This window comes from Planctomicrobium aquicomposti (assembly GCF_051466325.1).
Taxonomy (GTDB): Bacteria; Planctomycetota; Planctomycetia; order Planctomycetales; family Planctomycetaceae; genus Planctomicrobium.
The window spans coordinates 4,510,685-4,568,355 of record NZ_CP195792.1; the positions used below are offsets into that span (position 1 = coordinate 4,510,685).

The following is a 57,671-nucleotide window of genomic DNA, read 5'->3' on the forward strand; positions in this document are numbered from 1 at the left end:
ATCTGGAATGGAATGACGATGGGCGGGTCCTCACTCCTCAGGGAGACCTCTACAACACCACGCTCCGCCGCTTCACCGGAAAAATTCCGGGGTTGTCTGCCGGAGATGGAGACATTGCCCTTTCACCGGATGGCAGGTTGATCGTCAAAGGCTTCTCCAGCGGTCGCATTGAGAACCGCTATGCGGTCATCAGCAAGGAGACAGGTCTTCTGCTGGAGACGAAGCCCTTCTCTCGCGGAGAATGGACGCGCGGTCCACTGAGAATTGACGGAGCCCCCGCCTGGAATCGCGATGGCACGCAATTCGCCTTCACCACCATCTCCGAAGATGCGGGGAAGACGCGGCAGATGTTCATCATCACCCTGACAGAGACTCCCTGAGTAGTCCCTGTCACTGCGGCTTAACGAAGAGATCACGGGATCAGAAAGACGAGGCCGACGATCACGGCCGCTTCGACGACGGTGGCATCCAGACTGCGCCGCAGCCGCTCGTGCACATACGGAGCGTTGTCCCCCGGCCGGGCTTCTCCGAGTGTGTACTGCGTCATCTGCGCCGGCTGCGCGATGACCTGATAGGGCAACGTCGGAATCGTGGCGAAGAACTTCACACCGGAGACGAGAGGCTGAGCAAGACCATATGAGAACCCATGCCGTTCGAGATTGACATCCTCAAAGTACAGCGGCTGATGATTCAGCAGCGAGGCGTTCCAGTAGAAGTGGCTGGTCGCCCAGGTTCGCTGCGTTCCCGGCAGGTGCATCCTGCTCCCGGCGGCAGCAAACTTCACAGCGGCCCGGTCGGAAGGGAGTTCCCCCTTCGGCGGAGTGATATTCAGCGAGATCTGCGCCAGCGCGCGATGCGTGTTGCCGTCAATCTGCTCCGCTTCATTCACATCGGCTCCCGGTTCCAGAACGCCGTCGGGACAGGCCGGCCCCGGTGAGAACACGACAGAGGGAACCGAAACGATGAACGGATACAGGTTGTAACCCTCGGGCATGCAGCCGACGAGATACATACTGTTGAGTCGCCAGTTCACGAACTTGCACTGCAGGGCCGCGCGGACGGGATCGGCCTGCTCCGCCTGAATCTGCTGACGATCGCCGATCCACGTATCCTGAATGCCCGCCTGGCAGAGGTCTTTACCAAAGCACAGGTGATCAAACATCCCGTGGACTGCCAGAACCGTATTGTCCGCAGCCCGGGCGAAGCAGTTGCACTCACCAAAGCGATCATGGAAGCAGTTGCCCAGATGATCGACACCCCGATAGCAGTAGCCTTCCGGACATTGCGGACAGCCCGGCATCGCGCCGGTGGCGATCAGCGGCGGACAGGGACTGACCGGTCCGCCCGGAAGAGCACCGGGTGCTCCCTCAAACCACGGCGGCTCGGAGAAGACATTCTCTGGAGCCACTTCGGCGGGGAGTGGCGGCAACGGAAGCGATTCCCCAGAGAGAACGTTTTCAGTGGTCGCAGCAGCGGGCGTTGGCTCCGGATCTTCTGCCGAACTTCCGTTCACCAAGCCGCACAACGCCACCAGCAACACCGCCAGCAGCTGCGGGCGATGAGTCAGATTCGCAGCTCGGCGTCCGCTTGCCACCATCGATATTCTCGTCCAGCCTCCGTGACCCGGGCAGAGCAGCACCCTGTTGGGGGCATCTTTGCTCTCGGTTGCATCGTCCCTTTCAGACGGAAAATCCAGAGGGAATCCGAGCCCCGGCAAAGTCGCCGCAACCGGAACCGGAGATTCACTGTCTCGCCGCGGACCGGACGGCGAACGTCAATTACTCGACGACGACAGCCGCAGGTTCTGCCGGTGCAGGCGGGGCATCACGGTTGATGTACTTCAGCATCACCGGCAGCAGGACGAGGTTGCCGATCAGCCCGCCGAGCATAGTCAGGCTGACCAGAACGCCGAAGTAAATCAGCGGCACAAAATTCGAAAGGGCAAGCACACTGAAGCCTGCGATGAGGGCCACATTCGCCAAAGTCAGCGCGAGACCGGCCCCACCGTTGGCCACATTCACTGCCTCTTGATGCGTGGCCCCTCCCCGTCGGGCCCGTTCGTATTCCGCGAGATACAGAATCGTCGTATCGACGGTCAGACCGATCGACACACTGGCGATCATGGCAGTGCCGATGTTGATCGGCATTCCGAACCATCCCATGCAGCCGACGACCAGAATGATCGGCAACACGTTCGGAACCAGCGAGATCAGGCCGATCCAGAAGCCGCGGAAAGCGAGCGCCAGGCAGAGCAGCATCCCCGCGCAGGAAATCAGAAAGCTCGTCAGCTGATCCCCCAGCAGACTGGTGATCAGATGCGCCAACAGCACGTAGAGCCCGGTCGCTTTCGCCTCCGGAAAATACTTGCGGGCGGTTTCTTCAACCTGTTGAATCAGCTGCAGCTTGACTTCTGAAGGCTGCTGCTCCAGTGCCCTGAGTACAATCCGCATCCGGCCCCGTTCGGGGTTGTACAGGGTCGGTTGCATCTCCGGTTGCAGCTGGGCCAGCACCATCTGCTGTTCTTCAAGATCCGCATTCCGGTACCGGGGAATCCGCTTCACCAGATCCAGCCCGTCGGTCAGGGCGAGCACCTTGGTGAGCCGGATTCCATTGCTCAGCTGGATCGCATTCAGTTCCTGTGCGAGGGCCCGAACCTTGTCCAGCTCTTCTTCAGTCAATTCGGAGGGGGCAGGAAAGCCGATCTCCCAGCTGCCGACCCCGCCCATGTTCGCTTCGAAGAAATTCAGAGCGTGCACAATCGGACTCGATGCCCGGAAGTTCTTGCTGAAATCGGTCTCAACTTTCAGGAGTCCGACACCGATGCACGAAAAAATCGTGAGCGCCACCGTCGCTCCGAGAATCGGCCAGGGATGATCCGCCGACCAGGCTGCCAGCCGCTGCAACTGCGAGATCAGCCACTTCTCTCCCCAGGGCTCGCGCGGATCGGCCTGCACATGGCCGATCAGAATTCCCCCCGGCAGAATCAGCAGACAGACCAGCGGCACCAGCATCGAGCCCAGTGCCATCATTAATGCGAAACTCCGGACCGGTGTCGTCTCACTGATCAGCAGCGAAGCAAAACCGATGGCGGTCGTCAGCGAAATCCAGAAGGTCGGCTCTGCCAGCGTCGAAAAGGTTTTGCAGAATGCCTGTTCGCGCGGCCAGTGCACCCGGTACTCGCGAAACATCACGGTAATGTGTGTCACGGTCGCGATCGCAATCACGGTGACCAGCGAGGTCAGCATCGAGCTGACCATGCTCAGCCGGATGCCCGTCAGCGACAGAATCCCTTTCGTCCAGAGCAGTGTGATCTGAATCACCAGAATGGGCAGGATGACCCAGCGGACATTCCGGAAGAAAAACAGAATCACCGTCATGAGCAGCATCGAGGAGGCGAGGCCCAGCACCCAGCTGTCTTCTTCGACATAACGGAACATGTCGTGAATCTGCAGCGGTTCTCCCGCGACATAGGTCCGACGGGGGAAGTCCTGTGCGATTTCCCGAATGCGGCGATACGTTTCCGTCCGCGGAACCGGCGACGTCTCCTCATCCGCCAGCCTCAACACGATGGTCAGGGTCCGGTTGTCTTCACCAATCAGAATATGCCGCGACAGATTCACGATCTCCCGCTGTGTGGCGGGGAGCCGCAACAACACCCGGATCCGGCCTGTCGCGCGCGAGTTGCGCAGGGAATCGGCCAGATCCTGCGTGCTGTCAGCCCGGACGCCGGGGACACGACTGAGCCGGTCGGAAAAGGCGGCCAGCTGACGCAGTTCTTCTTCGCTGGTGGGGTGATCGGCCTGATAGGCGACCATGACGAACTCGTCCCCCAGAAAGATGGACTTGCTCTCCAGATAGGCCTGCAACTGGGGATCGCTCGGGTCATAGAATGACTCAACCGATTCATCCAGTTTCAGTTGCGATGCCGGCCAAACCAGCGCCAGAGACGCCACCGCCGTGAAGATCAGCATCCCCCACCGCCAACGCACGAGCGCGGCAGTCGCGGCGTCCCAGCGTTTGGAGGAGCTTTGAGACATGAAATCCGGCGGGTGACAACGGTCAGAATTCTCAATCGATCCGGGGAAGATCGGTTACGATGGCAGCATAGTGGAAATCTGACGCGGAACCATGCGCCCGTGCGGGCCACTCCTGATTTTGCGAAAGCCAGACAAACCACCCAGATTACGCCATCGACAGACTCTGGCAGGAAATCTGCAGGGATGGGCCGACGCCGTTGGTTGAGCCTGCAAATACGATACAATCACACGACAGCACAGAATGCGAAAAATTCGGTACGAACGGACCGGCATCCATCGCGTCAGAATCGGTGCCGGCCGCGGGAAGCGCTCACTGGACGCCGGAAAGATTGTGCCGAAGAATTGTCTGCCGAGTGCAGTTTCAGCGAGGAAGTAGCGGCGTGCGGAATTCTTGGCCTCACAGTCGAATCGGGGGATGGCTGTGCCTGTTTGTCACGGCGCTCAGTTCCGCGCTGTTCGCTGAACCGGTCACGGACTACAACGTCGCCATCGACTTCTACAAGAAGCAGCGCTGGCAGCTGGCGGCAGAAACCTGTGAAGAGTTTCTGACAAAGTATCCCGACCATGAACGGGCACCGACCGCGCGGCTGTACCTCGCACAATCGCTGGTTCATCTCCGGAAGTTCGCAGAAGCCCGCCAGCAGTTTCGTCTCTTTCTGCAGAATGCCGATGGTCACGCCGACCGGGCGCTCGCGGTTTACCGGATCGGCGAGTGCAGTTTTCTGATCGGCGACTATCAGGCCGCCAAGGAAGACCTGCAGGCATTTCTGCGGCAATATCAGGATCATGACCTCGCCGAATGGGCCATCCTCTATCTCGGGGAAACCTATCTGCGGCTGAATGACTATCCCCGTGCCACGCAGATGTTCGAACTCTCCCTGCGGCGGTATCCACAGGGGCGGCTGATCGATGATGTGGAGTTCGGCCTCGCCAAATCTCTGGAGGCGGCCGGCAACCGCGAAGGAGCGGTGGCGGTCTATCAGCGGGCCGCTGAACGAGCCGGTAACCCCCGCGCAGCCGAGTCGCTGTTCAATGTCGGCGCCAAGTTCTTCGATGACGAAAAATTCGCCGACGCGGCAGCGACCTTCCAGCAGATTCCCGAACGATTCCCGCAAAGCAGTCTTGCTCCCCTCGCCGCATTGAACGCCGGCTATGCCCGGTTCCGCAGCGACCAGTTCTCCGAGGCGATCGAGCAGTTCGAGAAAGCCGCTCAGGATCCCACGCAACAGGCAGCAGCCCGGTTCTGGATCGGCCTGAGCCAGAAAGCACTCGGCAATTACGCCGAGGCATCGCGCACGTTCGCCACCTCCTGGCAAAGCCAGCCGGATCAGCCCTACGGGGAACGTCTGACCCTGCAATGGGGAGACAGTGAGCTGCGGCAGGGAAATCCCGAACAGGCGGTCGATCTCTTCCTGCGCGTCGTCAGCCGCTGGCCACAGGGGGAACTCGCCGATGACGCCCTGCATGCCGCAGGAGAGGCCGCCCTCAAAGCAGGCAAGATTGATCAGGCACTCGAACTGCACGAGCAGTTTGCACGGACGTTTCCGACAAGCCCCCTGAAGCTGGTCGACGATCTGCTGTTTGCCCGCATCCTGATCGCGAAGGGAGATGCCGCCTCCGCCACCGAAGCCCCCGCTCTCTACGAACAGGCGGCAACGATTCTCGCGCAGGTCCTGTCACGGTCCAACCTCGACCAGACCAAACGATTTGCCCGGCTGCAGTTGGCCCGCGCTTACGAGCGTCTGAAACGGGATGACGACGTCATTCGTGAACTCGATGGACTTCTCGCCGCTGACAAGGAACTGACCCCCGAAGAACGGTTTGATGCCCTGCTGGTGCGCGGCAATGCCCGTTTGCGAGCGGGTCAGTTTGAGTCGGCTGGCAGCGACTACGCTCAGGCGGTCTCACTCGCCGCGAGCCCCGAGCATCAGCGGATCGCCCTGGCGGGTGAAGCGGCTGCCTGGTCTCAGACTCGCGACTGGGACAAAGTCCGGAACGCCCTGAAGCAACTCGCTCCTCTCGACCCGGCCGACACCCAGTTCGGACGGAGCGCTGTGGCGGCCGGCGACGCCGCCTTCGAAGTCCGCGACTGGGGGACGGCAGGTGAGTTCTTTTCTCTGGTCACCGCTCGCCATCCCCCCGGTCAATACCGACTCCCGGCGCTCTCAGGTCTTGCTCACACTCAATACGAGCGAAATGAATTCGCTGATGCGGCCAAGACATTCGAAGAGCTGCAGCTGCACAGCACGGAGGATCCGGTCCTCAATTCACATGCCGCTTATATGCATGCCGTGGCCCTGCGACAGGCGGGCGACCTGAATGGAGCGCTGGCAGCATATCAGGGAATGATCCACCGCTTCCGGAAAGTCAGCCTCCCAGCAGCGGAACAGCAACAGGCAATCACGCTGAACCTTTCCCGCAGCGCCAAGGGCGGGGCCCGCGTTGCCCGCGAACTGAACGAACGGCAGACCGCCGACGCACTCTACGAAGTCGCGTTCCAGCAGACCAAAAAGCTCCCGCCGGGAGACGATGCGGAACTCGACAAACTGATCAACGAATGGGCAGATCTCAGCTACAACGCCAAGGATTATCAACGTTCTGACGAGCTGTATTCCCTGCTCGTCAAGGAATGTCCGGACAGTCCTCTCGCCGACGACGCCAAACTGATTCTGGCGGAAAGCCTGCGGTTCGGCGGGAAGATCGAAGAGTCGAGGCAGGCCTTTGAAGAGCTGGCGAACTCCACCGCGAGCGACAACTTTGTGCAGCAGCGGGCGCTGGTGCATCTGCTCGATCTGGCCACCGAACGCTCGGACTGGACGAGCGTGCTGCAGCTGTCCGACCGCCTCTCGACGCAGCATCCGGATTCGGCTCAGACGAACTACGCCGCCTATCGTCGCGGCGAGGCACTGCTCCAGACCCGCAAATACGAAGAAGCCGCCGCGGAACTGCAGGCCCTGAAAGAAAAACTGACCATCACCACCCAGACACCTCCCGCCTGGTGGCTGGAGACCTGGCTGCTTCTCGCCGAGGCCCAGCTGGCTCTCAAAGATTATCCCGGGGTGGAAGCGACAGTCGCTGACCTCCGCACGCGTGCTCCCGAGGCTCCGAACCTGTACCGCGCCGATCTGGTGCTGGGCCGGAGCTTCGACAACCGCGCCCTCTTCGACGAGGCCCGCGCCGCGTACACGCGGGTGATCGAGTCCAAAACCGGCCAGGGGACGGAAACTGCCGCCGAAGCACAATTTCGTATTGCTGAATCGTTCCTGAAACAGAAGAATCCAGCTGCGGCACTGAAAGCGTATTATAAGGTTTATGTGGGCTATGATGCCCCCCGCTTCAAAGCCGCAGCCCTGTTTCAGGCTGCCACCTGTGACCTCGCCCTGAAGAATCAGGCGGAAGCAGTCGAATCTTATAAGACACTGATCTCTGAGTTTCCCGAGAGTGAGTACGCCGCTCAGGCCCGGCTTCGCCTGCAGGAACTCGGATCCCCCTCAGCAGCCAGACAGCCTGAGACCCCCTGACGGAAATCCGGCTCATGGACAGAAGAACGCACCTTTGCCTGCTGCTGACAGCCGTGCTGCTGACGGTACCGCAGGCCCTGCCCGCACAGGCCCCCGGTCCCGGTAACTCACCCGCAACCTCGCCGTCCTCCCCGAACGCTACGGAAGCGCCGGGGCAGCCCTCCGCGACTGCCGGTGAGAAACCGGCCACTCCCGGACGATCGATCCCGACGAATATCATCCAGATGGCACAGGCGCTGGGGATCTGGATCTTTCCGTTCGCCATCGCGACGCTGGTCGCCGTCTGGTGCACCACCGAACGACTGGTGGTGTTGCGACGAGGCCGCGTGATTCCGCGTCCCTTCGTGCAACGGTTCCTGCGCCTGCTTGAGGATGGCCAGCTCAACCGCGAAGAAGCCCTGCAGATCTGTGAAGAGAACGGCAGCCCCGTCGCTTCCATTTTTGCACACGGGGTCCGCAAATGGGGGAAGCCGAGCGTCGAAGTCGAACAGGCGATCATCGACGGAGGAGAGCGGCAGATCAGCCTGCTCCGCAAACATCTCCGGCTGATCAACGGTGTCGCGACACTCGCCCCCCTGCTCGGCCTGCTGGGCACGGTCTGGGGGATGCTGGAATCGTTCGACCGCATTGCGTCCGCGGGGGCGATGGGACGGACGGAAGATCTCGCCTCGGGGATCGCACTTGCGCTGGTCACGACCGCAACCGGACTCGGTATCGCGATTCCCTCGCTGGCGGTGTACATGTACCTCGCCGGCCGCATTGATACGCTCGTCACCGAGATGGATGAGCTGGGGCAGAAGGTGGTGAATGCGATCTCGGGAGAAGCCCTCTCCGAGCGAACCACCCGCCCGCGAAAGCTCGCCAAAGACAAAGAGGAAGGGACTCAAAAGCGGGCCATCTGACCCAACTCCTGAGCCCCTCGACTGCACTTCCCGCCCGAGGACCTTGGGGCATGCTAGTCATCCGGCGGTCGGCGGACAGACTGGACACGCCCTTCGTCGGCCGGAGTCAAAAGTTCCCGGACGTTGCTTCCACGGTGCACATCCCTGTGCCACGTGACGACTCGCGATGAAGGGAGCGTCGCGGCCATCCCTGGCTTTTCCGGGGCAGAATGAAAAGCCGGAAAACAACATCCGGGAACCGGATTCAGCAGCAGCAACAGTCAGAGCGGGATTCGGAATGCAGAAGTCGGCCCCGGAGCCCCCGGCTCCAGAGCATCTTCACTTCGATGTCCCCGCTCCCGCCATGCGGAATTGAGCATTCCTCACGCGAAACGGGTGTTGCGGGCCCGGGAAAGAGCAACCTGCTCTAAGCCCCGGTCACTTTGGTGACGAACGCCGTATCCACGGCACTCACCCCACCGAAGTAACGGGCCTTCACCCGCAGCACCACATCGCGATCGAACGCCGCAGCGCTTTCGGTCCGTTGCAGGAACGTCTGCACCGGCCAGATCTCGGTCCACAGAAACTGCCGTTTGAAGTCCCCCAGGTACCAGCTGCTGGTGGCGGCCCCTCCCTGTTCATCGATGAAGGGAGAACTGAGCACCTCGAGCATGTTGTGCACCGGATTGGCCACATGCGTTTCACCCGCATCCGTGCTGACCTGAATTTCGGTCGAGTGAATGATACTGCGCGCGGTTCCCCGCAGCTTCTCGGGAACCAGCAGCTGTTTCGCCGGAACCACCACCGGACGGGGGCTGCCGTCGGTCCGGTCATCGAGCACCTGGGTCGCGCGGTAATAGAGCGCGGTCTCGATGTCGGTCCAGTTTTCCAGCGCCACCGCCGCATTGAAGCTGCTGGAGGTCGTGTTCCCGGAGCCAATGTAATTGCGATGGGACCCGTTGGAGAGGTACAGGGCCTTGCCGACACCTGCGGGACGATAGACATAGCGCCCCGCCGACGAATCGGCATCGGTGCAGGCGCGGACAATGGTCCGCTCCCGTTCCTGCCGCAACGCGTATCCCAGGGCCATCGCGCGGCGGTGAATTTCACCGGTCTGATCGAACGCGATCAGTTCTTCATTGATGCTGAGAATGCGTCCCTGCTTCGATTCCTGCGAAGTGACATACTTTTCTTCGAAGCTCGACTCTTCATAGGGATGGCCTTCCGCCACTTCGGTCGGCCCCGACAGCGCACGGAATCCGGCGATCCGGGTATTGCGATAGCGGCTGGGAATCACCGTCACCAGTTTGTCGCCGATGAACCCGCTGTCGTCGTCGTACCCTTCCAGCACCTTGCGCCCGATCAGCTCTCCCGTGACGATCTGGAACAGATGGCTGCCGAGTCCCGGATTCGATTCCTGAAGCACCTGATTGACCGCATCGGCTGAAGAGAGTGGCCGATCCAGCAGCAGGCTCGATTCCCGCAGCGACCGCAGCCGCGGGAGCACACCGCAGGCATCCGCCAGTTCATGGTACGAGAAATCATCAGGGGTCAGCTTGCGCTCATTCAGCAGTTCGACCACCTTGTGGTAGAAGCCCGCCGAGCCCTGCGACTCAATCAACGACTTCAGGGATGTTCCGTGCATCAAAGACCTCGATAGGATGAAGTTTCAGAAATTTCACATCTGGTCAGACTGTCGTCGCCGTGCGGGGTCGCGCCTGCGATCAATCGCGACACGCCCTGCGCGGGCAGCGGAAAGAGCAACCTGCTCCTGAGCACTCTGCTGTCAGCTCCCGTCCTCGCCACGCGGAGCAGCGCCCGCAATCAACCGAGACACGCGCTGCGCGGGCAGCGGAAAGAGCAACCTGCTCCTGAGCACTCTGCTGCCTGCTCCCGTCCTCGCCACGCGGAGCAGCGCCCGCAATCAACCGAGACACGCGCTGCGCGGGCAGCGGAAAGAGCAACCTGCTCCTGAGCACTCTGCTGTCAGCTCCCGTCCTCGCCACGCGGAGCAGCGCCCGCAATCAACCGAGACACGCGCTGCGCGGGCAGCGGAAAGAGCAACCTGCTCCTGAGCACTCTGCTGTCAGCTCCCGTCCTCGCCACGCGGAGCAGCGCCCGCAATCAACCGAGACACGCGCTGCGCGGGCAGCGGAAAGAGCAACCTGCTCCTGAGCACTCTGCTGTCAGCTCCCGTCCTCGCCACGCGGAGCAGCGCCCGCAATCAATCGCAACACGCGCTGCGCGGGCAGCGGAAAGAGCAACCTGCTCCTGAGCACTCTGCTGCCAGCCCCCGTCCTCGCCACGCGGAGCAGCGCCCGCAATCAACCGAGACACGCGCTGCGCGGGCAGCGGAAAGAGCAACCTGCTCTAGCCGATCGCAGCGTTGGTATTGGCGCTGTTGGTATGGAACGCCGATGCGAAGCAGACCCGCAGCGTGGTCGCCGCAGATGACGTATACTCCGCTGCTCGCGCAATAGCAGCTGCCGCCACCGCACCTTCCAGCTGCTTGCTCATCAGTGTGGATGAACTTTCATCGGGGCCGAGAGTCTGCCCCAGTTCGTAACTGGCGGAGGCGACATCAAACTCGTAGACACTGTCGGGACTGACATCGACCGAGATCGGAAACGTTTCTCCCGACGCCGAGGGCTGGTGCGCCACTCCCAGAAATTTGGCTGCAAACGCTCCCTGCGTGGTGGCGAGATTCGTATCCCAGGTGAACGCCGACGCCGGCTTGGCGTCATCCGTATCCAGCCACACCAGATCACCCGCCTCGATGACGGTGCCGGAATCGACACGCACCTTGCGTAAATGCACCTGACCGGAACGGAAGCGAAGTTTGTTCATGAGCTTTCTCCACAGGAGGGAATGGACAAAAGAAAAACGTTTCGCAGAGGGCAGAACCAGAATTAGCGGCTGCGAATGGCGCGGATGAAGACCTCATCGCCACTGGGGGGAACCGGAGGTTGTCGTTCCGTGCTTCGCACGATCCCCCCCACCCGTCGTCCCGGATTCAAGAGCGAGATGCGGTCGGCAATCAACGTCAGCCGCGCCTGCTCGTTGACTGCAGACAGCAGCTGTTCGCGGAAGCACTCCGTGATCGCTTCCGGAGGCAACCCTGAAGTCAACAACTGCTGATCAACCGCGCGCCGACGACGATCTTGCTGCAGCAGTGACTCCAGACGGAGCACCTCGCTCCGCAGAGAATCCCGTTCTGCCAGCAGGTGAGCGTGAGAGTGGAGACTCCCCTGGTCGCAGTGCGATGCTTCCGACAACGGCGGGCACGATTCACGGAAGGTGCTGGTCGTGGCGGGGTTGACCACAACATCAACCGACACCACCTCGGCAATCCGCTCGACCTGCAGTCCGTCTGCAGAACGCTGTGCCAGCACCACATGCGACATCCCAACTCCCGGCGTCTCCGACGACACCAGCGAGAGAAACATCTGCCCCGATTCCGTATCCAGAACCCGAATGTCTCCCCGGATGCGCCCCTCAACAAAGCGGGGCGAGACAATCGAACCGACGAGATCGCGGGTACTTCGTTCGCGCGGTCGCTGACGGTTTTCCGCATGATCCAGAAACACCGGCTTATCCGAGTACAGCAGAACCGCTTCTCGCAGAGCGGTCTCGGTATACGTATATCCGTTGCGGGAAGTCGTTCCGGCGATGGCCACATTGCGGACCAGGCGGGAATCGACATCAATTGCGAGATTGTCGTTCCAGCTTTGAGAATCTTCCGTCAGTGTGATTGGCTGCATGCGAAAATTGCCCTCAGGAGGTCGTAAAACCATTACACTCCAAGAAGATGGGGTTGCGCGTCGCGTCAGCAATTCAGGAAATGCCGCCAAATTCCGTCGTGCTGGACAGATGCCGAATGCATGGGAACCGCTAAGATGTAGGGAGCGCGCGGAATTGCCAGAAGTACAGTTGTGAGGTAGGGTTCCCGCTACAATTCTCCCTGATCGAAACGATCACGGCACGAAATCCTTCAGCAGAGCGAGTGAATGACGGATTCGCGAAAATCCAGGAACAACGTGGAACCTGACGAGCAGAACGGGGAGAAAGCTCCCGGACGCAGCGGCTTTCCATTGTTTGTCACCATCATGATTGTCGGCCTGCTCGCGGTCTGGGGCTGGCAGACGTTCGTGGCCGCCTCAAATACCACCGTGGATTACACGTTCTTCATGCAGCAGCTGCAGAAGAAGAACGTTCGCGAAGCCACGATCTCATCCTTGACGCTCCGCGGCCACTGGAAAGACCTGGCCCTGGCGCGGCAAGACCTCAAGACCTATCTTGAGGAAAAGGAGCCAGCCTCTCCCGATGCCAAGAATGCCAAGCCCCGCAAGGACGAGTCCGCCAAGCTGACGGATCAGTTCGTCACCGAGATCCCTCCCTTCGAAGGTGACTATCTGCTGCGGCAGCTGCAGGCCAACGGTGCGCTCGGGGGAGCTAAGAACGACAACGTGTCGACGATGATGCTCCCCTCGTTGATCTACATGTTGCCGTTGCTGGCACTCAGTCTGTTTCTCTTCTTCGCCATGCGGCGATCCTCCGACCCGATGAACTCCGGCATGTTCGGCAGCTTCGTGCGCAGCCAGGCCAAGCGCTTCAAACCGAGCGAACAACGGACCACGTTCGACGATGTCGCCGGCATGGAACACGCCAAACGTGAGCTCGAAGAGATCGTTGAATTCCTGAAAGAGCCGACCAAGTTCCAGAAGCTCGGCGCCGAGATCCCCAAGGGGGTTCTGCTCGCAGGACCGCCGGGAACCGGAAAAACTCTCCTCGCCCGCGCCGTGGCTGGCGAAGCAGGCGTGCCGTTCTTCTCGATCAACGGCTCCGAGTTCATTCAGATGTTTGTCGGCGTGGGGGCCAGCCGTGTGCGGGACATGTTCCGCACCGCCAAAGAAAGCTCCCCCTGCATTCTCTTCATCGATGAGATCGACGCGGTCGGCCGGGTCCGTGGTGCCGGTGTCGGCGGCGGACACGACGAGCGGGAGCAGACACTCAATCAGATTCTCAGCGAAATGGACGGCTTTCAGGCCACGGAAGCGGTCATCGTCGTCGCAGCCACGAACCGGCCCGACGTTCTCGACCCGGCACTGTTGCGTCCCGGCCGCTTCGATCGTCACGTTTCTGTCGATCGCCCCAGCCGGCAGGGACGGGTCGGCATCCTGAAGGTCCATGTCCGCAAGGTCCCCCTTGGTCCCGACGTCAACCTCGAGGAAATCGCCAACAGCACGATCGGATTCTCCGGTGCCGATCTCCACAACCTCGTCAACGAAGCCGCCCTGCATGCCGCCCGCACCGGTAAGTCTCAGGTCGACCGTGAGGACTTCGAAGGGGCCCGCGACAAGATCATGATGGGCGTGCCGCGGGAAGAAGTGCTCAACGCCAAAGAGCGCCGCATGACCGCCTACCACGAAGCCGGCCACGCCCTGCTCGCCTGGCTGCTGCCGGAAGTCGACCCGGTTCACAAGGTGACCATCGTCCCGCGCGGCCGTGCTCTCGGTGTGACGCAACTCCTCCCGGAAGAAGACCGCTTTCACATGGGCGAAAGCCGTCTCCGCTCGCAGCTGGCGATGATGCTCGGGGGACGATCGGCAGAGAAGCTCGTGTTCGATGAGTATTCCGCCGGTGCCGAAGATGACCTCAACCGGGCCTCGCAGATTGCCCGTCGCATGGTCAGTGCCTGGGGGATGAGCGATGCCATCGGCCCGGTCGCCTACCGCGATGGCGAAGAGCATCCGTTCCTCGGTAAGGAAATTCACGAAGCCCGCAAATACAGCGAGCAGACGGCATTTCTGATCGACAAGGAAATGCAGAAGATTCTGCTGGAAGCCCAGGAGCGGGCGATCAGCGTTCTCGACGAAAACCGCGAGAGCCTGGATCGCATTGCCGACGCCCTGCTGGAACGGGAAATTATCTCACGCGAAGAGCTGCATGAACTGATCGGCCCCAAACGGGTTCTCGATCCGGATGAAGTCACCACGAGAGACTGATTCCGCTGCTGTCACACAGCCCGCTGCATTCCCCGCAGCGGGCTTTTTTGCTGCGCGGAAATCGACATCGCAATGAGACCTGCGGGTGGAGCCGCTCGAACTCTTTCTTCACTGTGTCTTGGGGGCCACTGCGGTGAAGACCATTGCCCAGAGCATTTTGTTTTTTGATCTACCCGTTCTTGCCACGCGGAAATGATTATTTCATCACACGAAACGCTTGCTGCGCGGGCACAGGAAAGAGCAACCTGCTCTCACAGGGCCCCACAACTTCGGGAGAAGGTCTCCCCTTCAGGAGTTTCACCTGCCGGGACGTGTATGGCAGAGTACGGAGTGTTTCGCTGCTGACGCGATGGACGCAGGCACTTGAAGATTCGCGCCGCTCCAGTGTCCGCAATCTTCGGTCACGTCTCTGAGGTTTGCCCCGCGGGCAGACTGAGGGTGAACCGGGTCCCTCGTCCCGGTTCGCTTTCACACTGAATGGTCCCACCGTGAGCCTCGATGATTTTCCGGACCGTTGGCAGCCCCAGTCCGCTCCCCGAGGGTTTCGTCGAGAAGAAGACGTCAAAGATCTTCTCCAGAGCCTTGGGAGCAATTCCGCAGCCGGTGTCGATGATCTCGAGGACGACCCGCTCTCCGCGCGTGAACGCCTGCAGTTCCACAACGCCCCCATGAGGCATCGACTGCTGCGCATTCAGTAACAGGTTGGTCAGGACCTGCCGGAACAGTCGACGATCAATCCGTACCTCAGGGAGATCCGCGGAAAGATGGGCCCGCACATCAATCCGGTGCTGTTCCGCTTCCGCCTTGTAGAACTCCAGAAAGCTGCGAAGCACCTCAGCCAGATCGACCTGCTCCAGCGTCAGTTCGCCGGCCCGGCTGAACTGCAGGAAGGCTTCGAGGACTTCATCCAGATGGCCGCATTCCTTTTGAATCGTCTTCAGCTTCCGCTGTATGCGGTGAACTGCCGGATGCTCCACCGATTCCAGCTCTTCAAAGAGCAATTCCAGATTCAGTCGAATCGTGGAGAGCGGATTGCGGACTTCATGTGCCAACCCGCCTGCGAGAGCGGCAATCTCATTGTACTGCCGTTCGAAGCGATCACTAACAGTCGGAGGGTTCGATGGATCCACAGGACACGTCCGCAGTGAGAAAATCAGCAGTTCCGCTGAATGATAGGAAGATTTTCGTGGAGACTGAAGTGCGTGGAGACACGAGTCAGCGGAGTCACCAGCCGGTTTACCTCAGGAAGCGGCCGCTCAAGATTCCCAGGCCGTCCCTACAGAGGCTTATACGACGACGAGCAACGGAACGAGCATCAGCTCTGACATGGAACTCCACCTGCTGATCAACTACACGGAACCGTGCTTCACTTATCGCTCGCCGCTTCCAGAATATGAATCAAATCACTGACCTCTGGGATCGCCGAAGTCTTGACCCACAGGTTGAGGTGCAACGGTTGTTCCCCCGCAGGCTCCAATGACGTCCGTGACGGATTACCGGATGCATGCATGATCCCTGGATGTTCTGAGCAGAAATCCATCCACAATCTGTTGATGGCGGAAGTCACCGGCACGTTTGGAAAAACAAGATCGATGTGTTCTACCTCACCTGCAGCTTCAAGTACTGCGAGATGAAGTTCCAGCCGATCGGGTGGCTTCCAGAAGGAGCAGTTTAACTGGGAGTCAAAAGAGTAATTTTGCGGATCCATCCCCATCTCGTGAAATTTCTCGATTCGCATTCGGTGACCCGCCAAAGTCATTGGATACTCGGTCAATGAGAATCCCTGCGAATCAAGCAAAAATGGGGTTAGCAGACCCGCTCCATACACCACGACGAGCAGCAGCACGAGCTTCAGTTTTGACATGGAACTCCACCTGCTCATCCATTGCACGGAACACTGCGCTCCCATCATGACATAAAAAAAACCGGAGCCAAGCCCCGGTTTTCTTCAGCCAGCCATTACGGCTGTTATTCTTCTTCGCCGTCATCGTTGTCATCATCCTCCCCTGGCTCGGCAGCCTTGGGAGCCAGCAATGCCTTGCGGGAAAGCTTGACCCGGTTCTGGTCGTCGACCGCGATCACCTTGACCTCGATCATGTCTCCCTGCTTGACCACGTCGGCCACCGACTTGACGTAACCATCTGACAGCTCGCTGATGTGCAGCAGCCCGTCCTTGCCGGGAGCAATTTCCACGAACGCTCCGAAGTCCTTGATCGAGGTTACCTTGCCGGTGTAGACACGACCGACCTTGATCTCTTCGGTCAGCGCTTCCACGCGGGACAGGGCCAGCGAGCAGGATTCCTTGTTCGGACCGGCGATGGTCACCGTGCCGTCGTCGACGATGTCGATCTGCGTTCCCGATTCTTCCTGGATCGCGCGAATCATCTTGCCGCTCGGGCCGATGACCAGACCGATTTTCTCCGGATCGATCTTGATGCTGACGATTCGCGGAGCACTCTCCGGCAGTTCCGGACGGGGACGACGAATCGTCGTCAGGATCTGGCGAAGCAGTTCACGACGGGCATTGCGGGCCTGATCGAGTGTCGCCCGAATGATCTCTTCATTGATCCCGTCATTCTTCAGGTCGAGCTGGATTCCGGTGATCCCCTTCTGGGAGCCGGCCACCTTGAAGTCCATATCGCCGAAGTGGTCTTCATCACCCATGATGTCGGTCAGGGTGATGAACTTGTCACCTTCCTTCACCAGGCCGATAGAAATCCCAGCCACGGGCTGGGTGATCGGCACCCCGGCAGCCATCAGTGCCAGAGTCGCACTGCAGACCGAAGCCATTGAGCTGCTGCCGTTCGATTCCGTGATGTCGGAAATCACGCGAACCGTGTAAGGGAAATCTTCCTTCTTGGGCATTACCGGCTCAACGGATCGCTGCGCCAGTGCTCCGTGACCGATTTCCCGGCGACCCGGACCGCGGATCGGGCGAACTTCGCCGACCGAGTACGAGGGGAAGTTATAGTGCAGGTAAAACGATTCGCTGGACTCTTCGAGCAGGCTGTCAACCCGCTGTGCATCGCGGACACTCCCGAGCACCACGGTGGCCAGAGACTGCGTTTCACCGCGAGTGAACAGAGAAGAGCCGTGCACGCGGGGGAGGACGTCGACCTGGCAATCGATCTTCCGCAGCTCAGTGGAAGAGCGACCATCGAGCCGCTTGTTCGCCAGAGTCAGCTCACGGCAGATCTGGTTGTCGACGGTGTGGAAGGCGTCCTTGAGCTGGGCCTTGGTACGGCCGTCCGGAAGAACGTCTACCCCTTCCGGGAAGTACTTGGCGATCAGTTCATCGCGGACGGCAGCGGTCTGGGAGGAACGCTCCGCCTTCTTGGTATTCTGACGGGAAGCCCGAATCTTGCTGCCCGCTTCTTCCCGCACGATCTTGACGAACGGGTTCTCGGCGGGGGGGACAAATTCGAACTTCGGCTTGCCGAGCTTGCGGACCAGTTCGGCCTGCAGGTCACAGATTTCGATGATGGCCCGATGCCCGAACATCAGTGCGTCGGCCATCTGGTCTTCCGGAATCTGATGGCCGAAGCCTTCGATCATCAGCACCGAGGTCCGGCTTCCGGCCACCACCAGGTCGAGCGTGCTGTTCTTCAGCTCTTCGACGGTCGGCATCAGCACGAACTTGTTGTCGATCAGGCCCACCCGTACAGCTCCGATCGGACCGCCAAAGGGGAGCGGAGCGATCATCAGTGAAGCGCTGGAGGCGGTGATCGACCAGACGTCCGGGTCATTCTGATCGTCATAGGACATGACGTTGACCTGGATTTGCACCTCGTCGATGAACCCTTCCGGGAAGAGCGGGCGGATGGGGCGGTCGGTCAGACGGGCGGTCAGAATTTCACGCTGCGTCGGCCGGCCTTCGCGTTTCAGAAACCCGCCGGGGAAGCGACCTGCGGCAGCCAGACGTTCGCGGTAATCAACAGTCAGCGGGAAGAAGTCCTGACCGGGTCGGCTGGGTCCGGTTTGAGCGGCGGCGAACACCGTGGTTTCGCCATACTGGAGCATCACTGCTCCACTCGCCTGCTTGGCGATCTCGCCGGTGGTCAAAGTCAGTGTCCGACCGGCAAACTCTCGAGAAACTTGTACTTTCACAGTTATTTCCTACTACTTTTTCCTACGACCACCCAACAACGACTTTCTTGACCACTTCAGGACGACGAGAGACAGCACAGTTGTCGCCACGACAGCCGGACCGGGAAAGCCTTGATTACGGTCCACAAAACAAGAAGGTGAATGCAACAAACAGTCACGACAAATAAGCACAACAAATAAGCCCTGTCCGCCAGACGGGCGACAGGGCGTGAACTCGGAAAGCTGAACTGGACCCGGACTCGCAAGACCGGGCCAACTCTTCCCGGAAGGCAACGCCCCAGATTACTTGCGGATCCCCAGACGGCCGATCAGGTCGACATAGCGGGCCGCATCCTGGCTTTTCACATAGTCCAGCAGACGACGGCGACGGCTCACCATCATCAGCAGCCCACGGCGACCGGCATGGTCTTTCACGTGGCTCCGCAAATGGCCCGTCAGCAGATTGATCCGCTCGGTGAGGACGGCAATCTGCACATCGGGTGAACCAGTATCTTCACCCGAACGCTGGAACTCATTGATCAACTTGGCCTTACGCTCTTTTGTAACCGACATCCCTCGCGCTCCTGCGCCTCAATCACGGCGCTCGCCGCCAGCCTGACTGGCGGATTCCAAATGACTTTATCTCTTGAATCAGGTCGCAAACTGTAACAGGTTCTCGTCTCGATTCAACACTGACCGTTCCCTCCCCCCGGCGAATCCCAAACTTTTGGCGGCCCCTGCGTCAGAAACGCCTGTTGCCAGCCTTTCGCGACACACATTTTTGCCGGTTCACGGGTATTAGACTGAAGGGTTTGACATTCCCGCTACGGCAATTTGCCCGGCCCGCGGCGGCAACATATACTCGAATTGAGTGAAACCCGTTCTGCAAAAACGGTTTGCGACATCTCCGCACGGGAGTGATAGCATGGAACGTCTGCGGAAAGAGCTCCCCTCCTGGGGTCTCAGCCTGTTTCTCAACCTCAGCGTCCTGCTGACGTTTCATTTTTTCGCATTCGAACCCCGCTCCGAATCGACACTGACCACGACCCTCGACAGTGTGGTGGAGGATGTCATCCCCGAGGAAAACCTGAGCTTCACCGAAGCGCCGCTCCCCCAAGCAGCGGGGAATGAGGGCTCATTGGCCTCTCTCTCGTCGACCGTCCGCAGCGCGACTTCGCTCAGCCCTGGGGACATCCCCCTCCAGGAGCGGGTGGAGCAGATTCTCAATCCCGAAATGCCGCAACTGGCCGAGGCGTCTCTGATCCGGTTGGGGGGCAATATCGTCCAGCAGGTGCAGGTCAAAGGTCAAAGCGATGACACTCCCGGCGGAATCCAGGGGGCGATGGACCGGGTGGCCTACGAAGTCCGCCAATCCCTGCGCGACCGAAAAACGCTCGTGATCTGGCTGTTTGATGCCTCGGGTTCCCTGAAAGACCGTCGGGAAGCCATCGCGGACCGCTTTGACAACATCTACCGGCAACTCGGAGAGACCGGGACCACCGAAGGGCTGTATTCCGTCGTTGTCAGCTACGGAGCCTCATCCAACCTGCTGACCAAAGAGCCCCTGCAGGATGTCAGCAAACTCAGCGACATCGTCCGCAAGCAGATCAAGGAAGACAAAAGTGGTGCCGAGAATGTGTTCGGCACCGTCCGGCAGGTCCTCGATCAGTACCGCACCTTCCGACGATCGGAAGGCCCCTGGAACAAGATGATTTTCATCGTCACCGATGAACGGGGAGACGATGCCGACGAGCACCTCGAAGAAGTGATTTCACTGGCCAAACGTTCGCAGACCCGGGTCTACACTATTGGCAATGCCGCCGTTTTCGGCCGCAAGGAAGGTTACGTCCGCTGGACGTACGAGAATGGTGATGAAGAGGACATTGCGGTCGACCAGGGCCCGGAAACCGCGTTTCCTGACGGGATTCAACTCCCGTTCATCGGCAGCGGCAGTGACTGGCGACTGCGGCAGATGTCTTCCAGCTACGGCCCCTACGCACTAACTCGTCTCTGTTCGGAGACCGGCGGCCTGTATCTCATCACCGGGGATAGTCAGGGTTATAAGTTTGACCGCACCGTGATGCGGAGGTATTCCCCCGATTATCGCCCTGCCCGCCAGCAGGAGGCCGAAATCAAAAGTCACCCCGCGAAAATGGCGCTCGTCAGCGTGGCCAGCCTGACCTACGACCACAACCTCCCGCTGCCGCAACTCACCTTCCGCGCCTACAACGACGACATCCTTCGACGTGAAATTGCCGAAGCCCAGAAGCCTGTCGCGGAAATTGACTACGCCCTGCGACGGATGTTCGACATGCTCAGCTCCGGAGAAAGTGCCCGAAACTCTCTTAAAGAAGAACGCTGGCGAGCTGCGTTCGACCTCGCGATGGGTCGCATCCTGGCCATGCGGGTCCGCTATTTTGGTTACAACCAGATGCTCGCCAACATGAAGGTGTCCCCGCAGAAGTTCAAGGACGACAAGAGCAACATGTGGCGGCTGGTTCCTTCCGACCAGATCGATACCGGACCGCAGATGCGAAAAGCCGCCGAACAGGCCAAAGAATACCTGCAGCGGTGCATCAACGAGAACCCGGGAACCCCGTGGGCTTTGCTTGCCCAACGTGAGCTGAGTACCGACCTGGGCTGGTCCTGGAAAGAATACAGCGAGCCGATCCCTGGCTCCGACAGATTGCGAGCCTCGGAACCGGAAGTCGCCCGTCTGTTGCTGGCCGATGAACAGCGTCGACAGAATCGTCCCAGGAAACAGCGGCCCGAACACGAGCGCCCGAAGCTGTAGTCAGATTCGACTGTCGCCAAAATGCCCGCAGTCGCCAAGATCACCGCCGCGACTCTCGACGGTGCGCAATGAAAAACCGCATGGCGTTCAACTTGTGAACACCATGCGGTTTGCAGTTTCTGGGGACTTGAAAACCGGCTGAGAGCATTCTGACTTTTGATTGCTCCGTCATCGCCACGCGGAAGTCAGCATTTCAATTTACGAAACGCTGGCTGCACGGGCACAGGGAAGTGCCACCTGCTCTAGCGGTACCCACCGAAGCAACCTCCGGTCTGATGACCACCGTACCCACCAAACCCGCCGTATCCCCCGTATCCCCCATATCCGCCGTGCCCACCCTGGTACCCGCCATATCCACCGAAGCCGCCGTGGCCTCCCTGATATCCACCGTACCCGCCATATCCGCCGTGGCCACCATTGTGACCACCGTACCCCCCATACCCACCCTGACTTCCCCCCCAGCCACCACTCTGGTGCTGACTGCCCCAGCCACCACTCTGGCTCGGGTTCCCACCATATCCCCCTCCCATGTTCCCACCGGGAGTCGTTCCGTATCCCCCGCCCCAACCGGCTGCCTGAACAGTCGTGGCAGCAGCGAAAGTGGCAACAGTCACCAGTCCGAGTGCGGTCAGCTTGAGTGAAGTCTTCATGTCTTGGTCTCCTTTGTGTTGAGCAAACCGAGTGGATGGGGCTCATCTCACTTTTTTGTTTGCTGAGGTTGTTGTTTGTGTCTTCACCTTTCTCAACGGAGAACTCACGCCGATCGGACAGGATTCGGTAGACGGTACCGGCAATTTCTGCCGATTAGCCGGACGGGAAAACACAACTTGTTCCAACAACGACACTTACACTGCACCCTCTCCTCCCGGGCCAGCCCTGCGACGGAACATTGAAAGTGGAAAAGCCGCAGAACGGCACGCCACAGTCGTCAGAAACAACACCCACGCCCGTCCAGCGGACCCTGGCAGTGACTGCATGGTTTTTTCACACCTCCTCTTGTCCGGCCGGAACGGGTGGGAGAAACTCAACGACGATATGCATCCTCCGGGCGAGTCCCCCGCTCCCGACTCTGCTCACGCCTGCTGAAACACCGATCGGACGGGCCTCATGATCGAACGCATTACGGACTGGACCAGGACCCCCTGGGGGACGGCGGTCTCACTGTTCACGCTGAAAAACGAGTTTCTGCAGGTCCGGCTCACCGACGTCGGAGCAGCCTTGGTCAGCCTGGAGACGCCGGACCGCTGGGGGAACTGGCGAAACATCACCGTCTCCGCCCCCCAGGCGGACTACTACCTCTCCAACCCCTCCTATCTGGGAGCCACCGTCGGCCGCTTCGCCAACCGCATTGGCCGTGGTGAATTCTGGCTGGAAGGGAAACGCTATCAGCTGGCCACGAACAATGGCTCCAATCATCTGCATGGTGGGCTGCGAGGCTTTACTCATGCCCACTGGCACGCAGAGCCGACCGAACAGAGCGTCACCTTCCGGCTGCTCAGCCCTGATGGCGATGAGGGCTATCCCGGCAATCTCAACACCTCAGTCACCTACACGCTGAATCAGAACGAACTGCTGATTCAATACTCCGCCCGCAGCGATGCACCGACCGTGATCAACCTGACCAATCACACCTATTGGAATCTCGCGGGAGGCGGATCAATACTCGATCACCAGCTGGAGCTCTGGTCCGATCTCTATCTCGAGGCCGACGCCGACGTCCTGCCGACCGGACGGATGCTGGATGTCGCCAACACTCCCTTCGAGTTCCGGTATTCCCACCGGATCGGCGATTTCATCGACCAGATTCCTCCCGGTTACGACCACTGCTTCCTCATCCGCAACTGGAACAGCACACTCCTGCTCGCGGCCAAGGTCATCGATTTCAGTTCCGGCCGGGTGATGGAAGTCCACACGACGACGCCGGGCGTGCAGCTCTACACCGCGAATCACTTCGATCGTTCAGAACAGAGTGCGGGGTTTGGCCAGCACGAAGCCTTTTGCCTCGAGTGCCAGCACTTCCCCGACTCACCGAATCAGCCGGAGTTTCCCGCCACGGCACTCCGTCCGGGAGAAGAATATCGTCAGGCGACAGCCTATCGCTTCTTCACGCAATGAGAGACACGACACCCGAGCGCGATTCCCGCATGACTGCCGGTGAAGAGCTTGGGTACGGAGCAGCGACTGCTTACCGGGCCGTCTGCACTTCCTGTAGCTCGGTGGAGCGTGCGGTCCGCTTCCACTTGCCCGACTGCCGACGGGTCGCCCAGCGCCAGAAGCCGACCGCCAGTGCGGCGTTCATCCCGACGAACATGGAAGTCAGCTTCAACAGCCGGACACTGGCACCGTTGCCGGGGACAATGTGTGCGAGCCCGGCCACTGCATAAAACACCAACTGTCCCAGCAGCAGGGCGAAGTACCACGACGAGCCCGACGCCAGCACCAGATTGCTCAGCAGGGCAATCGCCATAAACAGCGGACAACACCACCGCAACACCTTGTGCGACCAGAACGCCACCGACACCATGCCATACGCCGGACTCAGCATCTGCCAGAGCCAGCAGAGGCTTTGAAATCCGCCGGCGCCGATGCGGGCCCGACGATGAAATTCCGCACCCATCGTCGGCGCAGTCTCTTCATGGGCCACGGCATCTTCATCAAATACCAGCTGCCGACCCTTACCGTAGATCCGCATGCCGATGAGAAAATCATCAACGATCGACTGGGGAGGGATCGGCTCCCAGAGTTCCCGACGGATGCAATAAATCGCCCCATTAAACCCCAGCAGCGCCCCCAGCTTCCCTTCATTCCGTTTCAGGAAGTTTTCGTACTTCCAGTAAGCCCCATCAACATTGGCTCCGGTCTCCGGGTCGGTGAGATACAACTGCCCGCAGACTCCCCCCACCTGGGGATCATCGAAATGGGCCACGATCCGCTTCAGGGCGTCCCGATCCCAGAACGTATTGGCATCGGAAAACGCCACGATCTCACCCCGTGCTTCCGACATGCAGTCATTCAGAACCGAGGGCTTGCCACGACGCTGGGGAAACTGCAGGAGCCGGACACGGCTGTCGTTCACCGTTTTCACCAGTTCCCCGGTCAGGTCCTCCTGTCCGTCGCAGCCAATCAGAATTTCGAGCCGGTCCGCGGGATAGTCCATCTGCAACGCATTGGCCACCCGCTGGAGGATCATTCCCTCCTCCTTGTAAGCCGCGATAATCAGCGTCACAAAGGGCCAGTCACCCGGGCTGCGTGCGGTGACGCTGCGATTCAGTCTGCGTCCAGCCAGTCGCGCGGCGAGTCCGAGCCCCAGCGGATAGAGCGCGTAGCTGTACAGGATCAACCCGACAGAAGCCCAGAACAGAATTTGCATCGCCATATTCATCTGCCAGTTGCTCGCAACGGTTCTTGATCCAGCAACAGTGGACCGGACTCAGTTCGCGGCTGTCATTCAGAATTCGAAATCAGCGGTGCCCGGCGGACGCGGGAGCCACACGCTGCTGTGCCACGTCGGCCTTCGGCAAGGCAGCGCGCTGCTTCAGACAAGCGACCCACATGTAATCCACCGCGAGTTCATCAATCGTGTAGCGATTGAACTCCTGATGCACCGGCAGTTGGCCACTGCGAATGGCTTTGACGGTGCGGCTGTCCACCCGCTCGCGGCAGGTCCCGAGTTGAAAGCCCGCCGCTTCGAACAGCTCGCGGTAGTCCCGAGAGCGAAGGCGATTGTGATAGGCCAGCCCGCTTCCGCCGTACCAGTGCCACTCCTGCGAGGAGTAACGCAAAAAATTGCCGTTGGTGATCTGCGCGTCAACAGTCGAATAGTGATCCTGAGGATTGAAACGATGCGCCACCACTCCCCCGACCTTCAAAATGCGGTGCGATTCGCGATGGATGTCTCCCTGAATGTCCCGGGGAATGTGCTCCAGCACATTGGAACTGACAACAATGTCGACGCTGGCCTCGGGCAATCCGGTCTGTCGCGCATCGGCGGGATACAGGTATTCAATCCGCAGCGGCTTGAGAAACTCCGACAGGCTCTTCGCGTGCAGATCAGCCCGGCGGTAGCGGGCGAGGACCTCTTCTTCGCTGCAGTGGCAGCGAACGGCGATCTCCGCCAGTTCCGGCTCCAGCGCCCGCCATGTTTCTTTCGCATAGTTCAAGGTCAACCACGGATTCACATCGACCGTGATCACCCGCTGTGCCCCGGCCAGTGCCAGCACATAAGGGACGAACGGCCGCCAACCGGTGCCAATCTCTAGACAGAAGGCGCCGTCAATCGATTTCCCGCTGTCGTGGATCAGTTCGACCAGCTCGAAGGCCCGCCCCAGATCACGAGAGGTCTGAAGACGATTGGTCCCCGCTGCCCGTTGCAGCCAGTGGTACAGCCTGCTCCCGGCGGGCATTCTGCTCAGAACCGCCAGAGTGTGCGCTTTCAGTTTCCAGGACATCGCTTCCAGGTCCGATTGAAGGGGGCGGAGCCTGCTGTCAACCTCCGCGCAAACGGTCATCCCGGAATCATGCCATTCAGAACGGACCTCTGCCTGCAGCGAGCCAGCGGCGAACGCCTCGTGCAGGGAAATCGGCCGGTGAAACGATCCGTTGCAACGACATGTTGCCAAAAAGCAACACGCCTCCCCGATTCAGATTTCGTCGCGAGGCAGAGCGTCAGTACCGGAGACCGAATTCCGACTCCCGTTCGCCCCCCCACGGAGGCACGCTTCGGACGAGTGTCCCCCCCTGCCGTCGCACTCGGTCCACGCACGCAGGACCAGAGCATCTTGACTATTGCCCGGTCCTCGCCACGCAGATGACAGCGCTTCAACCTGCGAAACGTTTGCTGCGCGGGGACTGGAAAGAGCAACCTGCTCGAAGTCAGCCCGGCTGTCGCGTCGTCAGGTACTTATCCATCTCATTCGCCACGATGACACCGTAATTCACCGCCCCCAGCCAGCCCGACATAATGATGCCGACCGAACCGGCGTGATACAGGCCTGCCACCTGCTCTGGCAGCGACTGCGAGACCTTGAGCCCTTCGAATTTCGTCCCGAAGCTCGCCCCCGACAGATGGTGGGTGTAGTGCTCAAACGTCCGGGGAGTCGATGCCTCAATCCAGTCGAGCTTGCTGCGGATGTCCGGGACATACTTCTCGAGGCAGGCGATTGTGTCTTCGCAGAGGGCTTTCTTGTCCGCCTGATACTGTTCTTCCGAGAGGTCCACCCAGTCGCGGTAATTGGCATTCGTTGAGGAGACGACCAGCCAGCGGTTCGAACCGGGGCGTGTTTCCGGATAGTAGAACGAGAAGGTCCGGCTGCTGACCTCTTTGGCGAGCATGGACTGGATATCGAACCCTTCATGCTCGGAGTGGAACAGCAGATCCCCCACGTTGTCGAACCCTTCTCCCTCCTTCAGCCCGATGTAGACCTGACAGCTCGAATTGTTGAGCCGCACCGCACGGGTCTCTTCCACGAAAGACGGGTCCAGATTTTCTTCGCCGACCAGCTTCAGGATGGTCGCCTTGATATTGGCATTCGACAACACCGCGCCGCACTCAATGCGTTTGCCGTTCACATGCACTGCCCGCGCCCGACGCTGTGCATCGACTTCGATCTTGTCGACAAGGGAGCGAATCCGGATATCGACCCCGTTCCGCTCCAGTTCGGCCTTCATCTTTGTCACGAGGGCATCGGTCCCACCCTGGAAGGTGAAGACCCCTTTGCTCATGAAGTTGCTGAACACGATGCCGTAGGTGATCGCCGGATCTTCCAGTGTCGACCCGTTGGCGTAGGTAATCGGCTCCATGAGCAGTCGCACAACATCGCTGCGACCCGGGAAAAACTTCTGAAAGAGTTCCCGTGTGGTCAGCGACTGGTCATCGTAGAAGTTCATTTCCCGCGCGGCTTTGAAGAAGCCGTCAACGGTTTCGTAGGGAATGGCAAACTTCTCGGTGATGATCCGGGTGAAGTCCTCCCGGTCAAACGTTGTCCGCAGCGAAAACTGTGGATTCTCAAAGCGGATCCCCTTCAGCTGCACGATGCTTTCCGCGATTTCAGGCGTCCAGTATTTGCGGCAGCTCTTGATCATGCCGACCGGAAAGCCGTGCAGCGAGATGTCGAAAATATGCCCGCCGCGACGCTTGAACCACGTCGCCATTCCTCCCAGCTGGTAATGGTGTTCCAGCAGCAGCACGGAATATCCGGCCTTCGCCAGCACGTTCGCCCCGGTCAACCCGGCCAGCCCGGATCCAATTACGATGACGTCGTAACGGTCTCGCGTTCCCTGCAGAAAATCCTTCGCCATCGGTCAATACGATCTGAATCGGGGGTGAAACTTGCGAATGCGTGCGCGGACTGCCGTCCACGTCAGAACTCTGACTGACTTGCAGCCTTGCGGCGATTTGCCGCGCGAACACCCATGATTGACGAAATTCCCAACAGGTTCCAGCATGGGACGGCTGCAAATTTTTTTGCCCTGCACGATTGTGCTGAGCGCAGCTTTCCGGACAATGCACCTGTTCGTTTGAACAGACAAACCCGACCGCCTCTTTCAGAATCACGATTCGCCATGCCCGAAACCATCAAGTGCAAAAACTGCCAAGCGGAAATCGAGATTACCGAGGCCCTCTCCACCCAGGTCCGCAGCGAACTCCAGAAGCAGTTCGACGAAGATCTGCGAAAGCGGGAGAAACAGTTCGCCGAACGGGATGCCAAAATCGCCTCCGAGCGGGCCGAACTGGCACAGGCTCAGCAGGCGCTCAAAACCTCACAGGCGGCATTGCAGGAAGAACTTCAACAACAGCTTGCCAAAGAACGGGACCGGCTCAAGGCCGATGCCTTCAAACTGGCGCGTGAGGAACTGACCGGCCAGCTGCAGGAACAGCAAACCGAGTTGCAGTCGGTCAAACAGAAACTGCAGGACGCCCAGAAGCAGGAGATGGACCTCCGCAAACAGGCCCGCGAACTTGAAGAGCAAAAGCGGGAATTCGAGCTGACCCTGACCCGGCAGCTCGATGAAGAACGCGAAAAACTCAAGGCGGAATCAATCAAGATTGCCCGCGAAGAATTGACCGTGCAACTGAATGACCAGCAGGCCGAACTCCAGGCCATTCGCCAAAAACTTCAGAATGCGCAGCAGCAGGAGATGGACCTGCGCAAGCAGGCACGCGAACTCGAAGAGCAGAAACGGGAATTTGAACTCAACCTGACCCGTCAGCTCGATCAGGAGCGGGTCAAAATCCGGGAAGCGGCCCTGAAGCAGGCTGATGAAGACCGACAGCTGAAAGAGGCGGAAAAAGACAAAATCATCAGCGACATGAAACGTCAGATTGATGAACTCAAACGGAAGTCGGAACAGGGCTCTCAGCAGCTGCAGGGAGAGGTGATGGAGCTCGGGCTGGAAGAGTCGCTGCGGCGGCACTTCCCGTTTGACGGGATTAATCCGGTTCCGAAGGGGGTTCACGGCGGCGACGTGCTGCAGGAAATCCATAACCCGACGGGGCATCCCTGCGGCTCGATCCTCTGGGAGTCCAAGCGAACCAAAACCTGGAGCGATGGCTGGCTCCCCAAACTGCGTGATGATCAACGCGCCGCCAAAGCACAGCTCGCCATCCTGGTCAGTGCAGAACTTCCCAAGGGAGTCACCACCTTCTGCTGTCAGGACGGTGTCTGGATCACCAGTTCCGCCTGTGCCATCAGCGTGGCCCTCGCTCTCCGCGAAGGCCTGATCAACGTGGCGATGGCCAAGCAGGCACTGCATGGACATCAGGGAAAAATGGAGCAGCTGTATCAGTACCTTTCGGGAAGCGAATTCCGGAACCGCGTTGAGGGGATCGTGGAAGCTTACACCACACTCCGTGAGGACCTCGACAAGGAAAAGAAACAGACCCTCAAACGCTGGGCCGAGCGGGAAAAGCAGCTCGACCGCGCGATTGCTCAGGCGGCCGGGATGTACGGTGACGTCCAAGGAATCGCGGGCCCCTCGGTGCTGTCAATCCCCTCGCTTTCCCCGCCGCTGCTGGAAGACGATTCCGCCGAGGACGAACCGGACCGGAAAACCCTGTTCAAGCTCAAGTAGGCAAAGCCGGATCGCCCCCGTTGCCTGCAAAAGTTCCCACTCTCGGGCCTCCCGGCGCAGGAATAGCCCCCTCCTGCAAGTGGGAACGAGACTCGGGGGGCTGCCCCCAAACCCCTCACAGATCGCCCTTTCGGAATCGATCAAGCGGCAAATTCACCGCACTCCTTGTCCACCCGTTTTCGCTCCGCTACGCTGAACGGCTCGATTCATTTCACGCAGCAGCGGTGACCATGCAGGATTCTTTGCAAGATCCGAACAGGATTGTCATTACGGGTGTTGGACTCACGTCGCCGAATGGAGATTCGCTCGACGCCATGCGGGCTGCGCTCCTGGCCGGAAAGTCCGGAGTCGTTCCGTTCCAGACCCGCTACGTCAAGCAGCCGGTCCTCGCCGGGGTCTGCCAGTTCGACGAGTTTCTGTACCAGAAGAAAAAAGAGCGCCGACGCGGGACGCGCGCCGGTTCCGTCTCGATCTATTGTGCCAACGAGGCGGTGAAGGACTCCCGGCTCGACTGGGCCAACGTCCGCAAGGATCGGGTGGGGGTCTATCTCGGCATCACCGAACACGGGAATGTCGAAACGGAAAACGAGATCTATGAGATCAAGCAGTACGACTACGACACCAAAGTCTGGTCGCATCACCACAATCCCCGTACGGTGGCCAACAACCCGGCCGGGGAAGTGACGCTCAATCTCGGCATCACCGGTCCCCACCTGACGGTCGGGGCTGCCTGTGCCGCCGGCAACGCCGGCTTTATCTACGGCCTGCAGATGCTCCGTCTGGGCGAGGTCGATCTCGCGATCGCGGGAGGGGTCTCCGAGAGCATTCACACCTTCGGAATCTTCGCCAGCTTCGCCAGCCAGGGAGCTCTCGCCTGGCACGAAGATCCCGCCAAGGCCTGCCGTCCCTTCGACATAAACCGCAACGGAATTATCGTCTCCGAGGGTGGGGGCATCTGTACTCTCGAACGTCTCCCGGATGCGTTAGCCCGCGGCGCCAAAATCTATGGCGAAATCGTCGGCTACGCGATGAATTCCGATGCCTCTGACTTCGTCCTGCCCAATGCCAGTCGGCAGGCGGAATGCGTGCGGCTGGCCCTCGACCGCGCGGGTCTCAAGCCCGAAGACATCGACATCGTTTCCAGTCATGCCACTGCCACCGAGCAGGGGGACATCGAAGAATCCCGGGCTCTTCAGGAAGTCTTCGGCAATCGCCCTTCACTGGCGATCAACAACACGAAAAGCTTCATCGGCCACGCCATGGGCGCAGCGGGCGCACTCGAGCTGCTGGGGAATGTGCCAAGCTTTCAAGACCGAATTGCCCACGCTACAATCAACCTCGATCAGCAGGATCCCCGCTGTGAGTTGCAGCAAATCGTTGCAAACCGCCCGCGTCACATGGAACGGGTCGAATACATTCTGAACAACTCGTTTGGAATGCTCGGTATCAACTCGGTTCTGATCGTGAAAAAATTTCCGGCGGAATTTGGCGGGGTCTACTCCTGATCATCGGGGTGCCCGCCCTCCGTGCGGGGACCATATCTTGAATCCCGTCGAAAGAAACGATTCGGAGCGCAAGCGGAATGACCCGGCCAGAAATTCGTGAAGTGATTATCAGCATTCTGGAACGGATCGCTCCGGACGAAGATTTGTCGAGCCTCGACGACAGCGTCGCCTTCCGCCAGCAGATGGAACTCGACAGCATGGACTTCCTCGACATCGTCATGGAACTCCGCAAGCAATACCGGGTTCAGATTCCAGAAGCGGACTACGAACACCTGGCAACAATGGACAGCACCGTCACTTACCTTGAACCCAAGCTGGCCGACGTCCCCAAGTAGACCCGCAGGCACCGACCCAAATCAGCATCCCAAGCCACGTGCGACCTCGCCCGTGGCTTTTTTCTTGCGCCTCAATCTCTTTCCTGAGTTCGCCGCTGCCATGAACTCCAGGTCCATCGGCGATCCGGTCGATCAGGCTTCTTGCCGGGTCCCGGAACCACTCCACCGACCGGAAAGGCCCGATGCGCAGCTTCTTAACGACAGACAAAAGCCATTCAATCTCGCTGCATGTCAATTAAACATAATCTATCCAGAAATTCTGGATGTGCGTGATCCTTGCGACTATGATTGATAGATCTGCTGCCGCGTTCGCGGGCGAAAACATGAGGCTCTGCTGCCCTGCCTCAAAAAATCGTCGGCCACCAGATGCTGCTCATCGCCGCTTCTGGAAAAGCGAGTTGTTCCACCCGAAACACTCGTGACAAGCGACCACGTTTATATATAATCTCACAATATTCTATATCTGCAGAATGACATGCGCGTCACGCTCCCCTGCAGATTTACTTGCATCCTGAGGACCGTCCCCATGAGCTTTGCGCGTCGTCCGTCAATTTCCCCCCGAACCGCTCGCGGTTTCACACTGATCGAACTGCTGGTGGTGATTGCCATCATCGCGGTGCTGATCGCTCTCCTTCTCCCCGCAGTTCAGCAGGCCCGTGAAGCGGCCCGCCGGACGCAGTGCAAAAACAATCTCAAGCAGATTGGTCTGGCGCTCCACAACTATCACGATACCGCCGGCATGTTCCCCCCCGGAGCGGTCTGGGAGCACCCCACCGGAGCCGCCAGCAGCATCCGCAACACATGGACCTGGAGCATGCTGATTGCTCCGTACATGGAAATGAGTTCGATCTACAACGCAGTGCAGGTCGGCACCGGGTCCGATGCCACGCAGTCCTCACTGGACAAGGCCCTCACGGACCCGACCCGTCTGGCAATGCTGCAGCAGCCCGTCGCTTCGTTCCGCTGCCCGTCTGATACCGCACCGGCGCTGAACGACGTCATGTACTTCACCCTTCCCACAAACCCGACAGCCCTGCCGACCAATAACTATGTCGTGAACAACGGCACCTACACCTTCCGCCCCGAACTGGCGAACTCACCTCCGGGCTCGGCGACCAATGCAGGCAAGGGGTCCAACAACGGGATGTTCGGGGCCATCGGAACCGGTCCGAACCTCGTTCAGGGAGGCCGCTGCACCCGCGTTCGTGACGTGACCGACGGTCTGACGAACACGATCGCGGTCGGCGAACGATGCTGGCAGTCCGGCGATCTGGATTACCGCGCCGCCGTGCTGTGGGGAATGCGAGGAAATTATGTCTCCAACGCCAATGTGCAGACCAGCGGCATGGTCACCAATTTCGCAGTCGGCTATGTGCTGATGAACTCACCGGTTGTCGGAACCGCTGATGACCAGAAGCTCCTGCATCGGAATGCGTTCGCCAGTGTTCACACCGGCGGAGCCCAGTTTGTGATGGGAGATGGGTCGGTTCGCTTCATCAGCGAGAACATTCAGCAGCGTCCCTACCAGATCACCCGGAGCGCCTCGGGCACCACTGCTTCGAACTACACCACCTATTCCCGTCTGATTGCCATTGACGACGGCGAAGCTGTGGGCGAGTTCTAGAGCAGGCCGCTCTTTCCAGTCCGCGCAGCCAGCGTTTCTCAGTGTGAAATTCTGACGTCGGGGTAACGAGGACGGGGAGTCAACCGCCCAAATTGCTCTCACGCAGGCCGTGAACGGGAAGATGGATGAACAGGAGATGGTTCGCCGGACGCGGGCCATCTCTTCCCCTTTCCAGATGGTGAGACACCCTGCCGCCTCGCAGGGTCCGTCAGGCAATCAAAGTATCATTCAGGAAGTGAGTCAGTCATGATCCAATTCATTCCAGCTCGCGGCATGCGGCTTGGACTCGCCTCGATGGCCACAGCGCTGCTCCTCGCAGGCTGCGGCGGGGGCGATGTGGAACTGGGAGCCGTTCACGGCAAAATCACTCTCGATGGACAGCCCCTCAAGCACGCCAGTGTGGTCTTCGTCCCCGAAACAGGACGGGCCGCGATGGGAGGAACCGATGAAAACGGCGAGTACAAGCTCGCCTATTCTGCTACGGCCTCCGGAGCTCTCGTTGGTCCGATGACCGTTGAGATCCGGGCCGGCAACCCCGACGGCACACGCAAAGAGCCCGTCCCCAGCAAGTACAACACCCAGTCCGAATTACGGACGGAAGTGAAACCAGGGGACAACGAAATCAACTTTGACCTGCAATCGAAGTAGGGCGATTTGCTCTTTCCGGGACTCGCTGTGACGGCCTCGTCCGGGGCCGCAGCGTAGTTCTCTCTCCCCGTTTTCTGCCACAATCGATCGCGGATCCCAGCTTGGGACGGCCTGCCAGCATTTCGCTCGGGCCGTCTTTTTTATTGGGCCACCGATCGGACAACAGGTGATCAGGCCGCAGCTGTCGGGTCCGGTCCGCTTACTTCTTCTGAGTGGAAGCGGCGACGACCCGCTGGCAGTCCGGCAGACTCTCCAGAAAGATCCGGCCATAGGGTTTCGTGCGCAATCTCGGATCGAGAATCACCACCTGACCGCTGTCGGTAGCCGTTCGAATCAAACGACCGAATCCCTGTCTCAACTTGATGGCCGCCTCGGGCACCTGGTACTGGGTAAACGGGTTCTCCCCCCGCTCGCGAATCCGCTCCACTCGTGCTTCGAGCAGAGGATGATCGGGCACGCTGAAGGGGAGTTTGGTGATGATCACATTCTTCAGGGCGTCGCCGGGCACGTCGACTCCCTGCCAGAACGATTCCGTGCCAAACAGCACCGCCTGTCCATCCTGACGAAACCGCTCCAGCAACAGGCTCCGCTGCAGCCCTTCTCCCTGACAGAGTAACAACCGGTTCCGCGAGACGAACCAGGGCTGCAACACGCGGGCTGCGCTTTGCAGCATCTTGTAACTCGTAAACAGGACGAACACGCCTCCTTCGGTATCATCCACATGCTGCCGAATGCGGTCGATGACGGCGCTCTCATACAGCGCTGGTGACTCTCCCGGATCGGGCATCGAGTCGGGCAGCACAAGTTTCGCCTGCGTGTGGTAATCGAACGGCGAACCGAGTTTGAGTTCCGTCGCCTTCGTCAGACCGATCCGGTTCCGGAAGAAGCTGAAATCCTGCTTGCCGACCGCCAGCGTGGCACTCGTCAGAATGACCGATGGAATCTGCGAGAACAGATTATCCCGCAGCGATGCCCCGACATCGATCGGTGAGGACATCAGCTTGATATTCAGGTTCTGCCGCCCGACCGTTTCAATCCAGTAGACGGAATCGTCCTGCCGCTGCTTCATCCAGGTCGTCAGCGACGTCCCCAGCACATCCAGTTTGTCCGCCGCGGAATTGAGCTCCACCTTCTGCTCTTCGCTCGTGAGATCGGCGGCGAATGTCCGGATCAGCATCGACAGGTCATGCACTTCCGAACTGACGGTGTTATCGACGGACAAGGGCTGCCGGGCCCGGCTGTTGGGGCGGCCGGCCGATGTCCGCCACTGCTCCAGCTCATCAAACATCTGATCAACAAGAATTCGCAGCCGCGCGACAAGCTGCTGTCCCTCAGTCAGGTTATGACTGATCAGCAATCCTTTCTGATTCCGGTCGTTGTAGAGCTTGTTGAACAGATAGTTGAACTGGCCGTTCGAAACAGTCACCCCCAGATGCGCGGCCGCCACATCTTCGAGCATGTGGGCTTCGTCGAACACCACCACATCGTACTCGGGGAGGACGCTCGCCCCTTCCCGCCGGAGCGCCAGATCCGAGAAGAAGAGCGCGTGATTGACGACCAGAATGTCGGCATTCCAGACGCGACGTCGGGCCCGGTAGTAGTAGCAGTCATCATACGTCGGGCACTTTTTGCCAAGGCAATTTCCATGTTCGCTGCGGACTTCATCCCAGACATTGGAAAGCGGAGAAAAGCCCAGATCGGCCAGGCTTCCGTCGTAGGTCGACTGAGACCAGTCCTTGATCTGCTTGAGCTGCCGCTGCTCTTCCGATTCAAACAACGTCCGGCTTTTATCCACGGCTCCCGCCATCCGCCGCAGGCTCAGATAGTTCCCCCGCCCCTTGACGAGCACAGCGGAGAACTCCAATGGCAAGACAGCATTCAGAAACGGAATGTCGCGGCTGATCAGCTGTTCCTGCAGACTGATGGTGTGTGTGCTGATCACCACCCGCCGTCGCGCTTCCCCCTCATTTCCCTGTCGGCCGGCTGTCGCCAGAATACTCGGCACCAGATATGCAAAGCTCTTGCCGACCCCGGTTCCGGCTTCGACCACCAGATGACGTCGGTCCGCAATCGCCGCGGCGACCGCCTCCGCCATCTCCGACTGTTCGCCGCGCGCTTCAAATCGCGAGAGACGGCGGGCGATCAGCCCGTCCGGTTGAAACACTTCACTGGTCGTGGGAATCATGTTTCCGACCTGCGGACACCGATCAGGCAGGTGTCGTCCCGTGAAGCAACGTCGGAGGAGAACTCTTCCACATCGGCGACAATGGCGTCGATGATCTCGCCGATGCTCCCCGACGTGCGGGAGATCAGCTCGATCAACCGGTCGTTCCCGTAGATCGCACGGTCCGCGCTCATCGCTTCGGTGACTCCATCAGTATATGCGATCAGCGCTTCCCCGGGGCCGATCCGGAACGTCGATGATTCATACGTCAGGTCCGGTACAATCCCCAACGGCAGGCTCGATTTCTCTTTGCCCAGCGCGGTCACCGTTCCGTCGGCAGCCCGCAATAAAGGACAGGAATGCCCCGCATTCACCATCCGTGCCTCGTGAGTCGCCGGGTCAATCACCATCAGCAGAAAGGTAATGAATCGATGCCCCAGACCGCTGCTGGAAATCTCTTCATTCAGTCCCGAAACGGCTTCTTCAATCGATGCTTTGGTGAGCAGCTGATACCGGGTTGAAGAATACAACCGGGCCATCAGCAGTGCCGCCGGCATTCCTTTCCCGGCAACGTCTCCAATGGCCATCACCAGCCGACCATCCGGCAGGGCAATGTAATCGAAGTAGTCGCCGCCGACGCTCTGCGCCGCCTCGTAATAGTCTGCGAAGGAATAATCCGGAAGGTTGGGCCGCGACTTCGGCAGGAAGCCCAGCTGCACCTGCGTGGCAAATTCCAGATCCCGCTCGATCTCACGCCGCTGGACGTGTTCCTCATGCAGACGCGCGTTCTCGACAGCCATCGACGCCTGCGCTGCCAGACTCGACAGCAGGTCGAGATCCTCTTCTGAGAAGACCCGCCCTTCATCGCGAGTCACGATCTGAATGACCCCCAGACACTCCTCATCCTGACCGACCATCGGTACGCACATCATCGACCGCATCCGCATGCGCGAGAGCGTATTGCTCTTCTTGAACCGCGAATCGTTGGAGATGTTGTGACTGAGAATCGACTCACGGGTCTGCATCGCGTGCCGGATCACGGTCATGCTGACCGCCACCGATTCCGCTTCCTTGCTCCCCCGACTCGTACGACTGGCTTTGACCTTCAGCTTGCCCGTGTCCGCCTCTTTAAGCAGCACGAAGCCCTGATCCGACTGCGGAAAGATATTGAACAGCGTTTCCAGCATCTTTGGCAGAACGCTCTCGACAGCCAATTCCCGCCCCAGCGCGTGGGTGATTTCCAGAATCGCCTTCAGCTTGACGGCCGGATCGACCGTCGACTTATGCGTCGCTTCCCCCGGAAGTTTGCGGATTGACGTCGAACTTTCAAAATCGGCAGCCACCTCTTCTTCTCCCAGCTGCAGGAGATGGCTCTCTTCAAACGTCACGCCCCCCTCGGAGAGGGGTGGGCCGCCTTCAGTCGCGAGTGGCTGCAGATGATTCTGCTCAAACACCGGGATCGGAATGGCCGTGGACGGGTACATCAGAAACGTCAGCACGACATCACACAAGCGGATCTCATCACCATCACGCAGCTCGGTGCGTCCGGCGATCTGACTGTCGTTCACATAGGTGCCGTTCCGGCTGCGCAGATCTTCGATATAGCAGGTGCCGTGGCTCTGAAGAATCTGCGCGTGGTGGCGGCTGACGACACCACTTTCCAGCACCACCTGACAGTTGGGATGGCGCCCCAGAATCGTGCGGTCCTCCACCAGCGGAAACTGCGTTCCCTCAGGACCACCTTTGACGATCTGCAATACGGCCAAGCGAAAACCTTATGATCGCGCAAAATCGATTCGAAAAACAGGGCGGCCCCCACCGGGCCCCCCAGGAACAGGACCGCTCTCCCGCAAGTGAAAGTCTGCCTCGAAGTTGACCTCTCCCGGACATTACTGATTCTGCATGGTCCTCACCTCAAGGACCGCAGTCGAATTTTTCATCGACCGGATGTCGGGCGACTGGGGCCTGAAACAGGGCACCTCACTAAGCTTAGCCGAGTCTCCATTGACCGGTCAAACCGCACGCTCCGGGTAAGCGAGGGTCGGGTGGAATCCGTTCCCGTCAGTGATATGATGCACGCTTTCCGCTCGCGTCAGTTGTCGACGCCAAGCCCCCCAATCTGCCAGCTTATCATCGGCCCATTCCATGGACGCGTTTCAGTACATCAACGGCGAACTTTACTGTGAAGAGCTCCCGGTCTCCGAACTGATCAAACAGTACGGCACGCCGCTCTGGATCTACTCACAGGCAAAGCTGATTCATGAGTTCGAGGCGATTAAAAACGCGTTCGCCGAAGTCGATCCGGTGGTCTGCTACTCCGTCAAAGCCAACTCCAATCTCGGTATCCTCAAGGTGCTGAACGATGCCGGCTCCAGCTTTGACATCGTGAGCGGCGGTGAGCTGTATCGAGTCAAAGCCGCTGGCGCCGACACCAGTCGCGTCATCTTCGCCGGCGTCGGCAAGACCGATGATGAGATCCGCCAGGCGCTTGAAAACAACATCCTGATGTTCAACGTGGAAAGTGAAGCCGAGCTGCGGATGATTTCCCGCATCGCCGCTTCCATGAATCGGGTCGCTCCCGTGGCACTGCGGCTGAACCCGGATATCGACGGCAAAACGCACGAGAAAACGACCACCGGCAAAAAGGGAAACAAGTTCGGCATGGACATCGAGCGGCATAACGCCCTCGCTGCCCTGGTGCTTGCCGATCCGCATCTGGAGCTGCGGGGCATTCATATGCACATCGGCTCGCCCATCAATTCCACCGAGCCGTACCAGCAGTCCGCCCGCAAAGCCCTCGAGGTCATTACCGATCTCCGCCGGCAGGGTCACAAGACCAACTGGATCAACCTGGGGGGCGGCTTTGGCCTGAATTACCGGGGAAGTGAAGCCCCTCCCGCCAAGGCCTACGCCGATGCGATCCTGCCCTCCATCAAACAGGCCGAATGCCGTCTGGCTCTGGAGCCGGGCCGCTCCATCGTCGGGAACGCCGGAGCCCTCGTCAGCCGCGTCGTCCTGACTAAACGTGAAGGTGGCAAATGGTTCATCGTGCAGGATGCTGCCATGAATGACCTCGTCCGCCCCGCGATGTACGACTCCTTCCACCGTATCTGGCCGGTTCAGCCGAAAGTCGCTCCACCGGCCGATTACGAAGCCGCAATTCCCGGCTGTGAACCGGCGGACGTGGTCGGCCCGATCTGCGAGTCCGGAGACTATCTCGCCAAGGGACGCCATCTTCCCCCTGTGGAGGCGGGCGATCTGCTCTGCACCTTCAGTGCAGGGGCGTACGGAATGGCGATGAGCAGCAATTACAACTCGCGTCCCCGGGCTGCAGAAGTGCTTGTCAGTGGCAAGACCTCGAAGATCATCCGTCGCCGCGAGACCTACGAAGATCTCATCGCCGCCGAACGAGTCTGATTGCGGAGACGAGCCAACAACGACAATTCCCCGGAACCCGAAGCATCAGCCAGGGTGTCCGGGGGGAGTCGGAACCCGAGTTTCAGAACACCGGGCCCCAGGTCCACGGCATGAACTCTTCATCGCCGATGCCCTGCGCCTCGCTCTTGGTCTTTTCTCCGCTTGCGACCGAGACGATCGACTCAAAAATCTCGTGCCCGACCTCCTCGACCGTCTTTTCACCGTCGAGGATCGTCCCCGCGTTGATGTCCATGTCATCCACCATGCGGTTGTACATCAGGCTGTTGGTGGCGACCTTGATCGTCGGGACCGGCTTCACTCCCAGGCAGCTCCCGCGGCCGGTTGTGAAGACCACCACGTTCGAGCCCCCCGCAATGATGCCGGTCACCGAGGCGGGGTCGTAGCCCGGTGTGTCCATGATCACGAAACCTTTTTTCGTGACCGGTTCACCATACTCATACACCGCCTGCAGCGGAGCCTGTCCCCCCTTGGCGATCGCCCCGAGCGACTTCTCCACGATGGTTGTCAGTCCCCCCTTCTTATTGCCGACAGAAGGATTGTTGTTGATCGTGGTGCCGAACTTGGCGGAATACTCTTCCCACCAGCGAATCCTCTCCAACAGCTTTTCACCCACTTCGCGACTCACCGCCCGACGGGTCAGCAGATGCTCGCCGCCGTAGATTTCGGTCGTCTCCGCCAGAATGGACGTCCCGCCGTACGCCACCAGCAGATCGCTGGCGTAACCGAGTGCCGGATTCGCGGTCACACCGCTGTTGCCATCGCTGCCGCCGCAATTGGTCCCCAGCACAATCTCGGAGACCGGAATCGGCTCGCGCTGAGCCTTGTTGACCTCCGGTAGCAGTTCTTTCAGGATCGAAACGCCGCGACGGACCGTCTTGGCGACCCCTCCCTCTTCCTGAATGTTCATGATGACCGGCTTCTTGCGGTTCTCGGAGGGAACATTCAGCTGCACCAGATTGAATTCCTCCGCTAGGAAGGAAGCCTGACCGGTTTCACACCCCAGACCGACAATCAGATAGGCCGCAATGTTGGCATGCTTGGCGAAGCCGGCCAGTGTCCGGCTGAGCTGGAGATGATCTTCACCTCCAAAGCCCATTCCGCAGCCCCCCTTGTGCGCCAGGGCAATCACTCCATCGACATTAGGGAAGTTTTCCAGGATGGAACGATCGAAGGCGTTGGCGATGTACCGCGACGAAGTGGCTGAGCAGTTCACGGTGCTGACGATCGCGACATAATTCCGGGTCGCAGCCCGTCCATCCGCGCGACGATAGCCCATGAATGTGCGTGGCTGCGCGGGGACCGGCAGGGGCTGAATGGTCGTGCCGAACTCGAACACGTGATCCTTATGCTCGAACGTCACGTTATGGACATGCACCCACTCCCCCGGAGCAATGTCCTCACTCGCGATGCCGATCGGCTGGCCGAACTTGCGGAGTTCCGCTCCTTTGGCGATTGGCAGAATCGCCAGCTTGTGCCCCATCTCGATCCGTTCCGTGGCCACCACCACCTGACCGCTGCTGTTGCGGAATTCCGTGCCGGCTTCGGCCGCCTGACGGGCCACTGCCACATTATCCGCCGGGTGGAGCATCATGAACGGGGCAAGCGCAGCCATATCTCGTTACTCAATTCCGCAAAAGATCCGGGAAAGCGTCGCAACGGCTGCGCACGCGTGAAATTGCCTGGCGGGTGGCATCACCGAGTGCCGCTCGACCGGCGACTCAGGTCCCCTGCGTCCGGCTCATCGCCGCACTGACCAGTCGCTGATCAAAATAATTCACTTCCATGCCTGCGTCGAGAACAAGTTTCTGGGCGTTCATCCCCGATGATCGGGGGCTGAGCAGGAATGCGGTGGCATTGGCCACTTCTTCGGTCTGAACGGCCCGCTTCCGCAGCGTGGCCTGTTCCGCGAACAGGTAGGAATCGACATAGCCCGGAATGCCCGCCGAGGCCGAGGTCTTCAGCAGTCCCGGGCAGACCGCGTTGAATCGGACCTGCGAGAACTCGGAAAACGACTTCGCCAGAAAGCAGATCGCCGAATCGAGTGCCGCTTTGACCGGCGCCATGTATCCGTAATTCTCGGCGGCCATCCGTGTCGTGGAAATCGAGATCGTCACCACGCTGCCGTCGGTCGGATCGAGCTGCTCGCGGAAGGCGTTCGAGACCGCGACCAGCGAAAAACAGGAGATGTCGACCGCCTGCAGAAAGGCCTGACGGGGAGTGGCATGAAACGGCAGCCAGCCGGCCGAATAGTCGGCAAACGCAATCGAATGCACAATGCCGTGCAGCTGCGGACGATCCTGGCGCACTGCAGCGGCCAGATCATCGATCTGCGTCTGATCGGCGACATCGCAAACGTAAACCGGGGCGGTTCCGACCAGTTTGGACAGGCTCGCCTTCCGGGCTTCACTCCGCACGGAATACAGGACATCCGCTCCCGCCGCAGTCAGCAGCTGACCGACATGATAAGCCACACTCTTCCGATTGGCCGCCCCCATAACGAGGATCGATTTCCCGGCCAGCTGCAAAAAATCCATGATCTGAAGTACACCTTCCCGATTTATTGAATCCCGATGACCGCCGCCACGTCGACTCGCCTGCCAGCACCGCTGCACTCAGCGGAGCGCATCCACGTCACGGGCACTTCAGTGATGAAGCACTCGGCACATCATAGCCTGGTGGAGCGCCGAGCTATCGGGTCACGCACAGGTTGTCGCGATGAATCACTTCCTCGTACGCAGCCTCTCCGAGCCGGGCTTCCACCTGCTCTGTTTTCATTTTCGCAATCGAGGTGACCGTACTCGAATCGTAGTTCGTCAGGCCGCGGCCGAACTCTGTTCCCTCGGTATCGAGCAGCGAAACGAGTTCCCCTTTTTCGAAGCTCCCTTCGACCTGCGTGATGCCGATCGGCAGCAGCGACTTCCCTCCATGCTTCACCGCCTTCACCGCTCCTCCATCGAGGTGCAGTTTGCCGCGGGGTGTCACGGTAAATCCGATCCAGCGCTTCCACGCCGGAATCACCCCCCCTTGCGCGGTGAACAGCGTGCCGACATCATCCCCCGCCATAATCCGGTCCAGCACGCGATTGTCGCGACCATCGGCGATGATCACACTTTCACCGACGGCGGTCGCCATCCGGACCGCTTCGAGCTTGGTAAACATCCCTCCCGTGCCACGGGAGCTTTTCACATTGTGAGCCAGCCCCATCAGCTGCTCGTTCCACTCCGCGACCACCGAGATCTTTTTGCTCGCCGGGTCACGCGGATCGCCATCGAACAGACCATCGACCACAGACAGAATCACCAGCAGCGAATTGGGAAGCAGGTTCGCCACCATGGCGGCCAGACGGTCATTGTCTCCAAATTTGATTTCGCGGACGCTGACGGTGTCGTTCTCGTTGACGATCGGAATCACCACGCCGTATTCGAACAGCGTCAACAGTGTGTTCCGGACATTCAGGTAGCGGTCACGGTGCCGGAAATCGTTGGCGGTCAGCAGCAGCTGTCCCGCGACATAGCCATGCTTCTTGAGAGCGTCATCGTAGGTTCGGATCAGATGCGCCTGCCCCGTGGCGGCTGCGGCCTGCAGATGCGGCAGATCCTTGGGACGGCCGTTCAGCCCCAGCAGTCCGATCCCGGCTCCGACGGCTCCGCTCGAGACCACCACCACACGGCGACCGGTCTCGCGAATACGGTGAATCTGTTCCGCCAGCGCAGCCACCCGGTCGGTATCGAGCCGGTCATTCTCCCGAGAGAGCGCATTGGTTCCGATCTTGACGACGATGGTCTGCGCGGAAGCGACGACCTCCTGTCTCACAAGGCTGGGCATGGTCATTGATGTGCGGGCCTTCCCGGCCCTGCTCCTCTACAGATTGCCCCTGTGGGGCAGCGTTGGGTAACGTTCAATTTCGGGCTCCCCCCATCGTCGGTCCGGGCGTCCGGTGCCTCAGATTGACAGACGGTGACAGTTGGCCTGCACGGCGGCCGCAACTCAAAAGGGGATCTAATCGGCTTTCAGCCCCTGCTCGGCATACAGTTTCTTCTTCAACTCGGCGTCTTCGAGGATGCACATCTCGCCGGTTTCAGCGTCGTAGGCGTAGACCTGCCAGCGGTAGAGGCCTTTGAATTGCACGTTACATTCCTTCACCATCTTCGAAAACTCGGCAAACGAAGGGGGCTTGTCATCATGTTCGGCCCGATACAAGTTGACGCTATGCTGCAGCTTCAGCATCTCAGCATGGGAAATCGCAGCGAAATAGGTCTGGCCCACCGCGGTCAGATAATCGCCGGCGGTCACCTTGTTTCGCTCTTTCTCGACCAGCTTCGGATTCTTGGCCAGAGCCTCTTTCTTGTCGACGAACTCATGATTGTCGGCGACGAATCCCTGAGGCTGATTTGCCGGTTTGTTTTCCACCGGGGCCTTGGCCTCCGCCACCGCCTCTTCTGCCGGCTTTTCCCCTTCTGCCCGCTTGAACATCACCGGATCGAGGCAACCGCTCAGTAGAAAAACCCCGGCAGCAAGCTGCCAGAACGGTGAAAGAGCACGGGGGATCAACATCGGTTGTTCCAATCAATCGGGGCGGGAAGCACGTTCAGAGAGTCCAGAATCGGTCTTACCGGTTAAAGCTCTCAATCGTTGCGGCACAGCACGGCTTCATTTGTACCGCCTGCACGGGGAACTTCTCAAGCGGGGACGGGAACGGGAGGATTTCAGTTTTTTGCTCCAACGCCACGATTTTTTCAGTAAACTGAACGGGTCGGCAACGTAATCAGGACCGGAGGCCGACAGATCCCGGAAACTCAGGCGTCTCGGGACCGTTGCATTTCAACACAGGAAGGTGCCATGTCAGGGAGTTCCGGAAACCGCAACCGTGAACTGCTCGGGCCGCTGCTCGCGACGATCATCGTTCTCTTTTATGGCGGTGTCGCGACCGCCATTGTGCTGGCAGCCGGGGGAAGTGACCCGGTCATCGGTCTGCTGATCTTTTTCGGTCTCAGTGGGGTGACGCTCGTCGTGGCCTATCTGCTGCAGGCATTCGGGTCGGTCCCGATGCATCCGCTGGCCTGGTTCAAACGCCGTAAGGCAGACCCGCTGGCCGTCTACAACCCCGAACCCCGGCAACGGGCGCCCCGCGAAACGTACGGCACCAATCGTCCTCCCTCCGTCGAGGAAGTCCGCGACGCCAAAGACAGCCCCCGCAACTGGATTCCTGCGAACACGCATCGCGGCACCAATCCCCGCACCCGTCGCCGAGATTGAATGCTGACGCGGAGACGGAGAGCCACCGCGGAATCCGGCGGGGTCTCGGTTCCCTACCGCCCCGGCGGCAACGCCTGCAGCCGGTTCAGAATCTCCCAGGTCAGTTCCTGCAGCCCGGTTCCCGTCGCAGCCGAGATCTTCATCACCGGCTTCTGCAGATCGGCCTGCAGCAGCTCCGCGAACTCATCCGCTTCCGGCAATTCGCATTTGGTGACGACAATAATCTCACCCCGATTGACCAGCTCCGGGTCGTACAGCCGCAATTCTTCGCGAATCTGGTGATAGTTCTGCAGCGGATCACTCTGATCCATCGGAGCCGGCTCGACCAGATGGACGAACAACCGGGTCCGCTGGACGTGACGGAGGAACTCATGTCCCAGTCCCACACCGGCGTGGGCTCCTTCGATCAGACCGGGAATGTCCGCCAGCACGAACGAATGGTCATAACCGACCCGCACCATGCCGAGATTCGGATACTTCGTGGTGAAGGGATAGGCTGCAATTTTCGGGGTGGCCCGTGACATCCGGCTGAGCAGCGTACTCTTGCCGGCGTTCGGCTTGCCGATCAGTCCGACATCGGCCACCAGTTTCAGTTCGAGCAGAACGTTGCGGAATTCTCCCGGCTTCCCCTCTTCCGCGTAATGCGGCGCCCGTTCGGTGGAGGTGGCGAACCGCTTGTTGCCTCGCCCCCCTTGCCCCCCCTTGGCAACCGTGAATTCCTGCCCGTGTGTCAGCAGTTCGGTCATGACGAAGTCGTGATCGGTGTCTTTGATCACCGTTCCCGGGGGAACCGGAATCACCACATCGGCTCCTGACTTGCCGGTGCAGAGCGCCCCTTCGCCTGGTCGACCGTGATCGGCATTCCACTGCCGGTGGCCGACCAGATTGGAAAGGCTGCCGACGTTCTCATCCGCCTTGATGATCACGTCTCCCCCCTTGCCGCCATCACCGCCGTCCGGACCGCCACGCGGAATAAACGCTTCCCGGCGAAAGCTCATACAGCCATTGCCGCCGTCTCCTGCCCGGCAGGAAATCTCCACACGATCCGTAAACATGCTCAATCAGCCAAAGGAACAGACAATGAATTCAACAGCGTCTTCGCAGCTCAGCAACAGGCGACCGCGGTCGGCGCTCAGCCCCCGAAGGCGCTATACCGACGCACGCCCCGGCCAAACACCCAGCGATTCGCAAACAGCAGCGCCACCACCCAGATCAGTTCCACAATCAGGGACTGCGCCAGCTCCGCATGAGTATATCGTCCCAGCATGATCGCCGCCGGTTCATACGCCAGATATTTGAACGGGAGCAGCAGGATCACCTTCCCCGCGCCCGCCGGCATGAAATCGAGCGGAATCATGTGTCCCGACAGGAAGTACGTCAGCATCATGTAAATGAACAGCAGGGAACTGACTTCCAGAAACCAGAAGGAAATCAGCCCCAGCAGCGATTCGATGAGAAAGCCCATCAGAAAAGCCATCGCCAGCGACGCCAGAAATCCCGCAAACGTCACTCCCCCCGGCCAGGGCGGCAGAAAACCGCGACAGAGCCAGAAGACCAGCACGAACGGGCCGATCGCCACTCCGTAGTACACCAGCTTGTGAGCCACCCGATACCAGAACAGATAACTCAGCATATCGATCGGCTGCGTCAGAAACTTCTTGATAGAGCCATCCCGCACACTGGCGGCGATTCCGTTCGCCAGACCCGGCATGCTGGAGAAGGCCCGCCCCACCATCGTCAGCAGGTAGTAGGCGACCATGTTGGCATAGGTATAGCCCCCCACTTCCGTCGGTCCGGCTTCGGTGTCGACCGCGAAGATCGCTCCCCACAGGTAGATCTGCGTCAGGATCGGCAGAAAACGAAACAGCGTGCCGAGCGCGAAATCGGCCCGATAGATCAACCGCTCCGACATCGAGGTCCGCAGGATCAGCCAGCGCGTGCGCCAGTGACTGATCCAGGGATTCTCGGAAAGGGTCGCTGCGGTGGTCATTTTCAAAAGGGCGGTTCAGGTTCAATCAGCGCTCAGGGAAATGCCTGCAGTGCTCAGGTGCCGGTTACGACCGGTTGGCCTGCGGATTGTCTCGTGGTGGAAAACATCTCGGCAATCACTTCCTCCAGCGGGCGGTCCTGCACGCCGACGTCTTCAATTCGAAACTCCGCCAGCAGCCGACCGAGAACTTCCGGCACGCGGGTCCGCGGAACCTCGATCTTGGCGCGGGGCAAGGTCTGCTCCAGCACATTCCCGAACCGTTCCAGCTGCGTCGGAGTTTCATCCACGGCAAACTGCAGGTGAATGACCTTGTTGCTGCTGAAACGCTCCACGATCTCAGCCAGCGGACCATCATGTTTGATCTCGCCGTCGTTAATGATGATGGCCCGCTTGCAGAGGGCTTCGACATCTTTCATGTAGTGACTGGTCAGAATCACCGTGATCTTCTGCTGGGCCTGATAGTACCGCAGGAAGTCCTGCACCCGCCGCTGCGAGACGACATCGAGTCCGATCGTCGGTTCATCCAGCAGAAGGACCTCGGGGCTGTGCAGCAGCGCCGCAATCAGCTCCATCCGCATCCGCTCCCCCAGCGAAAGTTCGCGAACCGGCTGCCCGATCAGTTTGCGGACTTCCAGCAGGTCGACCAGTTCATCTTTGCGACGTTCGAAATCGGTATCGGGAATGCGGTAAATCTCCCGGTGCAGCAGGAACGACTCTTGCGCCGGCAGGTCCCACCACAGCTGGTTCTTCTGCCCCATCACCAGCGAGAACCGGCGACGGAAGGCATTTTCCCGCTTCCACGGGACATACCCGAGCACCCGGGCTTCCCCCGCGGTCGGATAGATCAGGCCGGACAGCAGCTTCAGCGTCGTCGTCTTCCCCGCACCGTTCGGTCCGAGAAAGGCGACCATCTCCCCTTCCTCGATCGAGAAGCTGACGTTTCGCGCCGCCTCCTTCGACTTGTATTCACGATGCACCAGTCCGCGCAGCGAGGCCCAGAAACCTTCCCGTTTCTGATAGACCCGGTAAGTCTTGCTGAGACCAATCGCTTCAATCGCTGGCATAGAGCAGGCTGACAAACGGACAAATCGACGAAATAACAACCGGTGGTTGCCGGCATGGTCTCTGCGGGTCGCGGCGACACCCGGCCGACAGGCCCACGCGCTGAACCATCAAGGGTAATGCCCCGCGAGCGGAATCGCGACCCACTCCCGGGTTCCGCCGTGGCTCTTCGGATCGACTGCAATCGATATCATACCGGGATGCAACCGCTGCAAGTCACACTGACCTCGATCCGGAATATCCTGACCAGAACGTCCGGTTATCTGAAAACGGTCTCCTCGCACTCGCTGCAACCCTACCGCGGCTGTACTTACGGCCGCGCGTTGTGCGGCGTCGGCTGCTACGTGCGACAGAACGGACACATCCTGCAGGGGCGGGAATGGGGGAGCTTCCTCGAGGTCCGCGAGAACGCCGCCGCTTCGTACCTCGAGAATTATCATCGCGAAGCGAATTGGGCCCGCAAGCAGCGAGGAAAGTTCTCCCTCTTCTGTTCCAGTTCCACCGATCCCTTCCTGCCCCAGGAGCGGAAATACGGAATCACAACCGGTCTGCTGGCTGCCATGCTGCAGTCGCCGCCGGACTTACTGATTCTGCAGACCCACTCCGCAACGGTCGTCGAATCGCTCCCCCTTCTGACCGAACTGAATGCGCGTTGCGAGCTGCGGGTGCATATCTCGATCGAATCGGACCGCGATCGACTCCCCGGCTTACCTCCCCCGGCGAGCAGTGTCGCCGACCGGTTGGCAGCCTGTGACCAGTTGCGGCAGCAAGGGCTGTGCGTGGTCGCCACCGTGGCTCCGCTTCTGCCAATCGACAATCCGCAGGAGTTCTTCCGGCGGCTCGGGGAAGTCGCCGATCGTGTCGTGATCGACCATTTTATCGGCGGCGACGGGAGCTCGGACGGCTCCCGGACACTCAAGACCCCACTGCCACCAGCCATGGCGGCCGTGCGGACGGAATCGGTCACGCTCGCGTATCGGGATGACATCATCAACATCGCCCGGGAATTGCTCCCCGGGCGAGTCGGTGTTTCGATCGACGGATTTGCCGGCAGGAACTTTTCCTGACCGGCAACAGCCACGCGGCCGCCCCCCTACTTCCGGGTAATCCGCTTGGTCAGGCGGGCGATCATGGCGGCACATTCCTTGCGGGCTTCTGCAAAGCCGGCCGGGGTCAGGTTGGTCCCTTTGCAGTAGTCGAGCACCACCTGCTCGGCGTCCATCAGTTCCTTGCAGGCATCGGGAATCTCGCTGGCGATTTCGATGGGAATCGTCGTCACGCCGTTGAGATCTCCGTGCAGCAGCATGCCGGGCTCAATGATGATTCCTCCGACGGTGACTGGAACATTGAGCTGCGGAATGTGGCAGTATCCGTGCGAACAGATGGTCCCGTTGGTGAACGCGGGAAAGTTCAGAGCACGGACTTGATCCAGATCACGGCCCGCCCCCGAGGTGATCAGTCCAGCGCTCCCGAACGACTTGTACATCGTGCACATCACCTCGCCGAACGTGGCGGATGCGGTCGGTTCATCCAGATCCTGAAACACGATCACCGGCGGGCCGGGAAGGTCGGCGAAGGCTTCAATCTGCTCGACCAGGCCGCCGTAAGAGCCGCCGGCTTTCGGCGGAGCGAGACTGCGGAAGGTGGACGTCAGCGCAAATCCGACCATCGGGGGCAAGTTCGGAAAGCAGGCCTTGATCGAATCATTCATGTAGCCCAGGTTGCGGGGACGCACATCGAACAGCTCGATCACGTTGCAGACGGTCGGAGTATCGTATTTCGCAAGATCATGCAGAGTGGATGCTGACAGCATAGGGATCAATTTCCAGGGTGAACGGAAGGTGGAGTGTCCGCTGAACTCGTTTCGTCGCCTGCCGGATTGTCACTTTTTCCTGACGGCAGGCGTGCCCCGCAGGAACTGGAAATCAGGCCGGCGCTCCGCCGGGCAGACCGAACCGTTTCTCAACAGGTCCAGTCCCGCCGGGACGGCTCCCGTGAGGGACAATCCAAGTTCGGCGCTGGGCCGATCCGCAAGGCGCGGAAATCATGGCAGGTTGCATCAAGACACGCCAGTGTATGCTCACTGCGGGTGAAGATTGCCCGTCACAGCCAATTCGGGGCGGCACGGGTGGACAGATCCCCAAGGCTTTCATACGTTCGGGAATTCCGGTTTCCTCTTTGAGGTTGGTGTCCGTGGCAGTACAGGAAATTCGACATGCGGTCACCCCCGAGCAGGGGGGACGGCTCGATCAGCTGGTACGCGAGCTGACAGGACGGTCGCGATCGGAGATTCGTGGCTTGGTCTCCCAGGGCTGCGTGAAAGTCAACGGTCGCATCTGTTCCGCCGCCGGCAGTACGGTTGCACCGGGGGATGTCGTCGAGATCATTCACGATCCGCAGACCCGCTATCAGGAGCCGACCCGCCCTCGCGACGACCCGGCCTTCAAGCTGATTTATGACGATGAGTATCTGCTCGTCGTCGACAAGGCTCCCTCAGTGCTGACCGTTCCGACCGATCAGGGGGGCCGCGAACGGACTTTGCTGGAGGCCGTCGACCAGATGTTGCGACGATCCCGGCAGGGGCGGGCGGCACCCGTGCATCGGCTCGACAGGGGGACCTCCGGCCTGCTGGTCTTCGGAAAGTCCGAGCAGATCGCCCGCGAGCTGCAGGATCAGTTCAAGGTCCGCAAGGCAGAGCGGGAATATGCGGCGATCCTCTCCGGCAACCTGCAGCAGGCGGAGGGGACGATCACTTCCCGGCTCGGCACAACAAAGCGTCTGCAGCGGTACAGCGTTCGGCCCGGTGAACCGGGTGAACTGGCAATCACCCATTACCGGGTCGCCCAGCAACTGCAGCGAGCCACCTACGTCCGCGTCCAGCTGGAAACCGGCCGCCGCAACCAGATTCGTGTCCACTTCGCAGAACAGGGACACCCCGTTCTCGGCGACCAGCGCTACCGGGTCGACATCTCGCAGCATCCCCGCTGGCGTGCGAAGCGGCTCGCCTTGCATGCCGCCACGCTCGGCTTCGAACATCCTCGCACCGGAGAGCTGCTCAAACTGGAAGCTCCCCTCCCCAGGGAATTCGAGCGCTTTCTGCTGGACGTAAAGGCCCCTGCTCCCAAGCAGGGATCACAGCGTCCCCCGCACAAGCGAAAATCCTGACCTCGTCGATGCCTTGCGGCAGCAGGGAGCCGGGCCCCTGTTTCAGGACCCGGCAGCACGCGAGGCACACCCGACTGGACAACTCAACAGGCCGGCCAGTTAACAGGCTGGCGACTCCATAGGCCGGACACTCCACAGGCCGCACACTGTCCCGCAAGCCAATGCTCGGCGGCTGGCGGGACCACGTCCCTATGCCATGAGCGCAGAAACCGCTTCAGCCTTCACCAGCTCCCGGGGCTGATTGAGGTGGTTGTAGACGATGGTCTCCGGGGCGATCCCAAACGCCTGATAAATCGTCGCCAGGAGTTCGGCGGGATGTACGGGGGCCTCAACAGGGGCCGAGGCCGTCTGATCACTCTTGCCGTGAACATATCCTCGTTTGGTTCCGGCCCCTGCCATCAGTGCGGTATAGCAGTAAGGCCAGTGATCGCGGCCATCGTCGCTGTTTCCGTTCCCGGACGTACTCACCCCTCGCTGCGGGCTGCGGCCGAACTCACCAATCGCGACCAGCAGAGTCTCCTCGAGCAGACCCCGGTCATCGAGGTCAGTGATCAGTGCGGACAGCCCCTGATCAAACATCGGAGCCGCCTGGGTCTTCATCCGCTTCGACAGATTCACATGCACATCCCAGGAGTGGTTGTCGCTGTTGGCGACCTTGGGCCAGACCACTTCCACGACGCGGGTTCCCGCCTCAACCAGCCGACGTGACAACAGCAGGCTTTGCCCAAACGTATTGCGACCATAGCGATCGCGCACCTCGTTGGATTCCTGTTCGATGGCGAATGCATCGCGGGCGCGACCCGAGGAGATCAACGCCAAGGCCTGATCGTAGTATTCATCCAGCTTGTAGTCCTTGACCGCCCGGTCAATCTCGGGCATTCCGGCGTTGATCACGTCCAGCAGCTTGGCGCGACGCTGCATCCGGTCTCCGTAGATATCGGCCCGCATTTCCAGATCCGAGACGTTGACCTGATCCATCTTCCGCATGTTGAGGTCGTCTCCGGGGGGATAGAGCGTGTACGGATCAAACGCCTTGCCGAGGAACCCGGCGGTCCCCCCCTTCCCGACCACGCCACTCTCCTGCAGGGGGCGGGGCAACATCACGAACGGCAGCATCGCCACCTTCGGGGGCTTCAGACGGATAATATTGGAACCGAAATTCGGGAAGTCTTTGGGACTGGGGGGTTCCAGCTGTCCGGAGGGGCTCACCTTGTCGGTCGTGTAACCCGTCATGATCTGATAGATCGCGGCGGTATGGTTGAACAGGCCGTTGGGTGTGTAACTCATCGAGCGGATAAGCGTCGTCCGGTCGATCACCTGCGCCAGATTCGGCAGCAGCTCGGTGAACTGGATCCCGGGCAGCACGGTCGAAATCGGCTTGAAGACCGAACGGACGTTATCCGGAACGTTCTCCTTCGGATCCCACAGGTCGATGTGACTGGGCCCCCCCTGCAGGTAAACCAGAATCACGCTCTTCGCCTTGCCCCAGCTGCCGCTCGTGGCGACCGACGACTCCGCCTGCACCGACTGCAGCTTCAGCAGAGTCCCCAGTGAGGCTCCCAGCATGCCGCTCCCTCCCACTCGGAGGATGTCGCGGCGGGTGACTCCCAGATGGTTGTCGCACAAGTCTTTACCGGGCTGACCGGGAACACGAATTATCATCGATTGACCCTCGATTGAATGACTTCAGCAGTGAAGGGAGTACGGCAGACCCTGGCTCTCTATCAGTGGTTGAAGAGGAACGCCGGACTGTTGATCAATGCCCATGCCAGATCCTGCGCTGTCGTCAGCCGCAGCTGCTTGAGCTGCGATTCGCTTAATGTGACGGCCCGCTTCAGCCGGGCCAGCTGCGGATCCTCCGGCAGCGGCTGGCGTCGCAGTTCGACAACTTTTTCCAGCTCCGCCAGCTGCCCATCGGGCTCCAGCGGTTTCTCTGCCACCTGCAACGCGGCAAGCAGTTCCTGCAGCTTTGCGTCCTGCGATTTCACGTAGTCCGTCAGAATCTGCTTCTGCACATCGCTCTTCTTCTCGGGCGAAACAGCCAGCGCCGCGGCAACGTCCGCAGGCAGACCTTTATTAACGGGAGCATCATCACTCGTGAACGAAACTCGGAACTTGCCCAGATTATGTGCCCGCTCCTTATAGTTGTGAGCCAGCACCACCTGGAGCTTTTCGCCTTTCTTCAGCATCAGCGGCTCGACCAGGTCGAACGTCGCATAATGACTCTCGCCAGCCTTCTTCCAGAGGGACCAGCCGCGAAGCTCATCGGAAAACGATTGGTCAATCGCGGCACTCACCGGAAAGTTCTTGCCACTGTAACTGGCCTGTGCGTTTGTCAGCGGGACGTTGACCGGCTCCGCCCCCTCTCCCGAAATCCGGTAGAGGGCGATCTCCGTCAACACAAACTGTCCATTTTCGCTCCGCCCCGGCCCCCCCATCGGCAGCGAGGGATCGGTCAGCACATCCAACTTCAGCCCCGTGACGCGTTTGACTCCGCTCGCTCCCATCAGCCTAAATTCGGTCGAGTTGGAAATTTCACCCGCTGAGAAAGTCAGATCTTTCCCCTGCACAAGTTTTCCACCGCCCGTCGACTCGACGGAAGCAAATTTCTGCGCGGTCCAGGCTGTCTGCCCCGAGCTGTTTTCCTTTTCCCAGTCAGCCTGCCCTGCGGCCAGCTGCGCCAGTCGTTCATCGACCGGCTTCTGTGCGGCGGCGATCCGATCGATCCGCTCCTTTTCGAGCGCTTCCCGTGCAGGACGGATCTCTTCAGCCCGGGCCTGATACTCCTGCTCCGCCTTTTTGAGAGCCTCTTCCCACGCCGCCTGTTTGTTGGCAGCTGTCGGTGCGATCTGCTGTTCGTAATCCTTCAACGTGATGACGAGGTGTTCATGCTGTTGCTGCAGCTGTTGCATCATTTCCAGCGTCGCCTGCACTTCTGCCGCGCGGGCGGGCCGGTTCAGGATGCGCAGGAAGATCTCATTCACCATCCTTGCGTCGTCCTGATTTTCCTGAACGATCTGCTCCAGAGCATTCCCCGGCTGCGAGATCGCCTGACTGACGGTGGCTCCGTTCATCAGAGCCATGACGGGGCCCAGTTGCAGTTCGCTCGATCGTTCGCATTCGCAGGCGGATTCCCGCACCGGACGACCGAGATTCGCCAGGAATCCATCTTCGAGAGCAATCGCCACATCCGGCAGCGCCGCAGCGCGGGTTCCCGCCGGCACTCCGGGAATCTTCATCTTCGCCCCGGTCACTGTGTACACCGAATCATAAAGGACTTCGGCGGGCAGTCGTTTGGGAAGAGCATGCGAATAGTTGAGGTGGTCGTCTGCGTTCCATTCGTTGGTCGCCACATCCAGCTGATAGACACGGCTCTTGCAGATCACTTCCATCAGCTTCCGGACATTGAACCCGGATTGCACGAACTCTTCATTCAGCCAGTCGAGAAGTTCGGGATTCGAAGCCGGATTTCCCGCCCGCACGTCGTCGAGCGGTTCAATCAGTCCGACGCCGAGCAGGTAGCCCCAGACCCGGTTCACGTACGTCCGGCTGAAATAGTCGTTCTCGGCCGAAGTCAACCAGGCCGCCAGTTGCTCACGGCGGGTCGCATCGCTGTTCACCGGAAGGTCACGATCAAAGGGGACGCGAGGCGGGGTCACCTGACCAGTGCGGTCATGCTTGATCTCCCCATCGGTCTTGTCGAAGACCACTTCCCAGAGCGGCTTGGCCCCTTCAACAGCTGTTCCGCCGATGGTGTCCTTCATCGAAATCGTGGGATCCCGCTCGAGTCCCACCTGAGCGAAGTACGCCGCCGTTTCGTAGTACTGATCCTGAGTCCAGCGTTCGAAAGGATGGTCGTGACATTTGTTGCAGTTGAAGCGAATGCCGAGGAACAGCTGCGTCGTGTTTTCCATGATCGCATCCGGCTCACGCAGAATCTTGAAATAGGAAGCTGCCGGGTGAGCTTTGTTCGATCCCGTGGCGGTGATAATCGAGCGGCAGAACGCGTCATACGGGGTGTTTTCGGCAACGTTTTTACGGATCCAGCTCCGGAATTCTGCGGCCCCCTGCTTCCCGAGGAATTTGCTGTTCACCAGAAGCAGGTCGGCCCACTTGTTGGTCCAGAACTCCACAAAGGCTTCGGAGCCGATCAGCGAATCGATCAGTTCATCACGTTTCACCCGGGTCGGCCGGGGATCGGCTGCGAACGCCAGCACCTGTGCAGGGGAGGGAGGAAGTCCAGTCAGATCGAGAGTGACTCGACGGATAAAATCATAATCGCTGCAGAGACCGGAAGGGGCGATCTTCATCCGCTCCCATTTCGCGGCAACGAGTTCGTCGATCTCACCCCAGGTTTCTGGGGGAGTCCAGACGAACGCACCACGATCCCCCATGGCGGTCAGTGTTGTCGCGGCATAATTCCCTTCATAACGGGCCAGAATGGGAGCCTCGCCCCGACGGATTGCCGTGACGACACCGGCGCGATTCACTTCGGCCACTTCCGTATTGCCGCTGTCGAGAAAGGCCTCACCGGTCACATCCCGTGAGTCCCCATTGGTGTAATGGGCAATCACCCGCAATTGTTGCCGGGCCCCCGGCGTCTGCACGACCGGGTTATGGGGTTGAATCTCAATGGAAGCAACCCTTTCCACTTCCAAATCGAGGCGGGCTCCTTCCGCCACCCAGCGACGGAGCACTTCATAATAGGCTTCGCCCGGGACAACGAGCTGTCCACCGACGTGAGGGACGACCCCGCTCGCTTTCATCAGGATCAGGCTGTTTTCCGGAGCCGCGACATTCGTGCGGCGCGACTTCAGGTCGTCCGTGAACGAGCGGAGGTCCATCAGGGGATCGTAGCCGCGCAACGACAACTTGAAGCCGTTCTTGCCATCCTTCGCGCCGTGGCAGGTCCCCTGGTTGCAACCAACCCGGGTCAGGACCGGATTCACATCCCGGACGAAATTCAGTTCTTGGGGCTGATCCACCGACTTCACCACCACCGGCACCTGCACGCGGAGATCTTTCCATTGCACCTCAATCGAACCGCTTCCATCCGCCCGTGGGGCGAGCCGCCCCAACGGAGAAATCTGATAACTCTCAGAAGCAGACTTCAGTTCTACAATGCGGGTCAGATCGATTCGTTCTCCGGTTTCGAGCACGCCGGTCACCAGCAGCTGGACCGCGTCAAACGGACCATTCAACTCGACCTGAGTCGGCTGAACCTCCAGCGCTGTGACGTTTGCTCCCCCAGGCAGCTGCTCTTCGCCGCTCAGCTTTTCCTGCGACGAATGCCACTTCGTGACCGGCCGATTCGCAGCGGCCAGTTGTTCCGTCTGCAGGTCGACCACCGGGAATTCTGCCGTCACTTCGCCGTCGGCGGGCTGGACGATCCGCACCTTCCCATCGGCACCGGCCACAGCAATCTGCTTCCCGTCCGGATGATAGGCCAGGGTGTAGACCGGAGAGGGAATTTCGGTGCGGGTCAGCTGTTTGACATCACTGGTCACGTATTCAGCCAGCTGCTTACGCGTGGCATCGGTTTGTTTGGCAGCCGGAACCTGGACGATCTTGGCGATCTCGTCCGGCATCTTCGAGTCAAACTCGGCGGCATAGGTCACAACTTCCCCCCGGCCATCCAGGCTCGATCCGCAGGCAATCAACTTGCCGTCGGGGGAATAGGCCACGCTGTAGATGCGTCCGCTCATGGAAGGGAACTGACGCATGAGGTTGGCGTCATCGCCAATCACCCGCTTCGTAATCCGCTCCATCCGATAAATACGAGGGACGCCGTCCGAGCCGCCGACCAGGATTTCATCCTTGGCAGGATGCCGGACGACGGCGGAAAGCCCCCCCTTGAGTGCACCGGGAGTGATCGAAGTCACGTTGTCGATAAACCGCTGCGTCGGGACATGGTACAGCTTGGTGGACATGTCGCGGCCGATGGAGACCAGCATCGAGCCATCCAGCGAGAAGACCGTATCGAGGGCCCAGTCATCGGGGGCACTGTTGTAGAACACCTGCTCGCCGGTCTTGGAATCGAACGCGCGAACGGCGGTGTCACTGCATCCGACCGCCACGAGTTTTCCATCGGGAGACCAGCTGGCACCATAGATCGTGTCGTACACCACCGGAATCGACAGTTCGAGTTCCTGCTTCTCGACATTCCAGATCTGTAATTCCCCTTGTCGGCTGGGCAGCCCCCCCGCGACCGCGAGACGCTTGCCATCGGGCGAAAATGCGACCGATTCAATCCGTTCCGACAGGCCAACCAGTCGACCGAGCAACTTCTCACCATCGGCTGACCGGAGAATCACTTCATGAAAACCGGCGATCGCCAGAACTGTCCCGTCAGGTGAATAGGCCAGGGAGGTGACAATTGGCAGCCGGGAATAGACGGGCGGGTGAGCTTGATCGATGACAGGAGTCGTCGCTGCGGGGGAATCATCAATGGCCCCCTGCTCGATCCAGCTCCGGATCAGCGCAACTTCGCTCTCGGCCAGCGGCTTCCCTCCCTTCGGCATTTGCGCAGTGCCGTTTTCCGGAGTAATCTGTTCCAACAGATAGCTTTCGGACGGCTTGCCGGGGACAACACCGGGGGTTCCACTCTCACCCGCCCGGATCAGATCCTGGTAGGTCAGGGTGACGAAGTCCCCCCCTCGTTTGGCCGGTTGATGACACCCCTGGCAGTGGGCCTGCAGGAGAGGTCGAATCTGCTTGTGAAAACTGACGCCTGCCGGCGCCGGCTCAGCGGCTAGAGCACTGCAGGCGGTCATGACGAGAGCCCATGAAGCTGCGATTCGACCCAATTTCATGTCGTTCACCCTGCTCGCGCGCATCCCAGATTCCAAAGCATCTTGACTTGCTGATCGGCTGGCTCTCGTCACACGCTGTCGTGCCTGTCATCAAGCAAACGCCGGACTTCAAGAACCCAGGACGGAGCCACCCTTACTGACAGCCCAGTCACGCTCCAACGGAAGTCCTTCGCCAGACGAGTCTGCGATCAATCCTGTCGTATTACATCCCCTGGCCCGATCCACCACAACTCACACCACCGAATATATAGAAAAAATATCTCATGCCTTGTCGTCAG

Annotated in this window: 40 protein-coding genes (1 of these 40 cut by a window edge); 15 read left to right on the forward strand and 25 right to left on the reverse strand. The window is 60.0% G+C overall.

Features of this window, described 5'->3' with window-relative positions:
- Positions 1–380, forward strand: the 3' portion of a protein-coding gene (locus SH664x_RS17375) for a hypothetical protein (RefSeq protein ID WP_437203033.1). 892 nt of this gene lie to the left of the window's left edge; only the last 380 of its 1,272 coding nucleotides appear in the window; its start codon lies beyond the left edge, outside the window; its stop codon occupies positions 378–380.
- 32 nt (positions 381–412) lie between these two features.
- Here SH664x_RS17375 and SH664x_RS17380 read toward each other — a convergent pair whose 3' ends face one another.
- Both SH664x_RS17380 and SH664x_RS17385 read right to left on the reverse strand, forming a co-directional pair.
- Positions 413–1,597, reverse strand: a complete 1,185-nt coding sequence (locus SH664x_RS17380) for a hypothetical protein (protein ID WP_437203035.1) — start codon at positions 1,595–1,597, stop codon at positions 413–415.
- Between the two features lie 181 nt (positions 1,598–1,778).
- The gene (locus tag SH664x_RS17385; RefSeq protein WP_437203037.1) at positions 1,779–4,037 is read right to left on the reverse strand and encodes an efflux RND transporter permease subunit; all 2,259 of its coding nucleotides are present in this window, start codon (positions 4,035–4,037) and stop codon (positions 1,779–1,781) included.
- Between the two features lie 380 nt (positions 4,038–4,417).
- Here SH664x_RS17385 and SH664x_RS17390 point away from each other — a divergent pair, with 380 nt between their 5' ends.
- Together SH664x_RS17390 and SH664x_RS17395 are read left to right on the forward strand one after the other, a co-directional pair.
- A complete protein-coding gene (locus SH664x_RS17390; protein WP_437203038.1) occupies positions 4,418–7,558 on the forward strand; it encodes a tetratricopeptide repeat protein in 3,141 nt (1,046 codons plus the stop codon).
- A 14-nt stretch (positions 7,559–7,572) separates the two neighbouring features.
- A complete protein-coding gene (locus SH664x_RS17395; protein ID WP_437203040.1) occupies positions 7,573–8,460 on the forward strand; it encodes a MotA/TolQ/ExbB proton channel family protein in 888 nt (295 codons plus the stop codon).
- Positions 8,461–8,866: 406 nt separating this feature from the next.
- Here the strand turns inward: SH664x_RS17395 and SH664x_RS17400 are convergent, their stop codons facing one another.
- The 3 genes from SH664x_RS17400 to SH664x_RS17410 form a co-directional block, all read right to left on the reverse strand.
- Positions 8,867–10,084 carry a phage major capsid protein gene (locus SH664x_RS17400; RefSeq protein ID WP_437203042.1) on the reverse strand — a complete coding sequence of 406 codons (1,218 nt, stop codon included), beginning with the start codon at positions 10,082–10,084 and terminating at the stop codon, positions 8,867–8,869.
- Positions 10,085–10,809: 725 nt separating this feature from the next.
- Entirely contained in the window at positions 10,810–11,286 is a 477-nt protein-coding gene (locus SH664x_RS17405) for a hypothetical protein (protein ID WP_437203043.1), read from the reverse strand.
- 62 nt (positions 11,287–11,348) lie between these two features.
- Positions 11,349–12,200 (reverse strand): hypothetical protein, encoded by an 852-nt coding sequence (locus SH664x_RS17410; RefSeq protein WP_437203044.1) that lies wholly within the window; start codon positions 12,198–12,200, stop codon positions 11,349–11,351.
- Between the two features lie 345 nt (positions 12,201–12,545).
- Between SH664x_RS17410 and ftsH the strand changes: the two genes are divergently transcribed.
- Complete coding sequence (ftsH, locus tag SH664x_RS17415; protein ID WP_437207259.1) at positions 12,546–14,444, forward strand: ATP-dependent zinc metalloprotease FtsH; 1,899 nt, start codon at positions 12,546–12,548, stop codon at positions 14,442–14,444.
- A gap of 401 nt (positions 14,445–14,845) precedes the next feature.
- On the opposite strand, the gene SH664x_RS17420 is transcribed toward ftsH, so the two are convergent.
- From SH664x_RS17420 to rpsO, 4 genes are all read right to left on the reverse strand, one after another.
- Entirely contained in the window at positions 14,846–15,574 is a 729-nt protein-coding gene (locus SH664x_RS17420; protein WP_437203046.1) for a sensor histidine kinase, read from the reverse strand.
- Positions 15,575–15,810: 236 nt separating this feature from the next.
- Positions 15,811–16,308, reverse strand: a complete 498-nt coding sequence (locus SH664x_RS17425) for a hypothetical protein (RefSeq protein WP_437203048.1) — start codon at positions 16,306–16,308, stop codon at positions 15,811–15,813.
- A 104-nt stretch (positions 16,309–16,412) separates the two neighbouring features.
- Positions 16,413–18,551: a polyribonucleotide nucleotidyltransferase gene (gene pnp / locus SH664x_RS17430; RefSeq protein WP_437203049.1), complete on the reverse strand. Its 2,139-nt coding sequence runs from the start codon at positions 18,549–18,551 to the stop codon at positions 16,413–16,415.
- A gap of 282 nt (positions 18,552–18,833) precedes the next feature.
- Entirely contained in the window at positions 18,834–19,103 is a 270-nt protein-coding gene (gene rpsO / locus SH664x_RS17435) for a 30S ribosomal protein S15 (protein WP_437203051.1), read from the reverse strand.
- Positions 19,104–19,455: 352 nt separating this feature from the next.
- Between rpsO and SH664x_RS17440 the strand changes: the two genes are divergently transcribed.
- Entirely contained in the window at positions 19,456–21,324 is a 1,869-nt protein-coding gene (locus tag SH664x_RS17440) for a vWA domain-containing protein (protein WP_437203052.1), read from the forward strand.
- A gap of 242 nt (positions 21,325–21,566) precedes the next feature.
- Here the strand turns inward: SH664x_RS17440 and SH664x_RS17445 are convergent, their stop codons facing one another.
- Complete coding sequence (locus SH664x_RS17445; protein ID WP_437203054.1) at positions 21,567–21,974, reverse strand: hypothetical protein; 408 nt, start codon at positions 21,972–21,974, stop codon at positions 21,567–21,569.
- Positions 21,975–22,431: 457 nt separating this feature from the next.
- Between SH664x_RS17445 and SH664x_RS17450 the strand changes: the two genes are divergently transcribed.
- Complete coding sequence (locus SH664x_RS17450) at positions 22,432–23,439, forward strand: aldose epimerase family protein (protein ID WP_437203056.1); 1,008 nt, start codon at positions 22,432–22,434, stop codon at positions 23,437–23,439.
- Positions 23,440–23,509: 70 nt separating this feature from the next.
- Here the strand turns inward: SH664x_RS17450 and SH664x_RS17455 are convergent, their stop codons facing one another.
- The 3 genes from SH664x_RS17455 to SH664x_RS17465 form a co-directional block, all read right to left on the reverse strand.
- Positions 23,510–24,694 carry a glycosyltransferase family 2 protein gene (locus SH664x_RS17455; protein WP_437203058.1) on the reverse strand — a complete coding sequence of 395 codons (1,185 nt, stop codon included), beginning with the start codon at positions 24,692–24,694 and terminating at the stop codon, positions 23,510–23,512.
- 91 nt (positions 24,695–24,785) lie between these two features.
- The gene (locus SH664x_RS17460; protein WP_437203060.1) at positions 24,786–25,772 is read right to left on the reverse strand and encodes a methyltransferase domain-containing protein; all 987 of its coding nucleotides are present in this window, start codon (positions 25,770–25,772) and stop codon (positions 24,786–24,788) included.
- 424 nt (positions 25,773–26,196) lie between these two features.
- Entirely contained in the window at positions 26,197–27,621 is a 1,425-nt protein-coding gene (locus SH664x_RS17465; protein ID WP_437203061.1) for a phytoene desaturase family protein, read from the reverse strand.
- A 264-nt stretch (positions 27,622–27,885) separates the two neighbouring features.
- On the opposite strand from SH664x_RS17465, the gene SH664x_RS17470 reads away from it, so the two are divergent.
- From SH664x_RS17470 to SH664x_RS17490, 5 genes are all read left to right on the forward strand, one after another.
- On the forward strand, positions 27,886–29,394 hold the full coding sequence (locus tag SH664x_RS17470) for a DUF2130 domain-containing protein (protein ID WP_437203063.1): 1,509 nt from the start codon (positions 27,886–27,888) through the stop codon (positions 29,392–29,394).
- Between the two features lie 230 nt (positions 29,395–29,624).
- On the forward strand, positions 29,625–30,899 hold the full coding sequence (locus tag SH664x_RS17475) for a beta-ketoacyl-[acyl-carrier-protein] synthase family protein (protein WP_437203065.1): 1,275 nt from the start codon (positions 29,625–29,627) through the stop codon (positions 30,897–30,899).
- A 77-nt stretch (positions 30,900–30,976) separates the two neighbouring features.
- Complete coding sequence (locus SH664x_RS17480) at positions 30,977–31,234, forward strand: acyl carrier protein (RefSeq protein ID WP_437203067.1); 258 nt, start codon at positions 30,977–30,979, stop codon at positions 31,232–31,234.
- 526 nt (positions 31,235–31,760) lie between these two features.
- On the forward strand, positions 31,761–32,858 hold the full coding sequence (locus tag SH664x_RS17485) for a DUF1559 family PulG-like putative transporter (RefSeq protein WP_437203069.1): 1,098 nt from the start codon (positions 31,761–31,763) through the stop codon (positions 32,856–32,858).
- A 246-nt stretch (positions 32,859–33,104) separates the two neighbouring features.
- Complete coding sequence (locus SH664x_RS17490; protein ID WP_437203070.1) at positions 33,105–33,506, forward strand: hypothetical protein; 402 nt, start codon at positions 33,105–33,107, stop codon at positions 33,504–33,506.
- Positions 33,507–33,705: 199 nt separating this feature from the next.
- On the opposite strand, the gene SH664x_RS17495 is transcribed toward SH664x_RS17490, so the two are convergent.
- Complete coding sequence (locus SH664x_RS17495) at positions 33,706–35,691, reverse strand: ATP-dependent DNA helicase (protein ID WP_437203072.1); 1,986 nt, start codon at positions 35,689–35,691, stop codon at positions 33,706–33,708.
- Entirely contained in the window at positions 35,688–37,436 is a 1,749-nt protein-coding gene (locus SH664x_RS17500; protein WP_437203073.1) for a SpoIIE family protein phosphatase, read from the reverse strand. Before SH664x_RS17500 ends, SH664x_RS17495 begins: the two co-directional genes overlap by 4 nt.
- A gap of 379 nt (positions 37,437–37,815) precedes the next feature.
- On the opposite strand from SH664x_RS17500, the gene lysA reads away from it, so the two are divergent.
- Entirely contained in the window at positions 37,816–39,087 is a 1,272-nt protein-coding gene (gene lysA / locus SH664x_RS17505; RefSeq protein WP_437203075.1) for a diaminopimelate decarboxylase, read from the forward strand.
- Between the two features lie 82 nt (positions 39,088–39,169).
- Here the strand turns inward: lysA and SH664x_RS17510 are convergent, their stop codons facing one another.
- The 4 genes from SH664x_RS17510 to SH664x_RS17525 form a co-directional block, all read right to left on the reverse strand.
- Complete coding sequence (locus SH664x_RS17510) at positions 39,170–40,720, reverse strand: UxaA family hydrolase (RefSeq protein WP_437203076.1); 1,551 nt, start codon at positions 40,718–40,720, stop codon at positions 39,170–39,172.
- 106 nt (positions 40,721–40,826) lie between these two features.
- Positions 40,827–41,642: an enoyl-ACP reductase FabI gene (locus SH664x_RS17515; RefSeq protein WP_437203078.1), complete on the reverse strand. Its 816-nt coding sequence runs from the start codon at positions 41,640–41,642 to the stop codon at positions 40,827–40,829.
- A 154-nt stretch (positions 41,643–41,796) separates the two neighbouring features.
- Positions 41,797–42,933, reverse strand: coding sequence for a glutamate 5-kinase (gene proB, locus SH664x_RS17520; protein ID WP_437203080.1), 1,137 nt, complete (start codon positions 42,931–42,933; stop codon positions 41,797–41,799).
- Positions 42,934–43,107: 174 nt separating this feature from the next.
- Positions 43,108–43,662 carry a hypothetical protein gene (locus SH664x_RS17525; protein WP_437203082.1) on the reverse strand — a complete coding sequence of 185 codons (555 nt, stop codon included), beginning with the start codon at positions 43,660–43,662 and terminating at the stop codon, positions 43,108–43,110.
- Between the two features lie 285 nt (positions 43,663–43,947).
- On the opposite strand from SH664x_RS17525, the gene SH664x_RS17530 reads away from it, so the two are divergent.
- Complete coding sequence (locus tag SH664x_RS17530; RefSeq protein ID WP_437203084.1) at positions 43,948–44,364, forward strand: hypothetical protein; 417 nt, start codon at positions 43,948–43,950, stop codon at positions 44,362–44,364.
- Positions 44,365–44,417: 53 nt separating this feature from the next.
- Here the strand turns inward: SH664x_RS17530 and obgE are convergent, their stop codons facing one another.
- The 3 genes from obgE to SH664x_RS17545 form a co-directional block, all read right to left on the reverse strand.
- Positions 44,418–45,419, reverse strand: coding sequence for a GTPase ObgE (obgE, locus tag SH664x_RS17535; RefSeq protein WP_437203085.1), 1,002 nt, complete (start codon positions 45,417–45,419; stop codon positions 44,418–44,420).
- A gap of 77 nt (positions 45,420–45,496) precedes the next feature.
- A complete protein-coding gene (locus tag SH664x_RS17540; protein WP_437207261.1) occupies positions 45,497–46,354 on the reverse strand; it encodes an ABC transporter permease in 858 nt (285 codons plus the stop codon).
- 53 nt (positions 46,355–46,407) lie between these two features.
- Positions 46,408–47,418, reverse strand: a complete 1,011-nt coding sequence (locus SH664x_RS17545; RefSeq protein WP_437203086.1) for an ABC transporter ATP-binding protein — start codon at positions 47,416–47,418, stop codon at positions 46,408–46,410.
- A 198-nt stretch (positions 47,419–47,616) separates the two neighbouring features.
- On the opposite strand from SH664x_RS17545, the gene SH664x_RS17550 reads away from it, so the two are divergent.
- Positions 47,617–48,483: a hypothetical protein gene (locus SH664x_RS17550; protein WP_437203088.1), complete on the forward strand. Its 867-nt coding sequence runs from the start codon at positions 47,617–47,619 to the stop codon at positions 48,481–48,483.
- 26 nt (positions 48,484–48,509) lie between these two features.
- On the opposite strand, the gene SH664x_RS17555 is transcribed toward SH664x_RS17550, so the two are convergent.
- On the reverse strand, positions 48,510–49,229 hold the full coding sequence (locus SH664x_RS17555; protein WP_437203090.1) for an RraA family protein: 720 nt from the start codon (positions 49,227–49,229) through the stop codon (positions 48,510–48,512).
- Positions 49,230–49,609: 380 nt separating this feature from the next.
- Here SH664x_RS17555 and SH664x_RS17560 point away from each other — a divergent pair, with 380 nt between their 5' ends.
- On the forward strand, positions 49,610–50,581 hold the full coding sequence (locus SH664x_RS17560; RefSeq protein WP_437203092.1) for an RluA family pseudouridine synthase: 972 nt from the start codon (positions 49,610–49,612) through the stop codon (positions 50,579–50,581).
- Positions 50,582–50,770: 189 nt separating this feature from the next.
- Here the strand turns inward: SH664x_RS17560 and SH664x_RS17565 are convergent, their stop codons facing one another.
- On the reverse strand, positions 50,771–52,240 hold the full coding sequence (locus SH664x_RS17565; RefSeq protein ID WP_437207263.1) for a DUF1501 domain-containing protein: 1,470 nt from the start codon (positions 52,238–52,240) through the stop codon (positions 50,771–50,773).
- Between the two features lie 65 nt (positions 52,241–52,305).
- Complete coding sequence (locus SH664x_RS17570; protein WP_437203093.1) at positions 52,306–57,393, reverse strand: DUF1549 domain-containing protein; 5,088 nt, start codon at positions 57,391–57,393, stop codon at positions 52,306–52,308.
- Positions 57,394–57,671: the final 278 nt, after the last annotated feature.

Bases quoted from the DNA above. Each gene is read 5' to 3' on its own strand.
- SH664x_RS17460 (WP_437203060.1), bottom strand. From the start codon at position 25,772: ATGTCCTGGAAACTGAAAGCGCACACTCTGGCGGTTCTGAGCAGAATG.
- SH664x_RS17450 (WP_437203056.1), top strand. From the start codon at position 22,432: ATGATCGAACGCATTACGGACTGGACCAGGACCCCCTGGGGGACGGCG.
- SH664x_RS17510 (WP_437203076.1), bottom strand. From the start codon at position 40,720: ATGGCTGCGCTTGCCCCGTTCATGATGCTCCACCCGGCGGATAATGTG.
- SH664x_RS17550 (WP_437203088.1), top strand. From the start codon at position 47,617: ATGCAACCGCTGCAAGTCACACTGACCTCGATCCGGAATATCCTGACC.
- rpsO (WP_437203051.1), bottom strand. From the start codon at position 19,103: ATGTCGGTTACAAAAGAGCGTAAGGCCAAGTTGATCAATGAGTTCCAG.
- SH664x_RS17555 (WP_437203090.1), bottom strand. From the start codon at position 49,229: ATGCTGTCAGCATCCACTCTGCATGATCTTGCGAAATACGATACTCCG.
- SH664x_RS17480 (WP_437203067.1), top strand. From the start codon at position 30,977: ATGACCCGGCCAGAAATTCGTGAAGTGATTATCAGCATTCTGGAACGG.
- SH664x_RS17410 (WP_437203044.1), bottom strand. From the start codon at position 12,200: ATGCAGCCAATCACACTGACGGAAGATTCTCAAAGCTGGAACGACAAT.
- SH664x_RS17395 (WP_437203040.1), top strand. From the start codon at position 7,573: ATGGACAGAAGAACGCACCTTTGCCTGCTGCTGACAGCCGTGCTGCTG.
- SH664x_RS17530 (WP_437203084.1), top strand. From the start codon at position 43,948: ATGTCAGGGAGTTCCGGAAACCGCAACCGTGAACTGCTCGGGCCGCTG.
- SH664x_RS17540 (WP_437207261.1), bottom strand. From the start codon at position 46,354: ATGACCACCGCAGCGACCCTTTCCGAGAATCCCTGGATCAGTCACTGG.
- SH664x_RS17445 (WP_437203054.1), bottom strand. From the start codon at position 21,974: ATGAAGACTTCACTCAAGCTGACCGCACTCGGACTGGTGACTGTTGCC.
- SH664x_RS17465 (WP_437203061.1), bottom strand. From the start codon at position 27,621: ATGGCGAAGGATTTTCTGCAGGGAACGCGAGACCGTTACGACGTCATC.
- SH664x_RS17385 (WP_437203037.1), bottom strand. From the start codon at position 4,037: ATGTCTCAAAGCTCCTCCAAACGCTGGGACGCCGCGACTGCCGCGCTC.
- SH664x_RS17545 (WP_437203086.1), bottom strand. From the start codon at position 47,418: ATGCCAGCGATTGAAGCGATTGGTCTCAGCAAGACTTACCGGGTCTAT.
- lysA (WP_437203075.1), top strand. From the start codon at position 37,816: ATGGACGCGTTTCAGTACATCAACGGCGAACTTTACTGTGAAGAGCTC.
- proB (WP_437203080.1), bottom strand. From the start codon at position 42,933: ATGCCCAGCCTTGTGAGACAGGAGGTCGTCGCTTCCGCGCAGACCATC.
- obgE (WP_437203085.1), bottom strand. From the start codon at position 45,419: ATGTTTACGGATCGTGTGGAGATTTCCTGCCGGGCAGGAGACGGCGGC.
- SH664x_RS17380 (WP_437203035.1), bottom strand. From the start codon at position 1,597: ATGGTGGCAAGCGGACGCCGAGCTGCGAATCTGACTCATCGCCCGCAG.
- SH664x_RS17570 (WP_437203093.1), bottom strand. From the start codon at position 57,393: ATGAAATTGGGTCGAATCGCAGCTTCATGGGCTCTCGTCATGACCGCC.
- SH664x_RS17515 (WP_437203078.1), bottom strand. From the start codon at position 41,642: ATGGATTTTTTGCAGCTGGCCGGGAAATCGATCCTCGTTATGGGGGCG.
- SH664x_RS17495 (WP_437203072.1), bottom strand. From the start codon at position 35,691: ATGATTCCCACGACCAGTGAAGTGTTTCAACCGGACGGGCTGATCGCC.
- SH664x_RS17485 (WP_437203069.1), top strand. From the start codon at position 31,761: ATGAGCTTTGCGCGTCGTCCGTCAATTTCCCCCCGAACCGCTCGCGGT.
- SH664x_RS17470 (WP_437203063.1), top strand. From the start codon at position 27,886: ATGCCCGAAACCATCAAGTGCAAAAACTGCCAAGCGGAAATCGAGATT.
- SH664x_RS17490 (WP_437203070.1), top strand. From the start codon at position 33,105: ATGATCCAATTCATTCCAGCTCGCGGCATGCGGCTTGGACTCGCCTCG.
- ftsH (WP_437207259.1), top strand. From the start codon at position 12,546: ATGATTGTCGGCCTGCTCGCGGTCTGGGGCTGGCAGACGTTCGTGGCC.
- SH664x_RS17440 (WP_437203052.1), top strand. From the start codon at position 19,456: ATGGAACGTCTGCGGAAAGAGCTCCCCTCCTGGGGTCTCAGCCTGTTT.
- SH664x_RS17400 (WP_437203042.1), bottom strand. From the start codon at position 10,084: ATGCACGGAACATCCCTGAAGTCGTTGATTGAGTCGCAGGGCTCGGCG.
- SH664x_RS17475 (WP_437203065.1), top strand. From the start codon at position 29,625: ATGCAGGATTCTTTGCAAGATCCGAACAGGATTGTCATTACGGGTGTT.
- SH664x_RS17405 (WP_437203043.1), bottom strand. From the start codon at position 11,286: ATGAACAAACTTCGCTTCCGTTCCGGTCAGGTGCATTTACGCAAGGTG.
- SH664x_RS17525 (WP_437203082.1), bottom strand. From the start codon at position 43,662: ATGTTGATCCCCCGTGCTCTTTCACCGTTCTGGCAGCTTGCTGCCGGG.
- SH664x_RS17455 (WP_437203058.1), bottom strand. From the start codon at position 24,694: ATGCAAATTCTGTTCTGGGCTTCTGTCGGGTTGATCCTGTACAGCTAC.
- SH664x_RS17425 (WP_437203048.1), bottom strand. From the start codon at position 16,308: ATGTCAAAACTGAAGCTCGTGCTGCTGCTCGTCGTGGTGTATGGAGCG.